Origin of the sequence: Grimontia indica (assembly GCF_000333895.2) — a bacterium.
In the GTDB taxonomy this organism is placed as follows: domain Bacteria; phylum Pseudomonadota; class Gammaproteobacteria; order Enterobacterales; family Vibrionaceae; genus Enterovibrio; species Enterovibrio indicus.
On the sequence record NZ_ANFM02000033.1, the window covers coordinates 57672 to 102109 of the forward strand.

The 44438-nt window shown below is 47.7% G+C and carries 39 protein-coding genes, 1 tRNA gene and 1 riboswitch (1 of these 41 only partly in view); of the genes, 19 read left to right on the forward strand and 21 right to left on the reverse strand.

Features of this window, described 5'->3' with window-relative positions; genetic code table 11:
• Both olsF and D515_RS18015 read right to left on the reverse strand, forming a co-directional pair.
• Positions 1-1207: the 5' portion of a bifunctional ornithine lipid synthase OlsF gene (gene olsF / locus D515_RS18010; RefSeq protein ID WP_002540536.1), read on the reverse strand. The gene continues 530 nt to the left of window position 1, outside the view; 1207 of the gene's 1737 nt are visible here — the first part of the coding sequence; the start codon lies at positions 1205-1207; its stop codon lies off the left edge, out of view.
• Positions 1208-1241: 34 nt separating this feature from the next.
• Positions 1242-2066, reverse strand: coding sequence for a UDP-2,3-diacylglucosamine diphosphatase (locus D515_RS18015; protein WP_002540538.1), 825 nt, complete (start codon positions 2064-2066; stop codon positions 1242-1244).
• Between the two features lie 279 nt (positions 2067-2345).
• On the opposite strand from D515_RS18015, the gene D515_RS18020 reads away from it, so the two are divergent.
• Positions 2346-2999, forward strand: coding sequence for an MBL fold metallo-hydrolase (locus D515_RS18020; protein WP_002540539.1), 654 nt, complete (start codon positions 2346-2348; stop codon positions 2997-2999).
• 4 nt (positions 3000-3003) lie between these two features.
• On the opposite strand, the gene D515_RS18025 is transcribed toward D515_RS18020, so the two are convergent.
• Complete coding sequence (locus D515_RS18025) at positions 3004-3693, reverse strand: DUF2982 domain-containing protein (protein WP_002540540.1); 690 nt, start codon at positions 3691-3693, stop codon at positions 3004-3006.
• Between the two features lie 328 nt (positions 3694-4021).
• Between D515_RS18025 and D515_RS18030 the strand changes: the two genes are divergently transcribed.
• Both D515_RS18030 and D515_RS18035 read left to right on the forward strand, forming a co-directional pair.
• Positions 4022-4399, forward strand: a complete 378-nt coding sequence (locus tag D515_RS18030; RefSeq protein ID WP_002540541.1) for a hypothetical protein — start codon at positions 4022-4024, stop codon at positions 4397-4399.
• 330 nt (positions 4400-4729) lie between these two features.
• Positions 4730-5152, forward strand: coding sequence for a hypothetical protein (locus tag D515_RS18035; protein ID WP_239643993.1), 423 nt, complete (start codon positions 4730-4732; stop codon positions 5150-5152).
• 56 nt (positions 5153-5208) lie between these two features.
• On the opposite strand, the gene D515_RS18040 is transcribed toward D515_RS18035, so the two are convergent.
• Both D515_RS18040 and D515_RS18045 read right to left on the reverse strand, forming a co-directional pair.
• Complete coding sequence (locus D515_RS18040; RefSeq protein WP_002540543.1) at positions 5209-6618, reverse strand: basic amino acid/polyamine antiporter; 1410 nt, start codon at positions 6616-6618, stop codon at positions 5209-5211.
• A gap of 241 nt (positions 6619-6859) precedes the next feature.
• Positions 6860-7375 (reverse strand): hypothetical protein, encoded by a 516-nt coding sequence (locus D515_RS18045; RefSeq protein WP_002540544.1) that lies wholly within the window; start codon positions 7373-7375, stop codon positions 6860-6862.
• A 200-nt stretch (positions 7376-7575) separates the two neighbouring features.
• On the opposite strand from D515_RS18045, the gene D515_RS18050 reads away from it, so the two are divergent.
• Positions 7576-8214: a thiopurine S-methyltransferase gene (locus D515_RS18050; protein ID WP_002540545.1), complete on the forward strand. Its 639-nt coding sequence runs from the start codon at positions 7576-7578 to the stop codon at positions 8212-8214.
• Between the two features lie 65 nt (positions 8215-8279).
• On the opposite strand, the gene purT is transcribed toward D515_RS18050, so the two are convergent.
• The 9 genes from purT to D515_RS18095 all read right to left on the reverse strand — a co-directional run bounded on the left by purT (position 8280) and on the right by D515_RS18095 (position 18259).
• Complete coding sequence (gene purT, locus D515_RS18055; RefSeq protein WP_002540546.1) at positions 8280-9455, reverse strand: formate-dependent phosphoribosylglycinamide formyltransferase; 1176 nt, start codon at positions 9453-9455, stop codon at positions 8280-8282.
• A gap of 167 nt (positions 9456-9622) precedes the next feature.
• The gene (locus D515_RS18060) at positions 9623-10507 is read right to left on the reverse strand and encodes a DMT family transporter (RefSeq protein WP_083939927.1); all 885 of its coding nucleotides are present in this window, start codon (positions 10505-10507) and stop codon (positions 9623-9625) included.
• Positions 10508-10628: 121 nt separating this feature from the next.
• Positions 10629-11516, reverse strand: coding sequence for a cytidine deaminase (gene cdd / locus D515_RS18065; RefSeq protein ID WP_002540548.1), 888 nt, complete (start codon positions 11514-11516; stop codon positions 10629-10631).
• A gap of 149 nt (positions 11517-11665) precedes the next feature.
• Positions 11666-12355: an LrgB family protein gene (locus D515_RS18070; protein ID WP_002540549.1), complete on the reverse strand. Its 690-nt coding sequence runs from the start codon at positions 12353-12355 to the stop codon at positions 11666-11668.
• 3 nt (positions 12356-12358) lie between these two features.
• A complete protein-coding gene (locus tag D515_RS18075) occupies positions 12359-12703 on the reverse strand; it encodes a CidA/LrgA family protein (RefSeq protein ID WP_002540550.1) in 345 nt (114 codons plus the stop codon).
• Between the two features lie 129 nt (positions 12704-12832).
• The gene (locus D515_RS18080) at positions 12833-13342 is read right to left on the reverse strand and encodes a hypothetical protein (protein WP_002540551.1); all 510 of its coding nucleotides are present in this window, start codon (positions 13340-13342) and stop codon (positions 12833-12835) included.
• A 121-nt stretch (positions 13343-13463) separates the two neighbouring features.
• On the reverse strand, positions 13464-14888 hold the full coding sequence (sbcB, locus tag D515_RS18085) for an exodeoxyribonuclease I (protein WP_002540552.1): 1425 nt from the start codon (positions 14886-14888) through the stop codon (positions 13464-13466).
• A gap of 108 nt (positions 14889-14996) precedes the next feature.
• Positions 14997-17060 (reverse strand): sensor domain-containing phosphodiesterase, encoded by a 2064-nt coding sequence (locus tag D515_RS18090; RefSeq protein WP_002540554.1) that lies wholly within the window; start codon positions 17058-17060, stop codon positions 14997-14999.
• Positions 17057-18259 (reverse strand): GGDEF domain-containing protein, encoded by a 1203-nt coding sequence (locus D515_RS18095; RefSeq protein WP_002540555.1) that lies wholly within the window; start codon positions 18257-18259, stop codon positions 17057-17059. Before D515_RS18095 ends, D515_RS18090 begins: the two co-directional genes overlap by 4 nt.
• A 409-nt stretch (positions 18260-18668) precedes the next feature.
• On the opposite strand from D515_RS18095, the gene D515_RS18100 reads away from it, so the two are divergent.
• The 8 genes from D515_RS18100 (at position 18669) to D515_RS18135 (ending at position 27875) form a co-directional block, all read left to right on the forward strand.
• The gene (locus tag D515_RS18100; RefSeq protein WP_002540557.1) at positions 18669-19517 is read left to right on the forward strand and encodes a TauD/TfdA dioxygenase family protein; all 849 of its coding nucleotides are present in this window, start codon (positions 18669-18671) and stop codon (positions 19515-19517) included.
• Positions 19518-20132: 615 nt separating this feature from the next.
• Positions 20133-21788 carry a peptide ABC transporter substrate-binding protein gene (locus D515_RS18105; RefSeq protein ID WP_002540558.1) on the forward strand — a complete coding sequence of 552 codons (1656 nt, stop codon included), beginning with the start codon at positions 20133-20135 and terminating at the stop codon, positions 21786-21788.
• An 8-nt stretch (positions 21789-21796) separates the two neighbouring features.
• Entirely contained in the window at positions 21797-22744 is a 948-nt protein-coding gene (locus tag D515_RS18110) for an ABC transporter ATP-binding protein (RefSeq protein ID WP_002540559.1), read from the forward strand.
• A 10-nt stretch (positions 22745-22754) separates the two neighbouring features.
• Positions 22755-23771: an ABC transporter ATP-binding protein gene (locus D515_RS18115; RefSeq protein ID WP_002540560.1), complete on the forward strand. Its 1017-nt coding sequence runs from the start codon at positions 22755-22757 to the stop codon at positions 23769-23771.
• Positions 23768-24730: an ABC transporter permease gene (locus tag D515_RS18120; RefSeq protein ID WP_002540561.1), complete on the forward strand. Its 963-nt coding sequence runs from the start codon at positions 23768-23770 to the stop codon at positions 24728-24730. Before D515_RS18115 ends, D515_RS18120 begins: the two co-directional genes overlap by 4 nt.
• A gap of 2 nt (positions 24731-24732) precedes the next feature.
• The gene (locus tag D515_RS18125) at positions 24733-25674 is read left to right on the forward strand and encodes an ABC transporter permease (RefSeq protein WP_002540562.1); all 942 of its coding nucleotides are present in this window, start codon (positions 24733-24735) and stop codon (positions 25672-25674) included.
• A 150-nt stretch (positions 25675-25824) separates the two neighbouring features.
• On the forward strand, positions 25825-27012 hold the full coding sequence (locus D515_RS18130; protein WP_039850295.1) for an NnrS family protein: 1188 nt from the start codon (positions 25825-25827) through the stop codon (positions 27010-27012).
• Positions 27013-27104: 92 nt separating this feature from the next.
• Positions 27105-27875, forward strand: a complete 771-nt coding sequence (locus D515_RS18135) for a class II glutamine amidotransferase (RefSeq protein WP_039850285.1) — start codon at positions 27105-27107, stop codon at positions 27873-27875.
• Between the two features lie 30 nt (positions 27876-27905).
• Here the strand turns inward: D515_RS18135 and D515_RS18140 are convergent, their stop codons facing one another.
• The gene (locus D515_RS18140; RefSeq protein ID WP_002540566.1) at positions 27906-28664 is read right to left on the reverse strand and encodes a nucleotidyltransferase family protein; all 759 of its coding nucleotides are present in this window, start codon (positions 28662-28664) and stop codon (positions 27906-27908) included.
• Positions 28665-28986: 322 nt separating this feature from the next.
• Here D515_RS18140 and D515_RS18145 point away from each other — a divergent pair, with 322 nt between their 5' ends.
• Both D515_RS18145 and D515_RS18150 read left to right on the forward strand, forming a co-directional pair.
• Entirely contained in the window at positions 28987-29622 is a 636-nt protein-coding gene (locus tag D515_RS18145) for a 2OG-Fe dioxygenase family protein (RefSeq protein ID WP_002540567.1), read from the forward strand.
• Between the two features lie 181 nt (positions 29623-29803).
• The gene (locus D515_RS18150; RefSeq protein ID WP_420835378.1) at positions 29804-31138 is read left to right on the forward strand and encodes a MipA/OmpV family protein; all 1335 of its coding nucleotides are present in this window, start codon (positions 29804-29806) and stop codon (positions 31136-31138) included.
• A 104-nt stretch (positions 31139-31242) separates the two neighbouring features.
• On the opposite strand, the gene D515_RS18155 is transcribed toward D515_RS18150, so the two are convergent.
• From D515_RS18155 to D515_RS18170, 4 genes are all read right to left on the reverse strand, one after another.
• Positions 31243-31719: a hypothetical protein gene (locus D515_RS18155; protein ID WP_002540569.1), complete on the reverse strand. Its 477-nt coding sequence runs from the start codon at positions 31717-31719 to the stop codon at positions 31243-31245.
• 172 nt (positions 31720-31891) lie between these two features.
• Positions 31892-32482: an FMN-dependent NADH-azoreductase gene (locus tag D515_RS18160; RefSeq protein WP_002540571.1), complete on the reverse strand. Its 591-nt coding sequence runs from the start codon at positions 32480-32482 to the stop codon at positions 31892-31894.
• Between the two features lie 192 nt (positions 32483-32674).
• Positions 32675-33373: a TSCPD domain-containing protein gene (locus D515_RS18165; RefSeq protein ID WP_002540572.1), complete on the reverse strand. Its 699-nt coding sequence runs from the start codon at positions 33371-33373 to the stop codon at positions 32675-32677.
• Positions 33374-33437: 64 nt separating this feature from the next.
• The gene (locus D515_RS18170) at positions 33438-35594 is read right to left on the reverse strand and encodes an adenosylcobalamin-dependent ribonucleoside-diphosphate reductase (protein WP_002540573.1); all 2157 of its coding nucleotides are present in this window, start codon (positions 35592-35594) and stop codon (positions 33438-33440) included.
• A gap of 347 nt (positions 35595-35941) precedes the next feature.
• Here D515_RS18170 and D515_RS18175 point away from each other — a divergent pair.
• The 3 genes from D515_RS18175 to D515_RS18185 all read left to right on the forward strand — a co-directional run bounded on the left by D515_RS18175 (position 35942) and on the right by D515_RS18185 (position 37348).
• Positions 35942-36015 (forward strand) — tRNA-Cys (locus D515_RS18175).
• Positions 36016-36134: 119 nt separating this feature from the next.
• Entirely contained in the window at positions 36135-36392 is a 258-nt protein-coding gene (locus D515_RS18180) for a DUF6482 family protein (protein ID WP_002540574.1), read from the forward strand.
• A gap of 275 nt (positions 36393-36667) precedes the next feature.
• A complete protein-coding gene (locus tag D515_RS18185; protein ID WP_002540575.1) occupies positions 36668-37348 on the forward strand; it encodes an HAD family hydrolase in 681 nt (226 codons plus the stop codon).
• A 61-nt stretch (positions 37349-37409) separates the two neighbouring features.
• Here D515_RS18185 and D515_RS18190 read toward each other — a convergent pair whose 3' ends face one another.
• Positions 37410-38798 (reverse strand): alanine/glycine:cation symporter family protein, encoded by a 1389-nt coding sequence (locus D515_RS18190; RefSeq protein ID WP_002540577.1) that lies wholly within the window; start codon positions 38796-38798, stop codon positions 37410-37412.
• A gap of 129 nt (positions 38799-38927) precedes the next feature.
• A riboswitch (glycine riboswitch) is annotated at positions 38928-39040 on the reverse strand.
• 386 nt (positions 39041-39426) lie between these two features.
• On the opposite strand from D515_RS18190, the gene D515_RS18195 reads away from it, so the two are divergent.
• Together D515_RS18195 and D515_RS18200 are read left to right on the forward strand one after the other, a co-directional pair.
• The gene (locus tag D515_RS18195) at positions 39427-40563 is read left to right on the forward strand and encodes a hypothetical protein (protein ID WP_002540580.1); all 1137 of its coding nucleotides are present in this window, start codon (positions 39427-39429) and stop codon (positions 40561-40563) included.
• A gap of 62 nt (positions 40564-40625) precedes the next feature.
• The gene (locus D515_RS18200; RefSeq protein WP_002540581.1) at positions 40626-41780 is read left to right on the forward strand and encodes an amidase family protein; all 1155 of its coding nucleotides are present in this window, start codon (positions 40626-40628) and stop codon (positions 41778-41780) included.
• A 543-nt stretch (positions 41781-42323) separates the two neighbouring features.
• Here the strand turns inward: D515_RS18200 and D515_RS25890 are convergent.
• Positions 42324-44438, reverse strand: a 2115-nt coding sequence (locus D515_RS25890) for a hypothetical protein (RefSeq protein WP_039850286.1), incomplete at its 5' end; no start/stop codon positions are given.

Sequence of the window (44438 nt, forward strand, 5' to 3'; positions counted from 1 at the left end):
CTTTGTTCAGCACGTCTGTCATGCCATCTCCGTAGTCGAACAGGGTATGGGTATATACGGCCTTTAGCCCATGCTGCGCGATAACGGCTTGGGTATCACAGAAGCGATAAGCGCCGACAATGTCCATGGCTTTAGGGTCCCACAGCACCAAGTGGAAATAGTGCTGATCGTACTTGTCGATGTCTCGGCGTTGACCGGTACCTTCACCCACAGCGCGGAACGCCACTTCACGCAAACGGCCAATTTCACGCATGACATGGGATTCGTCTTTGTACCGATAAAGGTAGATGGATTTTCCATCGGGTGTTTCGCCCAGTCGCTCGCTCTGTTCCAATTCTTTTGCCAGTTTCAATCTTGGCTCGGGGGAAGCGATAGCCGACTCGGTGGGGAATTCACCTGGCTTGCCTTTGGCGACGCTGTAAAGATGCTTTCGGAACAGCTTCACTCGCGTTTTTGGGGGAAGATTGGCGCTGGCATGATAGCTGGCAAACGGAATGGATTCGCCAATGGTCAGATTGATGGTGTTGTTTTCCTGCCCAAACATTTCATTGACCAACAGCAGGGTAGACAAGGGTTTGTAGACCATGGAAGCGCCATAAAACACTGCTGAGTTTCGACCATCAACATGAATAGGTAATATCGGCGCTTTGGCTTTGGTTGCCATTTTCAGAAAACCATGATGCCAGGCTTTGTCCTTCACTCCGGTTGGGCTGAAACGAGAGACTTCGCCTGCGGGGAAAATAATCAGCGCGCCGTCATTTTCCAGCCATTCATCAATCTTGCGCAGATTCTCTTTTGGCGTTCTCCCAGACATGTTATTCACTGGCAGCAAACAGTTGTGCATTGGCTCAATCTGCATCAATAAGTTGTTAGCGACCGCTTTGACATCCGGCCGAATTTCACGAACCAGTTTTAGCAATGCGAGGCCGTCAAGCGAACCGATGGGATGGTTGGCGATAATCACGACGCGGCCAGTGGAAGGAATACGCTCTCGTTCGCGGTCGCTGGTGGCATAGCTGAAATGAAAATAATCCAGCACCTGTTCGACGAACTCAAAGCCTCTCAGATAAGGGTATTTTTCCGCAAAGCTCTGAAACGCTTCCTCGTGAAGTAAGCGACGAAGTGTTGAGCTGACAGGGCGAGAAATCCAGCGCTTGTCAGCGATACTTGGGTAGTTCTTTGTAATGACGTCATCAATGCTAAACATATCTTTCCTTTTGCCCCCGAGCGTTTTTCGCTCATCAGGCTGCTTCTATGCTTTCTTTCTCTTCACGGAATCTATTCATTTCTGGGTCGACAAAGGCGTCAGTTTCCGCAAGTAATGTGGATTTTTCAGTCCATCGGATAAGCTGAATGGTGCCATCGTGCTGTTCGAGCAAAGCGGTGCAGTTCTCAATCCAGTCGCCGTCGTTGAAGTAGAAGGTGCCTTCCAACCGCTTAATGTCCGGGTGATGAATGTGCCCACATACAATGGCGTCTGCACCACGCCGTCTTGCGAATTGGACTGCAGCATTTTCGAAACGCTGAATGGCGACATTGGCGGAACTGACTTTTGACTTGATGTATGAGGCTAGAGACCAGTACTGGAATCCGGCTTTACGACGAAGCCTTGCCCACCATCTGTTCAGGAAAAGCAGGAAGTCGTAGCCGACATAGCCGGCGATTTCTGTCAATCGGCTGTGGCATACGGCGTTATCGAACTCATCGCCGTGCACGGCGACAATCCGTTTTCCGGTGACGGTTTCATGCTCGAAACGGGCACGTACTTCGATACGTCCAAAATCGAACTTGAGATAGTCCCGTACCGCAACGTCATGGTTTCCGGGAATGTAGATGAGGCGTGTGCCATCGTGGGCACGTTTCAAGAGGAGAGAAAGCACCTGACTGTGGGATTCCGGCCAGTGGTGGCTGGACTTCATCGAGTAAAAATCGACGATATCACCAACAAGTACGATGGTTTCTGCGGTATGTCGATTTAAAAAATCGAGCAGGTATTGCGCTTTACAATCCTTGTTTCCCAGGTGCAGATCAGAAATCCACACAGTTCGCACAGAGATAGGGTTCATAGGCATCCATTTGATGTTCAAAACGAATCAACTGTCGATGCTCAATGTAGTGCGTTTACATGAAGGCGAGTTGTCAAAGGGGTGACATACTGGTGTCAGACTGTTTGCAAGTTGATGACAAAATCAGCAGCATTCTTTCCAATTCCTTGATCATATTGAACTTCATTGAAATGTGATTGGCGCGCGTAAATGCGCCCCTCTAAAGGAACGGTTCTCGTTAAAATGAGAACGCGGGCGTGATATGCTTTCGCTGATTTTTGCATTTATACGGATTTTCTTATGGCTTTGAAGTACGAAATCGTTCCTGTTACGGGGTTTCAGCAAAACTGTTCCATCATCTGGTGTGATAAAACCAACGAAGCGGCGCTGGTTGACCCAGGTGGTGACGTGTCCAAACTGGTGGCAAAGGTTAACGAGCTCGGTGTGAACGTGGTTAAAGTGCTTCTGACTCATGGCCATTTGGATCATGTTGGTGGAACTGAAGAAGTCCGTGCGGCTTACAACGTGCCTGTGATTGGCCCAGAAAAGCAAGATGCGTTCTGGCTGCAGGCGCTGCCAGCGCAAAGCGAAATGTTTGGTTTTGCGCGGACTGAAGCGTTTGACCCAGACCAATGGCTGGAAGACGGCGATGAAGTGACACTGGGTGAAAGCGCACTGAAAGTGATTCACACGCCAGGTCATACGCCTGGTCACGTTGTGCTTTTCAGTGAAGAAGATCGTATGGCGTGGGTCGGTGATGTTCTGTTCAATGGCAGCATTGGCCGTACTGACTTCCCTAAAGGGGACCATGCAACCTTGATCAGTTCAATCAAGGACAAGCTGTTCCCGCTGGGCAATGACATCACTTTCGTGCCGGGTCATGGTCCTACATCAACGTTCGGTATTGAGCGTCAGCAAAACCCGTATGTCGCGGACAACATGCCGATCTGGTAAGAAACTACTCTTCTGCGGGTGTTCTGCCCGCAGAAGCCAAATACTGTCTCGTTAGCCCCACAAAATCTTCTAGCGGCCTGTCCAACAGATCTTCACTGACAAACACGTCATACCCCAGTAACTCTCGGGTGTACTTCATTCTGTTCGCCAACATCGCCACCAGACCTTTGTAAACCTTACCACTGGCCGATGTGTAAGGCGTGTCGTCAAACATCATGTCTTCGAGTTTGCTGCTCATCGGTTCTTCGGCGCGTCGGTAGGCGCTAAGCAAGAGCCCGCGCTGCTCCATGATGATTTGGCCTGCAAGACGATAACTGATGCCTTCAAGGAACGGTTCATAGTCTTTGAGCCTCACACCGAACCAAGGCAAAGACTGGTGCCAGCCTTCATGGGAAACGGAAGGAATGCCAATTTGATAGATATTGCGCCATTTAAGGCTCCAGCCCCCTTTAGGCGTATGGTGCTGAATGTGCATGTCAGACAGTGAAAAGGAGAGGCGTTGCTGGTCGATCACATAGCCAATATATACACCCAGTGATCCGAGAAGGCAGAGCCCAATCAGAGCGGGAACAGGTTTCACCTGCGGGTTGAGCAAAATAAATGTCACCACCACCATGGCCAAAATCAACACGGCGATACGGAAATATTTGCCTATCTGCTGGTGGGGAGGATAAATCAGCAATCGTTTACTCACTGGGTTGGTACTTTCCTTGTATTACTTCTCTAAAGCTTAGTTCGATCACCGAATACTATCGGTCGAATTCCAAACAAAATAAAGTGTAGTTTCCGACACTTGGCTCAACTTTCATTCTCAGTCGTCGTTAGTGCTACAAAACGCGGGGGATTTTTGATATAAAACGCGCTTTGTTTTTAACTCTGCTTGATACCGAAGCGGTGATAAAAGGCTGGTTTAGGGAAGTAAAACAAGGCTTTTGCCTTCCCAAACGGGCTTTTGGAACGAGTATTCGCTTTCGAAGACTGTCGGTAAATTTCAATGCAGTACGTCGGAGTAGGACGATTTAATGAAGATCTCTCACAAACGTAAAGTTCAACTTAAGCTTCAGAAACACATCAAAGCAGCAAAATCTGCATCAGCAGTTGTTGCGAAGAAAGAAGCGCCAGTAAAAGCGGTTAAAGCTGAAAAGCCGGCAGTTGAGCAAAAAACTGAAGCACCAGCAAAAGTGGTTGCAGACGTTTCACTGACCCCAAAACAACAGCAAGTGTTGGACATCGTTCGTCAGAACGCAGAAGGTATCAACCCTAAAGGTATCGGTCTGGCAGCAGGTCAGGAAGATTCTAAAGCGGCATCTTGGGCGACAGGCGCGCTGAAGAAGCTGGCTGAAGAAGGTGTTGTAGAGCGTATCCAATCTGGTAACAAAGTACTGTACAAAGCACTTTAATCGCGCACAGATCGTTAGTTTGAAGAACCAGCCACCGGGCTGGTTTTTTTGTAGCCTCTTTTCGGTGGTTTTTAACTCGGTGTTAAAGCGCTGTAGATAAGATTGATGGTTTTTCTGGACAACATAAATTTATCGCTGATCAAGCCCAAAGTTCTTGTTTATTTGCGAGATTAATCTCGAAAAACACATATAGTGAGTGATAAGTTGAACATTAACCAAGCGACTTCTCTCTCGCTTTAAGGCATTAAAGAACAGCTTTTGAATCGTCAGTTTGGCACTTAAAAGCAATGGGCGAAATGAGAAGTAGTCGCTTGGAATATCTCAAGAATAATGAAAGCAACGGGATTTGCTATGACGGGATATTTAGACAGTACAAATAAGCAAAACCAGCATGTCGTGAGCTTTGACTATACACAGTTTCTGTGTGAATCCAGCCGCCAACATTGGACGTTTTTTGAAGCTCTTACAGCGCAATTGGGCCGATTTAAGAGAAAACAGATCGAAACATACGAAGGTTTTTTTCCAAGCGAGGCCTTCACCTTATCGGTGACACATTCTCTTTCATCGCTCTACAGCGACGTTTCTAACCTTGTCACACTGGTGGAAGAAGCGAAACGCCAGCACATTGAAATGTTGAACATCTTTCTACCTTACGCACTCGATACTGCTGAGTTGGAGAAAATACGCCGGAAGACGGGCGCTCTCGTTACTCAACATGAAGGTGACAGAGACTTTCTGCAGATCATGCTTTAACAATAAACGCCACCGATTTGGGTGGCGCTTTTTTTGTTGGGTACGACCAAATCCTGCTAAAGCGTGACGCCCTCAGCCAGTAAATAAACCCCATAAGCACTGGCGAAAACAATCACAACCAAAAGGATCTTATTCCTCCCGTTAAAACCGGCTTTACCGGTTTCACGCATGGCATGAATGTAAAAGGCCAAACCCGGCAGATACAACAGAGTCGCAAGCAGTAGATGGTGAATGCCAGACGCGTAAAGTAACCAGATGCCGTAAATCGTTGCCAGAAATGCGATGGCTTTGACTTTGAACGTATCAAGCTCACTGAAAGACAATTTCATTAAGTAGGCTGCTACGAGTAGGTAGGGCACTAAAATCATTTCCGATGCGATGGTCAGCAAATCATCATATCCGCCGCCAATAACAAACATCAGAATCAGGCATAGCTGAACAGCACAACTTGTTAGCCATAGTGAATAGGTGGGCGTGCCATTTTGGTTAGTTTCAGCGAAGACTTTGGGAAACATGCCGAGTTTTGCCGCAGTGTAAGGTGTTTCGGTCGCCAGCAATGTCCAGCTTAGGTAGGCACCAGAGACAGAGATAATTAGCCCGCTCCCAATGATCGCCGCGCCGATGTCTCCAATCAGTGTTTCAAGGATTTTAGCGGCTGATGGGTTCTGCAGCTTCGCCAGCTCTGGCGTTGATATGACACCCATGGAAAGTAATGTGACGGACACATACAGGAAAAGACAAATCAGTAAGCCCAGAATAGTCGCCCGACCGACGTCTTTGTTGTTCTTTGCCCGGCTGGAGACAACGACTGCACCTTCCACCCCAATAAACACCCACACTGTGATCAACATGGTTTGTTTGATTTGATCAAATAGGCTTGGCTGATTGGCGATGTTAAGGCCGGTAAAATCAAACGTGAACGTGTCCCATTTGAAGGCGATAAATGTGGCAATGATAAAGACAAGGATTGGGATCAGCTTGGCGATAGTCGTTACATAGTTAACGATGGCAGCCGTTTGAACACCACGTAACACCAAAGTGTGTACGAGCCAGATAAGTATTGATGATAAAGCAACGGAAACTAACGTATTCCCATCACCAAACAATTTGAACGTCGGCGTGTCAAAGAACAGCCCCAGAGTGCTGAATACAATCACCAGATAAGAAACGTTGGCGACGGCCGCACTGAGCCAATAGCCCCATGAAGAAAAAAAACCGCACAAATCCCCAAAACCAGCTTGTGCATAGCCGAACACGCCGCCCTGAACATCGGGTTTACTTAATGTGAGTTTTTGGAAGGTCAATGCCAGACAGATCATGCCAAAGCCAGTGATCAACCAACCAAGGGAAACCGCAGCAGGGCTGGCAATGGCTGCCATGTTTTGGGGAAGACTGAAAACCCCGGCACCTATCATGGAGCCAATGACAAGGGCAGTGAGTGCCTTTAAATCCAATTTATTGCTCAAAACCTAGCATTCCTAGTTCGATCCGTCGGAAAAGCTGAGTATAGGCAACGGGCTAAGGTGACAATCTGTTCAGAAATGGGAAATTATGCGTTGGTGATGCTGTTGAAACCCGAATATTTATATAGGGTCAACAGGCCCTTGGCTCTAAAAAGGTTTCGCAGCACTAAGGGTCAACAGACCCTTGAGTCATATTGACTCCAAGTGCCGCGAGGCAGTGTTCGATATTGTTTTGAGGTACAGGTTAGTGAAGTTGTTCAGGGACACCTGAAATCACGAATCCTGGTGTATGGGTTTCAGTCCCGGATAGAGATTCAGCAAAATGGCTGAGCTCACCAAAACCAATCACAGCGGCAGAGGTGTCTGAGGCCAGTGCTTTACGCATAAGATCTTTAGCGTCGTGGGTTGCTGTTGGACGAGCAATACGAATTTGAGATTGTTGAATGCCAGCCTGAGTAAAAAGTGAAAGAGAGAAATTGGATGGCGGCGCAATCAAGGTAATCCACTTATGACTTTCTGCGAGGCTTTTAACCAATCGCAGCAGGTAAGCCAATTCGCTCATGTTGTTTTGGTAGATATTCACAGAGACCAAATGACAGGAAATTGAATCACAGGAAATTGAGGCGTCATTGCTTTGATAACGATGTGCCTGGTGAAAGCTGCGCGCACCAGCAGCAAGACGGGCGTAATGCTCGCGAACAGCAGAACGGGTCATGTGTGTGTGGTGAACGGATTGGTTGATCGCAAACGACTGTTTCATCATGTTTTCCTGTACGAATATCCAATACTGTATGTGTGTACAGTAGTTATAATTTAGTCAAAAAACAATAGAAAATTGGAAAACATCGCGAAGTTGATCACGAATATGATCCTTTTCGCCTTCGAGAAATGGTTTTTTCCGGCTGAGTGACACTGTTAAGATGTCGCCCTTGTGTGGAAAGTAACAACGAGAACAACAACATGGATCAGGAATTCTGGCACAGCCGATGGGCAGAAAACCGCATTGGTTTTCACCTCTCGGATACCAATCCGCTTCTGGTAAAGTATTGGCCTTTGCTTAACCCTCAACGAGAAGAGGCGGTGTTTGTCCCTATGTGTGGCAAATCCATTGACCTAAGCTGGCTGGCCAGCAAGCACGACGAGGTAGTGGGTGTCGAATTGAGTGAGATTGCGGTGCGTGCGTTTTTTTCTGAGCACCTTTATACACCGACGGTCACTTCGATGAGCCCGACGATGAAGCTATATCAATTTGATGAGCTGTCTATCTATGCCGGTGACTATTTCACTGCGCCGTTAGAAACCTATCCGCTGATTTATGATCGTGCTGCGCTGATAGCCATGCCTGAATCCCTGCGTCAACAGTATGCGGAAAGGTTGTTGTCGCTTCTTAAACCGGGCGGACGCATCTTGTTGGTGACACTTCATTATCCCCAAGAGCAAATGGACGGTCCTCCATTCAGTGTGGATGCTGACGAAGTACGTCGGTTGTTTGAAGGCTATAAGATCACTCATCTAAATCGAGATGAGCAGGCAGATAGACCCCCTAAAGGTAAAACCGCGGATTTCTTTGCAGAAGAAGTCTGGTTGATAGAGTCCTAGTAAACGCTCTGGAAACAAAAACGCCACCTGACGAGGTGGCGTTTTTTATGCGTGACTGTTGTCGTTTAGAAATCTACCTGGACAGATGAAGCGACGCTTACAGCTTTGCTGACGGCAGAATCTGTATTGGTATCAGTAGCCAGTGCAACGCCTAAACGGCGGCGACCGTTAATGTCAGGCTTACCGAACAAGCGAACCTGTGTATCGCTGTAACGCAGTGCTTCGGTGAGTCCCTGAAAACTCAGGTTATCCGACGTGCCTTCCGCAAGAATTACGGCAGAAGCAGAAGGACCGAACTGGCGAATTGCATTTACGGGCAAGCCCAGGAACGCGCGTACATGAAGGGCGAACTCAGAAAGATCCTGAGAGATCAGTGTCACCATACCGGTATCATGCGGACGAGGGGAGACCTCACTGAACATCACTTCATCGCCTTTGATGAAAAGCTCCACACCAAACAGACCATATCCTCCCAACGCAGTGACCACTTTGCGCGCAACATCTTCAGCGGCTTTGAGTGCTTTCTCACTCATTGCCTGCGGCTGCCATGATTCACGGTAGTCGCCATCTTCCTGACGGTGGCCGATTGGCGCACAGAAATGAATGCCATCGATGGCACTAACAGTCAGCAGAGTGATTTCATAATCGAACTCAACGAACCCTTCAACGATGACTTTGCCACGGCCGGCGCGTCCGCCTTCTTGGGCGTAATCCCATGCATATTGAATGTCAGAGGCAGATTTTACTACGCTCTGTCCTTTGCCCGATGAACTCATCACTGGCTTAACAACGCACGGAAATCCAACTTGCTCGATGGCTCGCTCAAACGCTTCCTGCGTGTCTGCAAAGGCGTAGGGTGAAGTAGGAACCTGCAGTTCTTCTGCAGCCAGACGACGGATACCTTCACGGTTCATTGTCAGCTGTGTTGCTCGTGCGGTAGGAACCACATTGAGCCCCGATTTTTCCAGCTCAACCAGACGGTCAGTGGCGATGGCTTCAATCTCTGGCACAACATAGTCAGGCTTGTCCTGAGCAATTACCGCCGCAAGGGCATCGCCATCCAGCATGTCAATCACATGGCTGCGATGGGCGACTTGCATTGCGGGGGCATCAGCATAACGGTCACAGGCAATGACTTCGAGGCCGAGTCGTTGGCATTCAATTGCCACTTCTTTGCCAAGTTCACCAGAGCCTAAAAGCAGGACGCGAGTTGCGCCAGGACGGGTAGCAGTACCAATCATGATATTCTTCCAATCATTCAAATGTCTGGCCGCAATTCTACCTTAAGCAAACGTTTGCGCAAACGTTTGTTTTTGTCCTGAGACACTTGAAAACCTTTTGTTCTGGGCGATGTCTTGAAAGACCTCATAAGAAAAAGCCGCTCAATTTGAGCGGCTTACAAAAGCAGTTAGCGGTTTGTCGGTTTTCGTGTTTCCCAATGGGTGATGAAGAATACCGCAGCAATGATGATAGCAGCGCCAAGCCAGAGTCGGCCTGGTGGCACCCAGCCAAAGACCAAGAAGCCAAACAAAACGTTCAGTGGCAGCTTTGCATGGTCAAAGGGCTGTACGAACGAAGCATCCGCCACAGCGTAAGCTTTGGCAATCGCCCATTGAGCCAAAGCGGTCAAAAGGCCTGCGCCCAGAAGCATCAACCATACAGTTTGACCGCTTGGCATTGTCCATTCTGGCGCTGCCAGCAAAATGTTGAATGGCGTGATAAGAAGCAGCAGATAAACCACCATGGTGGTTGGTGAATCATAGTGCGATAGTTTTTTCACCATCAGAGAGTAGGTTGCCCAGAAGAAAGCAGCGCCCACCGGCAGAAGCGTTGCCCAGTTAAAATCATCTGACCAAGGCTCCAATATGATCATGGCGCCTACAAAGCCGCTCAACGTTGCAAACCAGCGTGCAGGGCCGACTCTTTCACCAAGGAAAAGGCCAGATCCGATGGTGGCAAACAGTGGTGATGTCATCAGCAGTGCTATGCCTTGCCAAATAGGGACGGGATAAGCCAACGCCCACAGCCAAAGTTGAATACCAATCACCGAGAAAAAGACTCGCAGGCAGTGCATGCCGAGATGTTCGGTTTTCAGTGCCTGTCGGATCCCCATACTTTTCAGCCAAGGGAGCATGGCAATCAACGCAATGAAGTATTGAATGAAAGCAACAGTGGTAGAAGGCAGTTGCATTTTAAAGCTCACATACTGCGCGAGACTGTTCACCATCGCGAAACAGACACCGGCGGTCAGCATCCATGTGGCACCTAGAATAGGGTTGTGTTGTTGGCTCATGTGCGTGTTGGAAAGAGAAAAAGTGTTCCGATACTAGCGAAAAAATTGTACATGGGAAGGGGAAAACGTAAAAACGCCGGGAATATCCGGCGTTTTGTCACTTAAGTGTCGCGAATAGGCATTAAATCGCCAGATAACCCAAAGGAATATCAGGGTTTAGCGCTTCCAACATCGCCTGGGTATCTTGCAGGTGACTGTTGTTGGCATTGGCGGTTTCAACCAAGACCACTTCCTGAATATCAGTCAAAGGCGCATTAGCCAGGTTCATTAAGTTCAGGGCGACCTGAAGTGGAGGCAAGCTTGGGTTAAACGCAGCGTTCTCAGCATACATACCAGTGAAGACATTGCCTTTGATATCACGCACCGCAACACCGCTCAGATTGCGGGTGTATGGCGCATGGCTGCGGTTAGTGGCTTGAACAGCGGCCTTAATCAGCTCATCGTCTTCTTTTGCGGCTAACCCGTGATTAACTGGTGCTAACAAGGGTTGGTCGACACCGAGGTCAGATGGGCCAAATGCTTCTGGCAGATAGCTGTGCAATAGCTTGGCTTCACGCTCAGGCAATTGGACTTGCAGCAATTCTGCACCACTCAACTCGTTCATGAACTGACGGCAATGACCACACGGGCTGTAATTGATGGTGATATCTGTCAGGCGGGTTTCACCTTTCAGCCATGCGTGGCTGATGGCAGATTGCTCAGCATGAACAGACTGGTTCAATTGAACACCTTCATATTCCATGTTTGCGCCCAGATACAAGCGGCCTGATTCGCCACGTGCAATGGCGCCAACATAGAACTTTGAAATGGGGGCAACCGAATAGGCGGCGGCTACTGGCAAGAGGGCAACGCGTGCCTCGGCGTCTGAAAGTCCAGTTTCTTCAAGCAGTGCGGCAAAGTCTTGGGCACTGATTGTGGCATCAAATTCTGGTGCAGTAACGATCTTGTTAACTGCTTCTTTGAACGGAGTAGGTAAAGCTGCAATTGCTTCCTGAACGCTAGCTCGCATGTTCGCTCCAATGCTCTTGTTATGGGAGAGTATTCTAAAGCGAATTATAGCCAAATTAACGTGATTTAAATCACTTAATATGTGCAACATTTAGTTCCATTGCATTAATTAGGGTGATTTCACATGATTTCGATTTCATTTGATGCCTGTCATGTTGTGGTGTAATTAATAACAAACACAATAATCGGATACACAAAGGGTGCGAGAATGGTGGTGATGATGCCGCAAATCACCAAGGCCAGTGAACTCATGGCACCTTCCTGATAATTACTCTCTGCTGCTTTTGCTGTGCCGATGGCGTGAGAAACTGCACCAATGGATAGTCCTCTCGCCAGCGATGATTTCACCTTCAATGCATTCAGCAATGGATACCCAATCAAAGCACCAAACAACCCCGCGACCACTACCAACGCCGCTGTGACGGCAGGGATCCCACCAATGTGCTCAGCGGTGCTCAAAGCAAAGGGCGTTGACACAGATTTAGGCAGAACAGACGCAGCGATTTGTAAGTCACCACCTACCCACACGGCAATGAGTGAACCTAAGATCATCGAAGCAAAACTCGCTAAGGTGCAGGCAATAAGAATGGTTCGCCAATGCCGGTGGATGACATGCATTTGTTCATACAGCGGATAAGCCAATGCAATAACCGCAGGGCCAAGCATGAAGTTAATGATTTGGTTCTGCTCAAAATAAATCTGGTAGGTATCACCGCTATAAATGACCATGGGCATGAGCACTATCAAGCTAATCAACAGCGGATTGAAAACAGGATGACGAAGCTTGAGGGCAATCTGTCGGGCAATGGCATAGACAATCAGTGTCGCGATAATCCACATGGCTCAGTTCTCTTCCTTATCTTTGTCCAGCAGTTTAGCCATCACCACTAATACAATCAGCGAGCTCAACACTGTAGCACCTAGCAAAGGCAAGGAGTCAGAAACCAGTAAAGTGAAGTGATCCATCAACCCCATGCTGGCGGGGATAAAAAACAATGGCATCACCATGATCAGTAGCGTGCAGGCATCTTTTACCCAACGTCCAGGCACCACTCCTGTGGTCAGGCTGACAAAAAGTAACAACATACTGACGATGCTACTTGGAAAAGGCAGATGCAGGAAAGTCGTAATAAGACTGCCGATCGCGTAGTAGAGCGCGATCAACGCAAATCCGATCAGGTAGTTCACTTTATTTGTCTCGCTTGTTCTGAATGACAGACATTCTACTACGAGAGCGTATATGAAACCTTGTTCTATTCGAGGAAGATCACACAAAAAACGGCAGTCCAAGCTGCCGTTAGGTTTCATGTCATCACGTTAGAAAAAGTAGACGGCACCCGCGGCTGCAGCGACTAAAAAAGTGACAGCACCCAGGAAAAGATGGGCGGTTTTTGGGTGGGGTTCTGGTTCCGCGATGGCCTCTTCCAGGTTGATGTCGAGTTCGTCTGGCAGAGAAGGGTCGGGCGGTAACTCGTCTTGTCGCTGATATGTTTTTTGTGGCAAGGCGATGCGATAACCATGATCTCCTACGACATCCAGTGGCAGGATTTTTTCTCCTTGACGATAGGATTTCGCCAGCAAAGAACAAATACTGTTTTGATGCTGGGAGAACGAAGAGTCCGGCAATGAGGTCGCCGTATATAGGACTCTCGCTGAAAGTACTTCGCCCGCATGGTAGCAAAGCATTTCTAGCAGTCTGCATTCTTCATAGGTCAGGGTAGTGACTGTGCTGTCACGCCAATACAGAGAACGGCTCTCAGGTTCGAAATCTACATCTGAAAATCGGTAGCAGCGACTGTTGACCTTGGTGACCATCTCATTTCCCACACGGCAATCTCTTATAAGAAAAGTGTGGACTCAAATCACAGAAATTCAAATGAAACGCACCTGAAAATACAGGTGCGTAAAGCGAACATCACACGGTAAACAATTGATCTAGGTCGAGAGCCTAAGAAACCAGTGACTCGACATAGTGATAAACGGACTTAAGAATCTTAAATTTTTTATCGTCACTTTGATTGGCTTCAGCCAGTGCTTCCAAATTTGCCATATAAGCAGGTAACTCAGCCTCGAAATAGTCGCGACGATGCATGTGCCATTTTTTCTGCTCGCTGTCACTTAATGTAGCGGGATAGTTTCGTGCTCGATAGCGGAAAAGCAGTGGCTTGATACGCTGATCTGAAACCTGTATATCCAGAGCCGCCAGATTTTCCGGTTTGGTCTGGCGGATGATATCCATGGTAGAGCGATCAGACGGCGAGAAGAAGCCGTCATAAAGCGCGGCATCGACATTGCCGGACGATTGATATTCCGGCTTCTCGGCATAAAGTGCGACAAGCTTTTCACGGACAGAGGGATTGGCTTGGAGCTTTTTCAGATTCTCCAGACATTGTTGGCGGTCAATACCCAGTCGGGCGGCATCTTCCGGGCGCAGGGTTTTGGCTTCAGCAAGCACAGGACATTTGTTGATGTGGATGAGTTTGATAGGAGCTGGTAACTCGTCCGGTGCCAGATCAGTATGTTTAGTGTAAAGGCGTTCACGAAGGGCGTCGGTATCCAAATCAAATAATGGCGAAGGATCACGAGCCAAATCGACGGCAATGACAGCGTTTTTGTTTTCAGGGTGCCATGCAACAGGCACTACCCAGCTGGTGTTACCGCGCTCAGTGCCGAACATGCCAGAAACGTGCACCAATGGTTTCATGGAAACCACATCAATCAGCGGTGTCAGCTTGTTTTTATTTCGGTATGTATAGAGATAATCAAACAGACGTGGTTGCGACGTTTTCAGCTTTTTCGCCATTTCAATGGTGGCATGGACATCGGCCATCGCATCGTGCGCATTGCTGTGTTCGATGCCATTCGCCACAGAAAGATGCTCCAACTTAAAACTGATATTGCCTTCACTGTTTTCCGGCCATTCAATCCCTTCAGGACGGAGCGCATAAGCTGCGCGCATGGTATCCAGTAAGTCCCAACGCGAGTTACCGTTCTGCCAGCTCCAGCCGTAAGGGTCGAAAAAGTTGCGGTACAGTGTGTAGCGCGTCACCTCATCGTCAAACCGGATGTTGTTGTAACCCACAGCGCAAGTGCCGGCTACGGACAATTGTTCGTGGATCTTGGCAATAAACTCAGGCTCTGGCAGGCCGCGGGTAACAGCAGTTTGCGGCGTAATACCTGTGATCAGGCATGCTTCCGGTTGTGGTAGATAATCATTGGGCGGCTGACAATAAATGACCAACGGTTCTCCAATGATGTTGAAGTCTTTGTCTGTTCTGACGCCGGCAAACTGGCATGGGCGATCAAGGGCAGGGCTGGTTCCAAAGGTTTCGTAATCGAAGAAGAAAAAGGTAGGTTCGTTGGCTTGTGTCACGGTGTTATCCAAGGGGTTGATAGACAGGGAGATGTTACCGCAAATTATCCGAGAAATCTTGTTTGTCCAGCGAATATCAGGCCCCAAAAGGGGCCTGAAACTGAGAAATTACACAGGCATGGGTTTGTGTACGAGATAGCCCTGCAGGTAATCAATACCCAGTTTCTTGAGGTATTCCGCTTCTTCTTCCGTTTCTACGCACTCCGCCACAATGCTCATTTTTAATGTGTCAGCAATTGAACGCAGGTCTTCAATGATGGTGCGTTTAATGGGATCTGTGATGCAGTTTCGCACAAGAGAACCATCAATCTTTACGGTATCAACTGGCATGGTGAGTAATTGGTTATACGTTGCATGGCCTGCACCAAAGTCGTCTAATGCCAACCGGAATCCTTTGTTTTTAAGTCGTTTCAGGTTTTCTTGTAGTAACTCAGGGTTATCGATTGAACCTGATTCAACCACTTCTATGTTGACCTTGTTAGGTTGAACACTATGAGTGTCCACCCACTCGATAAGCTCTGACACCGCAGCACCGTCGCTTAAGTATTCAGGTGTGAGGTTTACAGAGCCGTATTCGAAACTGTCTTGATCCAATTCGCTCAGGTAAACAAGCTGGCGCATCACGATTTTATGCTCTAGCTGTTCGAGGTATCCCAACTTCTGGGCGCAGTGGAAGACAATACCAGTGTTAAGTACTTTCTCATCAAAGGAGAAACGACTCAGTAGTTCAAAACACACTTTATCCGGGTTGGCGATATTCAGGTAATTCTGACGAAGGATCTGAACGTTACTGACATCTAACTCTTCAAGCATGGCGATGTAGTCATCTAAGCCAGTGTCATCGCAATCAACGACATAACCTGGAGTCCCTTTATCTCCTAAGCGCATGTTGACGTTTAGGCGGTTAACAGCTTGCTTAATACGAATCCCTTTACGACAACGACAATAAAAGATTTTCTCCGGATAGAAGTTAATCTGGCGTTGTTCAAGGTATTTATCCAGCTTTGCCGGGATCATTTCCAGTTCGGCAATGGCATTTTCCGTATTACTGGTAAGCATGATGAGTGCAGACACGTCATAAAGCATGTAGCACTGTTCGGATAGCTTGGTATGCCCTTCAAAGAAACGTGAAATTTGGCGCAAAATGCTATCACGCTTTTCCAGTGGATATTTGAAGACCGGGCGTAAATCAAGCGCGGCTACGATGAAGTTTTCTTTTACCAGTGAATTGGCATCCAGTTTTTGGAAAGTACCAAAGTTACTCTGTTTATCGAAATAGAGGCTTTGCAGGTTGCTTTCTATTTCATTTCTCAGCGATCGCTTATATTCCAGCATGATGTAGATAATCAACGAGAACATAAAAAACAGTGACAAGCGTGTGTTTAGCGTATGCAGGTTGTCATAGGCTGATGGGTGAAAAATTTGCCCATAGCCAATGATCATCAGCAGGATTTGAGTCAGCTCTGAAAAGTTAAATACCGCCAGTGTTACTAAGGGAGCAAGTAGCATATATGTCATTGACGGCGAGTGCGATGCAGTATCAGTAAAATGCAAAACCAGAAAGATACCCAAGACCAAACTACCTTTGTAAAGCCAATCGGCTTTAGACATGATAGAAATTCTTTTAAGTAAATCTTTGAGGCAGTTTGGGTGGTTTAAACCATATAAAACAAGCGCAATAACAGGGCCTGTGATTAACACGCCAATGGCATCTGTGAGATACAGATTCAGTGCTGCATCAAGGTCGTAGTTGCCTGGTGCTAAGAGCGCTAATGAGGATGCGCCGATAAATGGCATAGCAAAAACGTAAAAACAAAACGCTACGCGAAGCGCATATCTGCGTCTTCTCATTTTCTGAAGTAACTCTACGGAGAAATAGAGGGTTATCGTCATTATTAACGTATAGAGGTAACCTACGCCACTTGGCGTTATATTGATAAAGCTATAGAAGGCAAGCAACGCCAGAAATTGCCCCAAAACACCGTCCTTGCCGTACATATAGGCAACTGCCACCATGGTTCCAGCGGTAATAGAGAAAAGCTGAGCACTGACCAATCCTTCTTTGGGGTACCAGCCAAGCTCAGTGCTTACCAAAACCAACAGAAATGAGAAAGCTACATAGAACGGATTACAGTTCATTGAGTGAGTCGGAATGGATTGAAAATACTTCATGCCAATGTCACCTTGTTGCGTCCACGATGTTTTGACTGATACAGGGCTGCATCAGCTGCTTTGTAGGCTTTCGAAAACGTTGTATTCATTGCTGAGTGACCACCGATTGACACGGTAACAGGCAGATTTGCAATATATCTGGCTGAGATGGATTGACGAATCTGCTCGGCTTTATCAAACATTGCACCTCGCTGCATGTCTTTGAACATGACAACAAATTCTTCTCCTCCCCAGCGCACAGCAACGTCTTCAGCGCGAATTTGAGCCAGTATGATTTGTGCGCACGCGGTGAGCACTTCATCCCCTTTGATGTGCCCATGGGTATCGTTAATTTGTTTGAAATGATCTATATCGATAACCAGCATCGAGAAATTATTCATTCGTCTGAACTTAGGCTCGTAATAATCACGGCGGAAAAGACCCGTCATTTCGTCATTCTTGATTGAACGTCCACGACGGCACATCAGGCGATAACCCAAGTGCAATAAAATCGCTGAAATGAATGAAGGCCAAAGTGCATGTTTCAGTACATCCAAATAGTGAAAACCAATGTTAACCGGCCCGTCATTTGAACATGGTAAAGTTGCTGGCTCATCATAAATATTGTTTTCCCCATTGAGGTTCAATGTGGTGTGGTGATTGGCATTGTATTTATCAACGATATTGTTTGTGTGCGTGGCTTTGATATCGACAGCAACAATTGCATCCAACGACTTCCTGTTGTGGATCGGGAAATAAATCGTTCTTACTTTTTGTTTGGTCACTGCCTCTTCATAGACTTCTGTAATTCGCGTCGTGCAGCCGTAAAACTCCTGATAGATATTGCCCAAGTGCTCTCGTTCGATAAGTGATTTCAAGTTTTCGTGCATCGCATAGCTTTTAAATAGATCTTGGTAACCAGGGCGCATAGGATGAAAAATGCCGAATGTACTTGGGTTTTCCAGCACTGAAATTGACCAAACTGAATCGGGTGCACACGTTTTCAATCGATCATTCAGTTTGTCCAATCCCCCCGCGAGGTCTTTTACTGCAGTATTGTTTTCGCGCACGAGAATGCTGGTGTCGCCAACTTTGTACTCACCAGCGTTGAAGGCTTGAACCGAAGTATTGTTATAAAACGAGCCGAAGCGTCGAATGGTGGAGTACAGTTGTCTGTACTCTTCATCAATAGTTTTGATGAGTTGTTTGGCGTGCACCATGTTGTAGACCTGATAGCACGTTGAAACGACCCATAATGTCAAAATGAATAATTTCACAAATGACAATGGTTGTAAGTGCTTCACGAAGTTGTGAAATTTCATAGTCAGTACATGCCTAAGTAATTTGGTTTAGTCTTGTGTAAATGTGATCTGAGTGGTGTTTTCGCGGCGAGTGTAAACATTTTGCTCATGAGTTCAACGAAGAAAATTTATCGTCATGGCAAAGGCTTTTAATGGTTGTAGGTGGCTGATAATTTGGTGGAAACCTGACAACCATTTGTTTGAAAGGAAACCGGTGACTTCACGGTCTTTTAAATGTCTAGAAGATTGGTTCTTAGACACTTGCTATTAGACTGAATTGATCGCGATAGGGGCTGTTGAAAATTTCTTTTGATGTGGGTGATGAAGGATGTTGAGTATTAAATCTTGCAATAAAACGATAGGCGCAGTGATTTCAGGTATTGATCTCACCAGTTTTAATGACAGCGAGTTTGCTCAGCTCTACCAAGCATTTTTAAAATACAAAGTTATTTTCTTCCGTGATCAATTCCTTTCTCCTGAGTCGCAACTTAAGCTCGCTGCAAGATTTGGTGAACTGGAGGTGCCGCATCCTTTCTTTCCTCATGTATCAACACACCCGCAAGTCAGTGAAATTGAAACGACGCCCGGCAATCCGCCAGGAAAAAGCTACTGGCATACAGACATGACCTGGCAATCAGCACCACCCAAATGCTCGGTGCTTTGTGCTCAACATTTACCGGACAAAGGCGGGGACACCATTTGGGTCTCGATGGAAGCGGTTTATGCGTCCTTACCCGAACCTTTAAAGCAAAAGCTGGCAGGTAAAACTGCCACCCATGCAGTTCACGGCTTTGCAGGGAGTCGTTTTGACGAGGTCAACAGTGATGGGGAGAGCCGTGTCGACGGCATTTCGAAAGGCATGGTGGCGGTGAAACATCCTGTTATTGCCAAGCACCCTGAAACAGGTCATCCAACCCTTTATATCAATGAGCAGTTTACCCGATGGCTCGACGATCCTTGTATTGAGGAAGAGGGGATAACGTTAGATAGGTTATTTGATTACGCCCATAATGCATCGCTTCAGGTAAGGTTTCGCTGGGAAACAGGAAGTGTCGCTATTTGGGATAATCGCTGCACCCAGCATTTTGCAGTGACTGACTACGGTGACAAACCAAGGAAGTTACACAGAGTTGTAGTGAAAGGAACCCCACCTGAGCCTTTCGAGCTGTATCGGTAGGTGTTTTAAACACAACTCGCGAAAATTCTCCTATCTGGAAGTCTATTAACATATCACTCAATATGTGTGGCTGGTTTTATCTGATTAGGTAGCGATAAATTCTTCTAACCCTGCGATTTGAAGAGCTTGATCAAAAATCAAGGTTTTTACTTAAACGCCGAGTTTTGGCCTAAGTATTCTGTTGGTCAAAAACCCACCAGAGTTAACTCATTCCGCGCAACGCCGCTTTAAAACTGTGTGTTTAATTGTTTATAAGCACACTTAGTTACCTTTACACCGCTGTCTCAAAAGCAAAAATGAATATATGCGCATTTATAATGGGTAAAAATGCTTTATGGGTGTTGTTTTCTAGCCAGTAACTGTCTGATTTAAATAATTTTAAAATGTTAAAAATAGTGAAATGCGATGCAGGCAGATATTTCTGTGAGTAACGAGTTCCATTTGAATGAATTGTAGGCAGTATGGAGTCGACATGTAGTGAAACATATGTTTAACATTGCGGGAATATGCGCAACTTTTCTCTGCATCTGGTTTGGGGCCTAACAAGACCGCCTGTTTTGCGCATAGGTTTTGGGTAACGGATTTGCCCCTCTTGTTCATGAAGGAACCGATAATATGAAAAAAACAATCCTCGCCATGGCGATGGCAGCGCCACTGGCACTTTCTGCAGCATCAGCAAACGCCGAAACACTGAAAATTGGCATGTCTCAGTACCCTGAAGGCTTGCACCCAACTTTGGTGTCCAATGTTGCAGCTTCTTATATTTTGAGCACGTCTTACCGAAACAGCGTTATCTACGGAAAAGACTGGTTACTGCAGTGCAATACCTGTGTTGAAGTCCCTACTTTTAAAAACGGTCTTGCTGAGCGAATCACACTGGAAGATGGCCGTGAAGGCATCAAGATGACTGTCGCTATCAAAGATGACCTGTTCTGGGGCGATGGTACGCCTGTAACAACCAAAGATATCCTCCTTGGTTACAACATTTCTGTCGATGAAAGGGTAGGTAACCCTGGACTGCAAGAAGCTAAGACTGTCGAGAAAGTCGTGGCTTTGGATGATAAGAATTTCGAAGTTTACTTGAACAAAGTAACCTTCAAGTACAACACCTTCGTGCCTGATGCATTGCCAGCGCATATTGATGGTCCTTTGTATGAGCAAGACCCTGCCAGCTACCCGAAAACAACTCGTTACGCGACTGACCCGACTAACCCAGGTCTTTACTTTGGCCCATACGTTCTGACCAAAGTGAATGCGGGTAGCTTTATCACAGCAACGCCGAACCCACACTGGAAGGGCAAAGCGCCTTCATTTGACGAGCTAATTTTTAAAACCGTTGAGAATACTGCGGCGCTGGAAGCGCACCTGATGTCTGGCTCTGTCGATTATCTGCCAGGCGAGCTTGGTCTTTCGCTTGACCAGGTACAACAGCTAGAAAAACGCCACAGTGGAAAGTTCAATGTTCATTACGAACCAGGTCTTCTGTATGAGCACTTGGATACCACTATGGATAACCCGCACCTTGCCAAGAAAGAAGTCCGTCAGGCGCTGCTTTACGGTGCGAACCGTCAACAGTTGGTTGATAAGTTGTTCGGTGGTAAGCAACCGGTGGCAAACACCAACGTAAGCCCGAGAGACACAACGTACTACGCAGATGTTAAGAGCTACGAATACAACCCTGAGAAAGCGAAAGAGCTTCTGAAGCAAGCAGGTTACACACTGAAAAAAGGTGTGATGGTTGATGGCGAAGGCAACGAACTTCATCTGGAACTGATGACCACCGCAGGTAATAAAACCCGTGAACTGGTTCAGCAAGTGCTGCAGTCTCAGTGGAAACAGATTGGCGTAAAAGTCTCTATCGTGAACCAGCCTGCGCGTGTTTATTTCGGTGAAACACTGAACCAACGTAAGCACAAAGGCCTCGCGATGTTTGCATGGTACTCATCACCTGAAAGCCCACCGCGTACCACACTGCTGTCTACCAACATTCCTACTGAAGAAAATGGTTGGTCTGGCCAAAACTACATCGGCTACAAAAACCCAGCGATGGATGAACTGCTGAACAAAGTTGAGAAAGAGCTCGACACCGAGAAACGTAACAAGATTTTCCATGAAATCCAGAAAATCTATGCAGAAGATCTCCCAGCTCTGCCGCTGTACTTCCGTTCAGACAGCTTCGTGAAGCCAAAATGGCTGGAAGGCGTGACACCAACAGGTCACATGTTCCCGTCTAGTAACTGGGTTGAAGAGTGGTACAGCACCAAGAAGTAGGAGCTTTTATGGATCAGACGATACTGGATGTTCGTCAACTGCGGGTAGCCTTTAAAGGCTACCCGGCGGTGAACGATATCAGCTTCCACATTAAGAAAGGCGAGATACTTGGTGTCGTCGGTGAATCAGGGTGCGGCAAGAGTCTTGCCGCCCTTACCCTGATGGGCCTGCAACCGAAGGTGATGAAAGCCAGTGGCCAGGTGGTATTTAACGGCGAAAACTTACTAGCAAACAAAGAAGCAGATTGGCAGAAGGTCCGTGGTGAAGGTATTGCCATGATTTTCCAGGAGCCAATGACTGCATTGAACCCGGTTGTAACCGTCGGTGATCAGATCGCTGAAATGTTCGAATTGCACCGTGGTAGCAACAAGGTTGAAGCGCAAGAGCGCGCAATTGAAATGCTGGAAAAGGTACATATTCCTGATCCGGTTCGACGTGCAAAAGCCTACCCACATGAACTCTCCGGTGGGATGCGACAGCGCGTTATGATTGCCATGGCACTGGCATGTGAGCCGGAATTGATTATTGCCGATGAACCAACAACCGCGCTCGATGTGACAGTTCAGGCTCAGGTACTTGATTTGCTGGAAGAACTTCGTGATACCACAGGGACGGCGGTTCAATTTATCAGCCATAACTTGGGTGTAGTTTCGCAACTGGCTGAACGCGTTATCGTGATGTACGCTGGTCGTATTGTAGAGCAGGCAACGGCAGAAGAGCTCTTCGCCAGCCCTCAACACCCATACACTCAAGGACTTTTGGCAACACTTCCAAGAATTGGTGGCGCACGTGACGTTCTACCTGCCATTCCAGGCGCTGTTCCACCACTTGATCAACGTGGACAGGGTTGTCCTTTTGCAGATCGTTGCGGAAAAGCAACGCCAACCTGTGTAGCAACCATGCCGGAAGAGGTGGAGCTGAACGCGGTGCACACCGTGGCCTGCCACCATATCTAAGGACGGACCTATGACATTATTAAAACTAGACAACGTCTGTCAGCGCTATCCCATTGGCAAGAAAGGCTGGCTTGGGAAACCTGCGCAAGAATTGCGAGCGGTAAACAAAATTTCACTTTCCCTGAATAAAGGGGAGACGCTCGCCATTGTAGGGGAATCAGGGTGCGGCAAATCAACACTCGGCAGAATGGTCGCTCTGCTGGAATCACCGGTTGAAGGTGGCGTTGAAATCGATGGCATCCAAACGGCCGGATTAAAAGGGCAAGCGCTTAAAGACCTTCGCAGAAAACTGGGATTGGTTTTCCAGGACCCGTATTCCGCGCTTAACCCAAGATTGCCTATCTCTGAGCTGGTAGGCGAACCACTCGAAGTCTACAACGTGGGCGACAAAGCGTCGCGCAAAGCCAAAGTGATTGAGGCATTGAAAGCCGTTGGCCTGAGCGAAGACGCGCTTGACCGTTACCCACATGAATTTTCAGGTGGTCAGCGTCAACGTATCTGTATCGCCCGTGCTCTGGTGCTCGATCCTAAACTGATCATTGCCGATGAACCTCTGTCTGCGCTTGATGTGTCGGTGCAAAGCCAGGTTTTGAACCTGTTTGCCGAACTTCAGCGCGAACGTAACCTTTCTTTCTTCTTCATCAGCCATGACATGGCGGTGGTTGATTATCTTGCCGACACCATTGTGGTGATGTACCTCGGTCAGGTGGTTGAGCAAGCGCCGCGCGACGCATTCTTCTCGAAACCAGCTCATCCATACAGCCAGGCACTGCTTGCTGCAGTTCCTGAGGTAGGGAAGGGCAAACGTAAACGTGGTCTGGCGCTTCAAGGTGACGTGCCGAGTCCTATCGATCCTCCAAGTGGTTGTACTTTCCATCCTCGTTGCGCAAAAGCAACAGAGAAGTGTAAGCAGGAAACACCGGTTGCTTCAGTCTATGAAGACGACAACAAGCACATGGTTGCCTGTCACTATCCGGGAGAAGAGATCGACGTAAAAAAGATGGAATCTGAGGAGGCCACGGTATGACGCAATTTTTGATAAGCCGGGTGCTGCAGAGTCTGTTTGTTCTGCTCCTCGTTTCGTTCGTTTCTTATGCCTTGATTGGCCTGATGCCGGGTGACCCGATCGATTTGATGGCGACATCCGATCCAAACATGACCGCAGAAGACGTGGCTCGTCTTAAAGCTCTACAAGGGCTGGATAAACCGTTGTTAGAGCGTTATGGCAACTGGTTGATTGCAGCGTTACAGGGTGACTTTGGTTACTCGCGCCTCTATTACAAACCTGCAGAAGATGTGTTGATTCCGGCGGTTTGGAACACTGTTAAGCTGGTGGGTATCGCGACTCTGCTGTCATTGCTGATTGCGATTCCAGTTGGTGTGATTGCCGCGTTGAAACACCGTTCTTGGGCTGACTATGTGATTAGCTTTGGTGCTTTCGTCGGTTTCTCTACGCCAGCGTTCTGGTTGGCACTGATGCTGATTCTGGTTTTCTCTGTAACATTAGGCTGGTTACCGGCTGGTGGTACGGGTGAAGCGGAAGGTGGTGGTTTTTGGATTCAAGCCAAGCACCTGATTCTGCCAGTAATTTCACTGACGGTACTGAATGTCGCGAGCCATTCCCGTTATGTGCGTGGCACCATGCTGGAAGTGATGCGTCAGGATTATATCCGTACAGCGATTGCCAAAGGCGCATCGAAAACCCGCGTTATCTGGAAGCACGCTTTGCGTAACGCGATGATCCCTTTGGTGACCATCATTGCTTTGGATATCGGCTTCCTGCTTTCAGGTGCACTGATCACGGAAACCGTATTCGCATGGCCAGGCATGGGTAAATTGATTTTCGACGCCATCATGGGTAACGACTACAACCTGGCACTGCTCGGTTTGATGGTGATTACCTTCACAGCATTGCTTGGCAACCTGTTGGCAGATATTGCCTATGCGAAGCTTGACCCACGTATCAGTCTGACGAAAGGAGCATAAGCATGACACAACAAGTGACTAACGCTGCTCCTGCAGCACCAAAACGTAAGGCATCATCGCCATGGGTATTGGTATGGCAACGATTCTGCCAGCACAAAGCGGGACTGGTGAGCGCGGTATTCATTCTACTGCTGACTATCTTGTGTTTCAGTGCGCCGTTACTGGCGGCGTGGTTTGGGCATGACCCTTTTGAAGTGGATTTCTTTGCCCGCTTTGAACCTGCCAGCAGCACGCACTGGTTAGGGGCTGACGAACTGGGTCGTGACGTATTCCTGCGCTTACTGTATGGCGGTCAGGTTTCGTTAGCAGTCGGTGCAGTCGCTGCGCTGGCGACAGCGATACTTGGCACCTTGATTGGGGTATTTGCTGGCTACTTCGGCGGCAAATTGGACTCAATACTGATGCGTATTGCAGACTTCACGTTGTCTTTGCCAACACTGCCACTGATGATCGTTTTGGCAGCGGTAGACCTGAGTAAACTGGGACTGCCTGATAGTTGGGCTCAAGGTGAGAATGCAAGCTTCATCCGCATCATTGTGATTGTTGCACTGTTTGGTTGGCCAACCACTGCACGTCTGGTGCGTTCAGGTACCTTGTCTGTGCGTGAGCGTGACTACGTAAAAGCCGCGATTGGCTACGGCGCTTCACCTTGGCGCATCATTCGCCGTCACGTACTGCCTAACGTGCTTTCGCCAGTCATCATTGCGACTACCATGGCACTGGGTGGCGTTATCCTGCTGGAAAGTGCACTGTCATTCCTTGGCTTGGGTATTCAACCGCCAATGCCATCATGGGGTAACATGCTGCAGAATGCGCAGGAAGTGATTTGGCAGTCGCCAGGTCTGGCTATCTATCCGGGTGTTGCCATCTTGATCACCGTTATGGCGTTTAACTTCCTCGGTGATGCACTGCAAGATGCGTTGGACCCGAAATCGGGAAGCTAATTTAACCCGAAAGCCTATTCAAAGCCGGCAATCGCCGGCTTTTTCTTTTCCTCAAGGTACTGATCTATCGTTACAAAATTTGCTGACTTTCTTATGAGAACTTAAAGTGTATAATAAATACATCTTTAAGTTCAAAGAGACATTTCCATGATGATCAACATTGTCGATAAGGCAAAGGAAGAACGTATTCCACCGGTTCTACGACTAGGCTTTAGGCCATTTTTCCTTCTGGCTTCTGTCTATGCCGTGTTTACTGTGACCGTCTGGAGCTGGATTTTCTCCACTGGCGCATCGACGTTACTCAATGTCCCACCACTCTGGTGGCATGCTCATGAAATGTTGTTTGGATTTGCAATAGCGGTGGTGGCAGGTTTCCTTTTGACTGCTGTTCAGACATGGACAGGCGTGAAGGGAACATCCGGTTGGAAACTTGCAATCATTGTGATGCTTTGGGTATTACCGCGGGTTTTATTCTGGACTGACACACCACTTGCGGTGATTGCTCTGATTGATGGTGCATTTCTGCTGGTTGTTGGCTGGGAAGTGGGGATGCGGGTGGTGAAAACGAAACGTTGGCGGAATTTGTTTTTCATTCCAATGCTCACCGTTGCACTTATTGCTAATTTCGCTAGCTATGCCACGGTGAAGGGAATGCCGCCATTTTCCTCTAACGTACTCTGGCAGGCGATGATTTGGTGGTTCATGCTGCTTATATCCATCATGGGCGGCAGAGTGATTCCATTTTTCACCGCAAAACGTTTTCAGTTTGAAGCACCAAAAGCCTTACTGTGGCTTGATGTCGCTGCGAATCTCCCGCTCGTCTTACTGGCGATTCTGAGTTTCTTTCCTTTGGTGGGCTCGACAGTTACTCTGGCTTTGCTGCTGGTGGCGGGCTGTGCGCAACTGATTCGTCTATACCGCTGGGGTGGTGTTAAGTCAAAGAGTGAGCCTCTGGTTTGGTCATTGCACCTGTTTTATCTTGCTTTGCCGTTGGGACTGTTTGCCAAAGCAATGGCAATTAGCAGCCCTTGGGTATCTCATACTTTGATACACCTACTGGCTATGGGTACCTTAGCAGGCGTTATTCTGGCGATGATTGCTAGGGTGACAATGGGACATACCGGGCGTGCAATATACCAAGGTCCGCCGTTTGCTTTTGCCTTTCTTTCCCTCGTATTCGCCACCCTTGTCCGCGTGGTGGGGCCTTCGATCTGGCCTGAATATTTGAGTACATGGATAGTCGTTGCAGCGGTGGGATGGTCGCTATCTTTTGTCTCGTTTGCTGCTATTTTCGGCCCAATGCTGATAAAAGCAAGAACTGACGGCCACCCAGGTTGATTTAAATGCCCAACATAAAAATGCGCTGTCTGGCACGGCAATTTCCCATAACTCACGCATACTTAGAATGTCTGAAGTGATAGGAGGTTGCTGTGTGTAGGTGGTTAGCGTATCAAGGAAAACCGTGTTTTTTGGATGAAATGCTTCATCAGCCAAATCATTCGCTGGTGTCGCAAAGTATGGATGCCAACAAAGCCGTGACGGCGGTCAATGCTGACGGTTTTGGTATCGCGTGGTATGGCGAAAAACCAACGCCAGCACTATATCGTGAAGTCTTACCTGCTTGGTCTGATGCCAATCTAAAATCACTTGCTGAACACACACGATCTCACCGTTTTATGGCGCATGTCCGTGCGTCGACAGGTACAAATACTTCCCGAGAAAACTGTCATCCATTCAATGTCGATAATTGGCTGTTCATGCATAACGGACAAATCCCTGAATTTGAACAGACGCGCTACAGCCTAGAGCGACATCTGGAAGAGCCATACTACCTGAAGCGAAAAGGCTCGACAGATAGCGAACTTATCTTCCTTCTTCTGCTGCAATACAACATGGAGTCGTCGCCCAAAGAAGCGCTTAAAAAGGTTATCGCTAGGGTGGAAGCTGAAATGCGCGTCAAAGAGGTAGAAGATCCGTTTAAAGCATCAATTTGCGTCAGTAACGGTAAACAATTTTGGGGATTAAGATATGCCACTTATGGTGTGCCCCCGACGTTGTTTTACAAGCATCTAGACAGTGGCGTGGTGTTGGCATCAGAGCCATATGATACTGACAGAGAAGGGTGGAAAAGTGTGCCAGCGCAGAGCTTTATTGCGCTTGAAGGCGAGCAGGTGGATATTACGCAATTCGAGATGAGATAGGGCGGAGAACCGCCCTACAATTTTGCGGGGTTATACCGCCATGCTGTATGGCTGATATTGCGCCCAGGCCATTTGGTACATCTTTCGGGATTGTTGGCGGAGTTGAGCGATTTTGGTGACTTCAAACTCTGTCATTTCGCGATGTGCAGCATCGCGCTCAATGCGCTGAATTTGCTCGTAGATACCATGCTCAGGGCCATTCTTGATTTTAGAGATGGCACTAAGGTGCAGTTGTACTTCGGCCACCAATTGGCTTTCTGGCAAAGTCACCAGCACTTTCAGATCACGATAACCAGAAGGGCGAGGAGCCTGAAAGCGGTTAATCACTTCAAGCGTCTGGGTTTGGGCTGCTAGCTTTTCGTAGGCCTGATTCAGAGAATCAATCGAGTCAGATTCAATGGTGATTCGAACTACATCAGTGAGCTTAGACACATCACCATTCAGTTCTTTATCCACTTTTACAGCAGCACGATCCTGACCCTTCATGCCAGCACTCAGCACTTTTGCGTTTACAGAATCGGCAATGCCTGTTGCCAGTGTTTCCAACTCTTGTTGTGCGTCAGGGGCGAGCTTATAGAGAGTATCCAAGTCGCTAACGGGTTGATTGACCTGGTGAGCTCTGAATGAAGGAATAGCGAGCAAATCAGACAATGCTTGTTGAGGTTCAAATTGCTCATAAGCAGGGCTAGGGTGTTCAGGGAGGGACTTTATGTCTGGTTGATTGGCATAGGCTGGAACACGAATTACCAGAATCGGTACGATAATCAGCGCCTTAATCATTCTTCCCATTTACTTACCTCTTGGTTTCCTTGGGCATCCACAAATCTATTTTATCCATGGAGTATGAATGTTAGCTGAATGGAAGATTCAGGTTCGCGCTCGAGCTCTCAAAGTGTGGTTGACCAATTTGGTACAGATCAAATAACGCAAAATAAAATCCTTTTAATTTTAATATATGCCAATTATATGAGCGTATTTGGTGTTTAAGGTGACTTTATAATCTATAAAAGATTGTCAAAAATGATGCAGTGTCGTTAACTTTATGTGATAACTGTGGTCGGTGGACTCTTATCCAGAGTACCCGATTGAGGAGCAATATGGAGGACGTAACATGTACCATCCAGATTACCTTATGCAGCTTTGTCATATCAGCGACCAGGCTGTGAAAGAACTTGTACCCATGTTTGATGATCTGCCAACTACCCCTTATGCAGACGGTCAATATCGGTTAAGACGCTATTCGATTGTGCATTGTCTTGACGGTGCGCTTCGACAAATGGAACACCACACTTTTGTGCAGTCGCAGGCTATCAACCAGCATCAAGGCGGTGTTGTCCGTGACTTTGAAGAACTGACGCCAGCGGTACTTCACTCTGAAGGATTGTTTGAACTCTGCCGCTTGTTTAAAGACAACAACGAGCTTGAAGACGAACAGGATATCGAAATTCACCAGATGCGCGTTGTTACACTGAACGACATCACTCCCGTCTCCCCAGAAGGGATTCACCAAGATGGCTTTGACCATATCGCGATTGCCGCAATAGACAGACAGAACGTACAAGGTGGTGAAATTCTGGTGTACAAAGACAGAAGCGAACAGCCGTTCTTCTCGCTGGCAATGAACAATGGTGATGTTGCTCTACTCGATGATCATGCGGTTTGGCATAACGCCAATCCCATCAGACCGCTCAATCCATCAGAGCATGGTCATCTGGATCTCTTTGTTTTGACAGCAAGAGAGCATTAACACCAAAAAGCAAAGCGCTAAAACTATAGACACTGGTGGCCAAATTGGCCGCCAGTCTTTTTTCATACGTTCTTAACTCACTGATTTCATGAATTAATCCGAAACACTTTCCTTTGAATGCGTTACAATTACCTCACTTGGATTAATGCATAGAAGATGAATGAAAAGTCAGTTTCCCTTAATGCTTGCTGCTGCGTCCCTTTGTTTTACTGGAGTATCACACGCGAACAGCGACCCCGAACCCATTGAAAAGTCTGAGACTTTAGAGACATTGCGCTTAAAGCGAAGTGAGAACTGGGGTTTGGCAGCAACAATTCGCTCTGCGGGTATTCCTTATGCCAACAGCGGCAGCGATATTGTCTCAAGCTTTGTACCGATGATGTTCTATGAAGATGAAGCATTCTTTATCGATGGTACTGAAGGTGGTTTGAGGCTTTGGGAAGAAGATGAGTGGCGACTGAATACCATTCTTCGTATGCGTTTTATCGACCTGCCTACAGCAGTGCAAAATGACATCGGTGGCGACACCGGGGATTTTGGCTTCCAGTTGAAACGTCAGTTGGGTGATGGTTGGTATGCGGACTTAGACCTACTTTCAGATAAAAGCAGCCGTTTTCACGGTATTGCGACCTTGGGTAAAAAACTCGAAGGCGAAAGTTACGATTTGAATGCGACAGTTTCTGCGCGATACAAAGATGCCGACTTCAACAGTTTCTATTACGGTCTTTCTGAATACCGAAATGATGGCGTGAAACTGGGCGCAGGGATGGATTTCAAGGCGGGTGTGAAAGGGCGTTACCACGTTTATTCTAATCTTTACTTGGTTGGCGCGGCTTATGCGACCTACTTCGACGAGAATGTTCGGAATGCGCCGACTATCAGCAATGATTGGCACGGTGAAGTTTATGCGGGCTTCGGTTTCTTTAATGATAACCGCCGCCACAGCGAGCGTGAAATTTCGACCCGTCCATATTGGCGTTTAGCGCATGGCTGGGCAACTCCCTCTAATATTGGCGATATCCTCGCCGGTGACACTGAAAAAGACCCGTTCAATAACCAACTGACTTCCGTTTTCTATGGTCACCCACTCAGTGATGAATTGTTTGGTATCCCGATGGACTTGTACCTGACACCGGGTATCGTTTGGCACTGGAACTCAGAGGTTCAGGCTTCTTCTGCCGAAATTGTGATGGCCATTAAAGCTTTTTATACGGTCGATTGGCCGACCAAGTGGCGACTCGGTGTGGCAGAAGGCCTTTCTTACGTGAATAACATCACGTATATCGAACAGACGGAAATGGATGAAAAAGGCTATGAGCCAAGCAACTTGCTCAACTTCATCGATCTATCTCTTGATGTGAATCTTGGGGATCTGTTTGGGAAGTCAGAATGGAACCGGGCCTGGTTGGGGTATTCGATTCATCACCGCTCGGCAATCTTTGAAAAAGCCAGTCAGTTCGGCCGTATTAAAGGCGGCAGTAACTACAACACGATTTACTTACAGATCGAGTTCTAGGTAGTTTTGGGACTGAGAGAATAGTAGAGCGAGATAAGGCGAGCGCCGGGATATTTGGGAGAGAAAGGATATGATGCTTTCAATTTCCCGACGCTCTAATTGGGTTATGGCGTGTAAGGGAGGTAACCAGTAAAGCCGACGATCTTCCAACCTGCAGGCGTTTTCTTCAGGTAGTAGAGCGTCTGCCAATTCAGTACTTCTGGCTCTTTACCGACGACTTGAATCGTGCCATCAAACTGCTTTCTCGCAATCGCCTTGCCATCTTTTACTTCAATCTGTTCCAGCGTTGTCAGCTTGTGAACGGCGTCTTCCAAAGGCTCAGCATATTCAGTATTTAAACTTGCGCGAGCGGCTTCCAGCCAGGAGTCGCGGTAGTTTTCAAAGCGTGAGAAGGCGAGATTCCATTTACCTGGGTCATTGTCGAAACCCGCGTTGACGGCAAAGAATTCGTCCTCGAGGAAATCATTTTCTACCATGGACCAATCCGCTTGGGTGTAAGCTCGGATATCTTTTGCGACTAACATGTCCCAAATTTCAGCGCGGTCTTCGTCATTTCCTAAAAATGGATTTGCTTTAATCACTTAAGGCTCCAGCAGGGCAAATCAAAGGCCACATAAGAACGGATTATTCACCAAATGAAAATGCCGAAAAGGCGATGCTGAGAGAAAGATCCAACAAAAAAAGGGTGTCTACACAGACACCCAAAATGAAAAAGGAAATTTAAGTTAGCAATAGCATGAAGGAAATTGTTCTTTACGAAACAAGCGCCTGAAGGTTTTTGGCTGCTTGCTCCATGGATGCCTGTGCAGGTTCTTCGCCCATTGCCAGCGCTTCGGCATAAACAAATTGCACGTCGGTGATACCCACAAAACCCAGCACGGTTGTCATATAACCGGTGATGTGCTCGGTCGGCATGTCTTTATGCATACCGCCTCTGGTGGTGACGACAATGGCTTTCTTACCGGTCAGCAGGCCTTTTGGACCATTCTCGGTGTAAGAGAAAGTGACGCCAGCGCGGGCGATAAAATCAATCCAGTTTTTCAACTGAGTTGGAATGTTGAAGTTGTACATGGGGGCCGCGATAACCAGCGTGTCACTCGCCTTAATTTCTTCAATTAGTTGGTCTGATTGAACCAGCGCTTCCTGTTGACGTTTGGTTGGGTTTTCAGCACCGCGTAAGCCCATCATCAGTTCACCGTCCAATACTGGAATGGGGTGAGCTGCTAGGTCACGTTCGATTACAAAAGTGTCTTCACCAAACTGTGAAACCAACTGGTCAATCAATTTGGTTGAAGAAGAGTATTCGCCGAGAATGCTTGATTTTAAAACCAGTACGCTAGCCATAATTTGCTCCGTTTAAGTATTTTTGTCACGTGTCTTGTGTTGTTAGAACAAACTATAGATGGTTGTTTATTCACAAAATAGCGGAAAAATTCGTATCGGTTGTTCGAATTAATTGAATAAGATAAGGGAAGGTATCTCAGATAGCAAAAAGGCTTCCATCAGGAAGCCTTTTCTTTCATAGGATTCAGTACATTAACCGCACTTAGAGTCGCCACAGTTCAAGCATGTCTGACAACCGTCTTTCACGATAACGGCTTTGTTGTGGCACTTGTAGCAAAGGGTAGCGCTCGGTGGAAAGCCCGTGTTTACTGGTTCTTCCTCTTTCACTTCTGCTTTTGCCGCGTTCTCAGCACGTTTGGCTTCCAGAAATGCCTTCTGGTGTTCGTCCATCTCTGGGTTTTTCAGCATGCCGATTTCCATCAGGTGCTGTTCAATTACATTGCCGATTTCAGCAATCAGAGAAGGCACATATTTACCTTTGTTCCAGTAACCGCCTTTAGGGTCGAATACGGAACGCAGTTCTTCCACCAAGAAAGTGACGTCGCCACCTTTGCGGAATACCGCGGAAATAATGCGAGTCAGCGCGACGATCCACTGGTAGTGCTCAAGGCTCTTGCTGTTAATGAAGATTTCAAAAGGACGACGCACTTCGTGGTCAGTGCCTTCGTTCAGCACAACATCGTTGATGGTAATAAACAGAGAATGTTCAGAAACGTGCTCTGGCGTTTTCAGCTTATACGTCGAGCCCAGCAGTTTTTCAGGGCGTGGCATTTCTTCATGCATGGTTTCAAATGTTGGTACTTCAACAACCGGAGCGACAGGCGCTTCCTGAACGGCGTCTTTGCTTTTTACTTTGTACGCAACAATTTTGCTTTCGATTTTACGTGTCATAACGAATTACTTCTTTCTCACAAAGGGCAGCGAAATCGCCACCCCTTTATTTGTCTGTCTGCGGTTAGAACTTACCGTAGTAGCCTTCTTTCAGGGCGTCGTAGAGGTTAGCTGCGGTGTGTTCTTCACCGTCATACTCAATCTTCTCGTTGCCTTTGGCTTCAAAGGTGGTGCCATCTTCCAGCGTGAATACGTAAGTGGTGTTTTCCAGATCTTCTTCTTTAACCAGAACACCCTGGAACACTTCTGGGTTGAAGCGGAAGGTGGTACAACCTTTCAGACCCTTGTCATACGCATCCATGTAAATGTCTTTAAAGCTTTCAAACGGGAAGTCAGTCGGTACGTTTGCTGTCTTCGAGATTGACGAGTCAATCCAACGCTGCGCAGCAGCCTGAACTTCAACGTGCTGGCTTGGTGTAATGTCATCGGCAGTGATGAAGTACTCAGGCAGTTGCTCGTCTTCTTTCGTGCTGTATGGCATTGCTTTCTGGTTGATCAGTTCGCGGTATGCCAACAGCTCAAAGCTGAACACATCGACGCTTTCTTTCGATTTCTTACCTGGCTTAATCACGTTACGGGTGTAGTGGTGAGCAAAGCTTGGTTCGATACCGTTACTTGCGTTGTTTGCCAGTGACAGAGAGATGGTACCTGTTGGTGCGATAGAGCTGTGGTGGGTGAAACGACCACCGTTCGCCGCCAGTTTCTCAATCAGGTCTGGACGTACTTCGCCAATTTGCTGCATATAACGGCTGTATTTCGCGTGCAGGACTTTACCTTTCACTTTGTCGCCCACTTTGATGCCGTCTTTCGCCATTTCAGGGCGCAGACGCATCATCTTAGGAGTAACGTCGAATTCTTTGTCCATCACTGGTGCTGCGCCTTTCTCTGCAGCAAGCTCGATCGCTTGTTCCCAACCGGTGATCGCCATTTCCTGAGAAACTTGCTCAGTGAAAGCGATAGATGCTGCGCTGCCATATTTGTGGCGAAGCATCGTCAGGGTAGAACCCAAGCCAAGGAAGCCCATGCCGTGGCGGCGTTTGGTTTCGATTTCTTCACGTTGCTTCTCAAGCGGCAGTTGGTTGATCTCAACCACGTTGTCCAGCATACGGGTGAAGATAGCTACGACTTTACGGTACATGTCCCAGTCGAAGTAGGCATTTTCAGTGAATGGGTCGCGAACGAACTTGGTCAGGTTCACTGAACCCAGCAGACACGCGCCGTAAGGAGGCAGCGGCTGTTCACCACATGGGTTGGTTGCACGAATGTCTTCGCAGAACCAGTTGTTGTTCATTTGATTAACTTTGTCGATCAGGATAAAGCCTGGTTCCGCGTAGTCGTAAGTTGACGACATGATCACGTTCCACAGGTTACGCGCCGGCATAGTGCGGTAGATTTTGCACGCTACGCGGCCTTTATCATCTTCAACCAGACCATCTTTGCTCGGCCAATCTGCCCATACGATGCTTTCATCGTTCTGCAGATCGGTACCGTCTTGACGCGCTTCTTTCGCGGTCACAGGGAAGATCAGTTGCCATTCGCCATCGTTTTTAACGGCTTCGATAAACTCTTCAGTGATCAACAGAGACAGGTTGAACTGACGTAGACGGCCATCTTCACGCTTCGCACGGATGAACTCCATCACATCTGGATGACGGATATCCATGGTGCCCATTTGTGCACCGCGACGACCACCTGCTGAAGAAACGGTGAAGCACATCTTGTCGTAGATATCCATGAACGACAGTGGGCCGGAGGTGTAGGCACCGGCGCCAGAAACAAACGCACCGCGTGGACGCAGGGTAGAGAAGTCGTAGCCGATACCACAGCCCGCTTTCAGGGTCAGGCCAGCTTCGTGCACTTTACCCAGGATGTCGTCCATTGAATCTTCAATGGTGCCACTCACAGTACAGTTGATGGTTGAGGTCGCAGGTTTGTGCTCGAAAGCGCCAGCGTTAGAAGTAATGCGGCCTGCTGGGATAGCACCGTGACGAAGTGCCCACAGAAATTCGTTGTACCATTTTTCGCGTACTGATTTTTCTTCGAGATCGGCAAGTGCACGAGCAACACGCTTGAAAGTGTCATCCAGTGTCGCGTCGATTGCGTCACCGTGTTTGCTTTTCAGGCGGTATTTGCTGTCCCAAATTTCCATCGACGTATCTTGGTAAGGAATAGCGAGTACGCCAGTGGATTCGATATCAGAAGCTGACTTGGTTTTAGCCATTATGAATTGCACCTCGAAAGTAATGCCGTCTTGTTGAGCGAAGCTTGGCCAGAAACACTATATTGTGCCCCTGATCGACAAGGGCGCAGATCAAACCACTATATCCTGTGATCTTCAAGTCTTGACAAACACTCTTTTCGGCAGAAATTTCACTTCTCCTTACAGGATAGTGTGTTGTGCATCTAAAGCCTCTCAATGTGAGAGGTGTTATGCTTGCAAAGGCGCATTTTTGCTCGAAGTGATCAAATCAGAAACACTCAGTTGGAAAGGTGAAAAAAACCGTTGCGTTGAGCGTGAGCCTCTCTATAATTCCGTCCCGTAGCCAGAGACACTCTCTGATACTCAAAGGCGCGTTGGCAGAGTGGCTATGCAGCGGATTGCAAATCCGTGGACCTCGGTTCGACTCCGGGACGCGCCTCCATTTTTTCCTCCCTCCGATTTTCCTTGTTCCCACTTCCGGCTTTACCAAAAGCGCTACTTTCTGATCGCTGTTGCTTTACCGCGCGTAACTCTCTTAAATCACAACAAGAGGGAAGACCAATGTCGAATGCAGAAGCCATCATTGTTAGCTGTGGAGATACCAGCAAATACCTCATTGGTACCAGCGCAGGTCGCGGCACAGTGACATATCAGCGGAGCAAGGACGGGGATTTGATGTTTTTCGAATGCCTAAACACAGCAAAAGAGGCCCTTACACAGCAGGGTTTTACATCAGCGACATTGGTGATGGACAATCCCTACGACGAAATGATTGGTGAAGAAGCCAGTGAAACCAGTAGTCACGTGATTTCGCTTTAGGTCTGGTTAAACTTCAGCATCGCCCCACATCACACAATCTTTGAAAGTGATGGTTACAAATTGTAAGTAGCCATCACCTTGTCACATTTCTTTTCTAGCGTATGCGCCAATCTTGATGTGCGTCTACTATCTGTAATTATCAGTAAAGATTGTTGCCCGGACGTTGCATTTGTAAATACAATGTTCGGCTTGCGCGGAAAATGGTGATCGCCACGCGCAATGTCAAATCAGCCTTGAGGGTTGTTTCTGTATCCTAGATTTGAGGACTGGCGTTAATGAACCTGTTTATGTTGGATGTCGATGGGACGTTGATCGACAGCTACGACTTTGATTCCGATTGTTTTCGCTCTGCTGTAGAGGAAGTAGTAGGAATTGAACTAACCGATGATTGGGGAGCGTTTACCAACGTGACTGACGTCGGCATTTTGGAAGAACTGATCGAACAACAGGGTATGCGTCAAGACAGAATGCGTATCCTTCGTGAAGTGAAAGCGCTGTTCCTGCAAAAACTGAGAGAATATATTTCTTCAAACAAAAATGACCTTGTTGCCACACCAGGCGCGATCGAGTTTGTGAATGACATGAAGTCACACCCAAATGTGGTGTTGGCTATCGCAACGGGTGGTTGGCAAGAGTCTGCCAAGATGAAGCTGAGCGCGGCGGGTTTTGATATCACAGGCGTGAGCTTTGCGTCTTGTTCCGATGCAATGACGCGGAGTGAAATTATGGCGCTGGCTGCTTTCCGTGCTAAGCAAGACACGGGTGCCGTATTCTCTCGCCGCGTATACTTCGGTGATGGGGAGTGGGACAAAATGGCAACCAGCACGCTGGGCTATGAATTTGTCGCCGTGGGCACAAAAGTTCAGCATCACACCCGAATTCCGAACTTCGTTCATTATGATGCGATCTTCGGCAAATTGGGTCTTAGTGATATGCTAAATGCTAAAACTGCGTAGTCATCAGGAAAAACAAAAACAGCGCCAATTGGCGCTGTTTTTCGTTCTAGCAAGTCAGTAATCAGGCATTAGCGGCTTTCGAATCAGACGATGAGCTAACCACATTTTTCAGCGCTTCAAAGTAGATGTTGGTTTCTTCCGCAACAACATGGCGGAGCAGGATCAAGCCAATAAGGTTTGGTACCGCCATCAGTCCATTCACGATGTCGGCAATCAGCCAAATCATATCCAGTTTGATAAACGCACCGGACAAAATCAGCGCCACGAAAACAATCTTATACGTCAACACCGCACGTTGACCAAACAAGTACACCACACAGCGTTCGCCGTAATAGTTCCAACCAAGAATCGTGGTGAAGGCAAAGAACATCAGGCCAATAGCAACAATCATAGGACCAAAACCTTCGTTCAAGCCAAGTGAGAAGGCCTCTGTGGTCATGCGTGCGCCTTCAATATCCATCGACCAAACACCTGTCAGTACCAGTGCCAAACCTGTCATTGAACAGATGACGATGGTATCCAAGAACGTACCAACCATAGAGATCAAACCCTGGCGTACACATGAATTGGTTTGCGCAGAGGCGGCTGCCATTGGCGCACTTCCCAAGCCTGATTCGTTTGAAAACACACCACGGGCGACACCTGCCTGAATGGCAATCATGATAGAGGCACCTACGAAACCGCCAGTTGCTGCCTGACCGGTAAACGCAGACTCCACAATCAGGCTAATCGCAGAAGGAATAGCACCTGCATTGTTCACCAGAATGCCGCCACAAGCGGTGACGTAAACCACCGTCATTGTCGGAATGATTTTGCTCGCGAGACCTGCAATGGATTTGATACCACCGATGGTCACTGCGGCAACCAGCACAGTGAGCACAATCGCGGTGATTTCATGTGGAATATTGAACGCAATATGGCTGGCATCCACAATGGCATTTACCTGTGGGAAAGTACCGATGCCAAAGCAAGCCACACCAATGGTGAAGAAGGCAAACAGACGCGCCAGCCACTTTTGGCCTGCACCTTTTTCCAAGTAGAGCATGGGTCCACCCAGCATGTTGCCTTGGGCGTCTTTCTCGCGGTATTTCACGGCAAGCAGGCACTCTGCATATTTTGTTGCCATGCCGAAAAGAGCCGCCATCCACATCCAGAACAGAGCACCCGGACCACCCAGTTTCAAGGCGGTGGCAACACCAACAATATTACCAGTTCCAATGGTGGCAGAAAGGGCAGTACAAAGCGCAGCAAAGCTAGAGACATCACCTTTACCAGTGACACCTTCTTCTTTCTTGAACACGTAAGATAGCGCTAAGGGCAATTTAGAAAACTGGATCGCGCCAAGACGGAAAGTGAAATAGATACCTGTGCCGACAAGTAGCAGCAGAAGTGGTGGACCCCAGACGAGGTTATCGATGATTTGCAGAAAGTCGTAAAGCGAATGGTTCATTTATCCCCCTTTAGATTAAAAGGAGGAGAGTAGCCGCAGAAAAATAGCAGTATATATGCCCAAATGACCGGAAAATGTTCACTGAATCGTGTATCTCCAGGGTATTTGGTTATAACGAAAATTAATGCGGTTATCTCCTCTGTCCTTTTGCCTGAGAGTTTCACTCGAATCCATCAATTAAGTTGGGCGAGCTTGCTCCTTCGGCGGGTAAGTCTGGCTTACCTCTCTCCAGAGTTCCCTCCCGCTACTGTCCTTACTCAAACACCAAAGTCAGTGTTAATGAGTGCCTGAAAGATTTACTTCTTCGGCGGATGGCCAATGCCATCTCTCTCCAGCAGCGTTCACCGGGTCTTCAAATTTTCGTTGGTATCATAGATCACAAAAATGTGAATGCAATTGAAAATAGACTGTTTGGTAAAGAATTAGCCAAAGCCACCTAAAAAGATAAATATACGTTAATGAAACGTTTCTTTGTTGGGGTGCAAAAAGGAGATGTCGAACAAACCTTGAACAATTGTCCGGTCGGATAAGTGAGCATTGGTCTATCTTAGTTCTGAGACAAGATCTGGCTCAAGAAAGTCCCTGAGAGGCCGATATAACTTCATCTGAACTGTAATTAAATCTGTCAATGACCACGTTTAACGAAATCCTTGGTACCAAGTCGGGTGATCCCGAATCCACTGTGAAACAGCGCTACAAGTTGCTGTCTGTTCGCGTGCACCCAGATAAAGGTGGTTCCAAGGCGTTGATGCACCTCGTTCGCCATTCCTACGACAACATTGTCAAAGGGAAAGGGGAACATCCTCTTGCGATTCCAGCGGTCTCCTTTGCAACCGGCGGTAATACCGCGGCATTAGAACGAGAGCTGTCAGCGGTTAAAAAAGAACGAGACGAGTTGTCTGCGTTGAACCAGTTACTCAAGGTGCAGCTTAATCAAGCGCGCAAAGGAAGCACCAATACATCGAACAGTACTGATTATTCCCGCAAGATCGCTCAACTTGAAGGGGAAATGGTGCTGCTCAAAGAAGAGCGAAATCGCCTTCAAAGCCAGAAAGATGCAGCCATTGTAGAGCAGGGTAAGCTGGCTGGTGAGCTTCGGCGCGCCTTGTCAGAAAACGAAATGCTGGAAACTGAACTTGAGCGTAATGCCGGCGTGAAAATGCCGGGTGCCGTTCAATGGGCACAAAAGTTTTGGTTGCCTGCAATGGCGATGTCTTCACTGGTAGCAGTGTTGTTTCTCGGAGCAACAATGGTGAACTGGTCGGCAATGACCGTGTGGTTTGATAGTGAAGAGCCAGAAGTGACTCCACCTAAGGTCACAGTCGTGCATGCCAAACCAAAGAGTCCCATTGCGGCTGATAATGAGCCTGCCACCGAAGACAACACACCCGTGATGTCAGAGGCGCTGCGCAAGCCGTTTCTTCAACTGACAAATAAAACAGGGGTTTGGTCGCTGGCGTCATACACCGAGACAGAACGGCCGTATATTGCTATTCGCAGTGACAACGGCTCTTACATAGTGAATGACTGCAGTGGTGAGTTCAGGCTTTACCTCAACGAGCCATTTAAACCGTTGCGAGTAGCAGCGAACCTGATCTATTTGCACCAAAATCAGCATTTCCACGTATATAAGATTCCATATGGACAAGGGTCATCAGCGGAGAGCTGGCTGCAAAGCAGAAAGCTTCAGATAAACGACGAGCTCTTTACCAGTGAGGCATTTCGGGACAGTCGCAGCGCCTTGTTGGAAAAATGTCGCTCTTAATTACGCAGAGTTTGACTTTTAGTTATAACCTTATGAATAACTAGAGGAAATAATTAATCGATATGGCCGAGGACAACTTTCTCATCAATGTGTACAAACCAGAGCGGCAGGATTTTCCCTCTGGTGTGTTAGCCCGTCAGCGCCTTGTTGTCAGCGACAATGTGGGCATACAAGACATGGTGACGGGTATTGGGATTCCTGCATGGGCTGATGGTCACGAGCCGGCAAAAAACGACGCGCACGTGGTTTCAACCCTGATGCACTCAGGTTGTCGATTGATTGGCAAAGCGCAAGTAGATGATTTTGGCACCAGTATTAGCGGTCTCAACCCTTTCCTCGCAAACCTTAAAAATCCCGTCTCTCCGGAAGCCCGATTAGGTGGTTCATCATCAGGCGCTGCTATCGCTGTAGCCAAAGGCAAAGCGACGATTGGTATCGGTAATGACTGTTGTGGCGGAGTGTTGATTCCGGCTTCCTATTGTGGCTTGTATGGCTATCGTCCGTCGCAAGGTATGGTTGACCTTCGTGGGATCACTCCGTTTTCACCGTCATTCGATGCAGTGGGTTTTATGACAAGGCATCTTCCCACGCTGGAACAGGTTGCCGAGAAGTGTTGGACGAAACCTCCTAGGGCGGGCAGGCTCAAGAACATTGTTAACGCGTCTTCTTTATTCCATGAGCTACTTTCTATCGAAGCGCTGCTAGAGTGGGAAGAAAAGTTATCCAAATCGAAAATCTTCCGAAATGACATGCCAAATCTCAGCAAGTTAACCCTGACACAGGCACACAATATCCACTCGGTTATTCTGGGCAGGGAAATTGATTTGCAGTATGGCCAGTGGCTGGATGTGCATAAACCTAAGTTCTCGGAAGAGACGGAAGAACACTTAAAGCAAATTCGAGGTAAAAGCTTTAAAGATTTCGTCGAGACCAAGAAGAAGCGTGAATTTTTCAGTGACAGTCTGCAGGGTTTCTTTGGCTCGGGAGAGGTACTGATGATTCCTACATCTCCCGGTCAGGCACCCACTGAAATGTTTATGGACGAAACATTCCTTATCAACCAACGCCGCTTATATGCTATTGCTGAAGTGGCTGGCTTGGCCCAGCTGACGTTGCCTCTTTTGATGGTGGATGGTACGCCGATGGGTGTGTCTCTTCTTGCTCATCCTGGCGAAGATAGACTGGTGTTTGAAGCTGCCGCTCGTTGGTATCAATAAACGACTTCCTGCGTTTAAATCTCTTTGATTTCTGCCACATTTTTTCTGTGACACTTTCGTTTTGGATTGAGTTGTCAACAGCCAGTCTCATTTTGTCTCACTGTTTTGACCGACATGTAACACGGTGATGTGCAAATGGTTTATTCGTCATCTAACGAACTATTTTTACCGAACTCCGACCACTCCTTTCGACCTCTCCTTTAGACATCAGGTCAAGAAAAATTTATTTTTTCTTCAAATTGCTGGTAAGTTACTTATATTAAAGGGAAAATTAGCTATTAGCTCATAGTGAACCTATCAACAGAATCTGTGGATAACTAGGTGAATTAGTTGGGCGGCAAAAAATATAAAGTTATGATTTTAATGATATAAAAATCCCCTCGTGGTCGATTTGTGAATGACTGTTTGGCTGTGAATGAGGTTTGTTACAGTCTTATTAAACCCAAAGATGAAAATTGTTTTAAAACTGACCGATATTCTTTCGCATTCGGGTGAAGATAGAACGAAAAACCAGACTGGGTTACCCAGTCTGGTTTGCTGCCATTAAAGAGACTCGATAAGGTCATCGACCCCATTCCTATTGGCATCTTGTCCGCCAAGTGCATCCCGCGCATCCAGCCTTCCGTCCCGATAGGTATCAAAACCTGCGAAATTGGTGCTGTCGATATCGAAGTTTGTACTATTGTTGCCGGGGTTAAGGCTCTCTAAATCGATGAAGTCTGCAATGCCATCATTATCGCTGTCCGGCAGGCTTGCGACAGTGGCGCCAGGATCGAAGTTATCCACCTTAAAGTTGTTGTCTACATCTTCAAAGCCAGCTTCAACGACGTCTGGAATGGCATCGTTATCACTGTCCAAATCTAAGTCATTGGGAATACCATCATTGTCCGAGTCAGCGACAAACTGCGCTCCGGGTAAGGGAGAGAGTAGGAAGCGACTGATTTCAACGGCACCGCTGTAGAAGCTGGAATCTACGTAAAAGTCAGGGGTTTCCCCTTCAAATACGTGGGTGCGCAACAGTTCGTTGTTTCGGAAATACGCAATGACACGATCGGCTACCTGAATGGAAAGGGTATCCCCAATCGCAATACCGCCAAATGAGCCTTTTGAAGCGCCACTCTCATAGATGTAGAGCGTGCTTCCAACGATGTAAAACGCATAATCGATATCTTGATAGCTGGCGGAAGTTTCATCTCTACCCAAACCTATCATGTTGTATGTGCCAAGACTGTCGACCAGAAAACTTAGCTGATAGTGCGAGCGGAAGCCGTATTCAGAGAAACGTTTAGAGTTTGCCTGAGACTGCCAATAGCCGCCGTTGCCAATCAAGGTTCCTTGGCTAAGGTTCGCATTGCCAGTAAGCACAGGCCAATCCGTTACGCTGGCATTGATGTTTGATTCCAGATTGTTGGCGATACCGTCGTTGTCCCTATCCATATCACGATTATTCCCGATACCATCCCCATCGGTGTCTGTGGTTTCAGAGGCATCCGTTGGGAAGGCATCGCTGTTGTCACCCATACCGTCTCCATCCGAATCCGTGGTTTCATTCGGATCGAACGGGAAGGCATCGTAGATATCTAACGTGCCGTCGTTATCGTCGTCATCGTCGTTCGGGTTGGAGAGTCCATCGCCGTCGGCATCTTCTGCACGATCGTCCACACCGTTGCCGTTAACGTCATTGCCGCCTTGTTCATCATTGCTGTCGAGTTTGCCGTCGCCGTTGGTATCAAAGGCGGCAAAGTCGTAGCCATGCATGTCGTAAGCGGCGCCGTCATTGGCGGCGTTGTGGCTTTCCAAATCCAGATAATCAGGAATACCGTCGCCGTCAGAGTCTGGGGCAGGGTTCACTGAGCCCTGAAGGTTGATAGCGTCAACTTGAAGGTTTCCATCAGCATCAACCAGACCCGCTTCAATCACATCCGGGATGGTGTCGTTATCGGAGTCCAAATCGAGATCGTTGGTTATTCCATCGTTATCTGCATCCGTAGAAGCGCCTGAGCCTGAGAGTGGCGTAAGTTCAATGCCAGACAGCTGAATTGCCCCGCTGTAGAAGCTGGTATCGACATAGAAATCCGGTGTTGAACCGCTGTAATTGACACTACGTACCAGCGAGCCATTGCGGTAATAGGCAAGGGTGCCGTTGTTCACTTCCAGCGCCAGATCATCACCTGCGGCGACCGTACCAAAGCTGCCAACATACGCGCCGCTTTCGTAGATGTAGAGCGTCGTGCCAGCGATATAGAAGGCATAATCAATATCGGTGTAGCTTGCCGAGCTTTCAGCGTTGCCAAGCCCGAACATGTTGTAGGTGCCAAGAGCATCAACATGGAAATTCAGACGATAGTTATCCGTGAAACCATAACTGGAGAACCGCGCTGAGTTCGCTTGATAACTCCAGCTTCCGCCGTTGGCAGACAGAACACCGTTAGAGAAGCTGGCTCCGTAAAGCACAGGCCAGTCAACGATATCTGCCTGAGTGCGGGATTCCAGCTCATCGGAAAGACCATCATTGTCTTTGTCGATATCGCTGTTGTCACCCACACCATCACCGTCAGAGTCTGTGGTTTCAGAGGCATCGTCCGGGAAGGCATCGGCATTATCGCCCACGCCGTCACCGTCAGTGTCTGTGGTCTCCGATGCATCTTGTGGGAATGC

Coding starts and splice junctions, on each gene's coding strand:
- D515_RS18015 (WP_002540538.1), bottom strand. CDS start 2,066: ATGAACCCTATCTCTGTGCGAACTGTGTGGATTTCTGATCTGCACCTG.
- D515_RS18020 (WP_002540539.1), top strand. CDS start 2,346: ATGGCTTTGAAGTACGAAATCGTTCCTGTTACGGGGTTTCAGCAAAAC.
- D515_RS18030 (WP_002540541.1), top strand. CDS start 4,022: ATGAAGATCTCTCACAAACGTAAAGTTCAACTTAAGCTTCAGAAACAC.
- D515_RS18035 (WP_239643993.1), top strand. CDS start 4,730: ATGAAAGCAACGGGATTTGCTATGACGGGATATTTAGACAGTACAAAT.
- D515_RS18045 (WP_002540544.1), bottom strand. CDS start 7,375: ATGAAACAGTCGTTTGCGATCAACCAATCCGTTCACCACACACACATG.
- D515_RS18050 (WP_002540545.1), top strand. CDS start 7,576: ATGGATCAGGAATTCTGGCACAGCCGATGGGCAGAAAACCGCATTGGT.
- purT (WP_002540546.1), bottom strand. CDS start 9,455: ATGATTGGTACTGCTACCCGTCCTGGCGCAACTCGCGTCCTGCTTTTA.
- D515_RS18060 (WP_083939927.1), bottom strand. CDS start 10,507: ATGAGCCAACAACACAACCCTATTCTAGGTGCCACATGGATGCTGACC.
- cdd (WP_002540548.1), bottom strand. CDS start 11,516: ATGCGAGCTAGCGTTCAGGAAGCAATTGCAGCTTTACCTACTCCGTTC.
- D515_RS18070 (WP_002540549.1), bottom strand. CDS start 12,355: ATGTGGATTATCGCGACACTGATTGTCTATGCCATTGCCCGACAGATT.
- D515_RS18090 (WP_002540554.1), bottom strand. CDS start 17,060: ATGAAGTATTTTCAATCCATTCCGACTCACTCAATGAACTGTAATCCG.
- D515_RS18095 (WP_002540555.1), bottom strand. CDS start 18,259: ATGGTGCACGCCAAACAACTCATCAAAACTATTGATGAAGAGTACAGA.
- D515_RS18100 (WP_002540557.1), top strand. CDS start 18,669: ATGTTGAGTATTAAATCTTGCAATAAAACGATAGGCGCAGTGATTTCA.
- D515_RS18105 (WP_002540558.1), top strand. CDS start 20,133: ATGAAAAAAACAATCCTCGCCATGGCGATGGCAGCGCCACTGGCACTT.
- D515_RS18110 (WP_002540559.1), top strand. CDS start 21,797: ATGGATCAGACGATACTGGATGTTCGTCAACTGCGGGTAGCCTTTAAA.
- D515_RS18115 (WP_002540560.1), top strand. CDS start 22,755: ATGACATTATTAAAACTAGACAACGTCTGTCAGCGCTATCCCATTGGC.
- D515_RS18120 (WP_002540561.1), top strand. CDS start 23,768: ATGACGCAATTTTTGATAAGCCGGGTGCTGCAGAGTCTGTTTGTTCTG.
- D515_RS18125 (WP_002540562.1), top strand. CDS start 24,733: ATGACACAACAAGTGACTAACGCTGCTCCTGCAGCACCAAAACGTAAG.
- D515_RS18130 (WP_039850295.1), top strand. CDS start 25,825: ATGATCAACATTGTCGATAAGGCAAAGGAAGAACGTATTCCACCGGTT.
- D515_RS18140 (WP_002540566.1), bottom strand. CDS start 28,664: ATGGGAAGAATGATTAAGGCGCTGATTATCGTACCGATTCTGGTAATT.
- D515_RS18145 (WP_002540567.1), top strand. CDS start 28,987: ATGTACCATCCAGATTACCTTATGCAGCTTTGTCATATCAGCGACCAG.
- D515_RS18150 (WP_420835378.1), top strand. CDS start 29,804: ATGCTTGCTGCTGCGTCCCTTTGTTTTACTGGAGTATCACACGCGAAC.
- D515_RS18160 (WP_002540571.1), bottom strand. CDS start 32,482: ATGGCTAGCGTACTGGTTTTAAAATCAAGCATTCTCGGCGAATACTCT.
- D515_RS18165 (WP_002540572.1), bottom strand. CDS start 33,373: ATGACACGTAAAATCGAAAGCAAAATTGTTGCGTACAAAGTAAAAAGC.
- D515_RS18170 (WP_002540573.1), bottom strand. CDS start 35,594: ATGGCTAAAACCAAGTCAGCTTCTGATATCGAATCCACTGGCGTACTC.
- D515_RS18180 (WP_002540574.1), top strand. CDS start 36,135: ATGTCGAATGCAGAAGCCATCATTGTTAGCTGTGGAGATACCAGCAAA.
- D515_RS18185 (WP_002540575.1), top strand. CDS start 36,668: ATGAACCTGTTTATGTTGGATGTCGATGGGACGTTGATCGACAGCTAC.
- D515_RS18190 (WP_002540577.1), bottom strand. CDS start 38,798: ATGAACCATTCGCTTTACGACTTTCTGCAAATCATCGATAACCTCGTC.
- D515_RS18195 (WP_002540580.1), top strand. CDS start 39,427: ATGACCACGTTTAACGAAATCCTTGGTACCAAGTCGGGTGATCCCGAA.
- D515_RS18200 (WP_002540581.1), top strand. CDS start 40,626: ATGGCCGAGGACAACTTTCTCATCAATGTGTACAAACCAGAGCGGCAG.